53 protein-coding genes (2 of these 53 cut by a window edge) are annotated in these 57201 nt (G+C 58.8%); 25 read left to right on the forward strand and 28 right to left on the reverse strand.

The window, feature by feature from the left end:
- A protein-coding gene (gene tig, locus K7H94_RS13955) for a trigger factor (protein ID WP_021507185.1) crosses the window boundary here: on the reverse strand, positions 1–1304 show its 5' portion. It extends 1 nt beyond the left edge of the window; 1304 of the gene's 1305 nt are visible here — the first part of the coding sequence; its start codon is at positions 1302–1304; its stop codon straddles the left edge of the window (only 2 of its three bases are visible, at positions 1–2).
- 303 nt (positions 1305–1607) lie between these two features.
- The gene (bolA, locus tag K7H94_RS13960; protein ID WP_058757958.1) at positions 1608–1922 is read right to left on the reverse strand and encodes a transcriptional regulator BolA; all 315 of its coding nucleotides are present in this window, start codon (positions 1920–1922) and stop codon (positions 1608–1610) included.
- Positions 1923–2190: 268 nt separating this feature from the next.
- On the opposite strand from bolA, the gene K7H94_RS13965 reads away from it, so the two are divergent.
- The 8 genes from K7H94_RS13965 (at position 2191) to K7H94_RS14000 (ending at position 11073) form a co-directional block, all read left to right on the forward strand.
- Positions 2191–2769 carry a lipoprotein gene (locus tag K7H94_RS13965; RefSeq protein ID WP_021507183.1) on the forward strand — a complete coding sequence of 193 codons (579 nt, stop codon included), beginning with the start codon at positions 2191–2193 and terminating at the stop codon, positions 2767–2769.
- A 55-nt stretch (positions 2770–2824) separates the two neighbouring features.
- Positions 2825–4312 (forward strand): muropeptide MFS transporter AmpG, encoded by a 1488-nt coding sequence (gene ampG / locus K7H94_RS13970; RefSeq protein WP_104092650.1) that lies wholly within the window; start codon positions 2825–2827, stop codon positions 4310–4312.
- A 438-nt stretch (positions 4313–4750) separates the two neighbouring features.
- Entirely contained in the window at positions 4751–5674 is a 924-nt protein-coding gene (cyoA, locus tag K7H94_RS13975) for a cytochrome o ubiquinol oxidase subunit II (RefSeq protein ID WP_031279652.1), read from the forward strand.
- Positions 5675–5678: 4 nt separating this feature from the next.
- Positions 5679–7661, forward strand: a complete 1983-nt coding sequence (gene cyoB, locus K7H94_RS13980; RefSeq protein WP_021507180.1) for a cytochrome o ubiquinol oxidase subunit I — start codon at positions 5679–5681, stop codon at positions 7659–7661.
- Positions 7661–8275, forward strand: coding sequence for a cytochrome o ubiquinol oxidase subunit III (locus K7H94_RS13985; protein WP_021507179.1), 615 nt, complete (start codon positions 7661–7663; stop codon positions 8273–8275). The genes cyoB and K7H94_RS13985 overlap by 1 nt, the downstream gene beginning before the upstream one ends.
- Entirely contained in the window at positions 8275–8604 is a 330-nt protein-coding gene (locus K7H94_RS13990) for a cytochrome o ubiquinol oxidase subunit IV (protein ID WP_222951205.1), read from the forward strand. The genes K7H94_RS13985 and K7H94_RS13990 overlap by 1 nt, the downstream gene beginning before the upstream one ends.
- A 13-nt stretch (positions 8605–8617) precedes the next feature.
- Complete coding sequence (gene cyoE / locus K7H94_RS13995) at positions 8618–9505, forward strand: heme o synthase (RefSeq protein WP_021507178.1); 888 nt, start codon at positions 8618–8620, stop codon at positions 9503–9505.
- A gap of 203 nt (positions 9506–9708) precedes the next feature.
- Entirely contained in the window at positions 9709–11073 is a 1365-nt protein-coding gene (locus tag K7H94_RS14000; protein ID WP_125309074.1) for an MFS transporter, read from the forward strand.
- 56 nt (positions 11074–11129) lie between these two features.
- On the opposite strand, the gene adhP is transcribed toward K7H94_RS14000, so the two are convergent.
- Entirely contained in the window at positions 11130–12170 is a 1041-nt protein-coding gene (adhP, locus tag K7H94_RS14005) for an alcohol dehydrogenase AdhP (protein ID WP_021507176.1), read from the reverse strand.
- 30 nt (positions 12171–12200) lie between these two features.
- Positions 12201–13721 carry an acetaldehyde dehydrogenase ExaC gene (gene exaC / locus K7H94_RS14010; protein WP_125309076.1) on the reverse strand — a complete coding sequence of 507 codons (1521 nt, stop codon included), beginning with the start codon at positions 13719–13721 and terminating at the stop codon, positions 12201–12203.
- Positions 13722–13982: 261 nt separating this feature from the next.
- On the opposite strand from exaC, the gene K7H94_RS14015 reads away from it, so the two are divergent.
- Positions 13983–15749, forward strand: coding sequence for a sigma-54-dependent Fis family transcriptional regulator (locus K7H94_RS14015; RefSeq protein WP_222951206.1), 1767 nt, complete (start codon positions 13983–13985; stop codon positions 15747–15749).
- On the opposite strand, the gene K7H94_RS14020 is transcribed toward K7H94_RS14015, so the two are convergent.
- Positions 15746–16237, reverse strand: a complete 492-nt coding sequence (locus tag K7H94_RS14020; protein WP_021507173.1) for a YajQ family cyclic di-GMP-binding protein — start codon at positions 16235–16237, stop codon at positions 15746–15748. The genes K7H94_RS14015 and K7H94_RS14020 overlap by 4 nt on opposite strands.
- Before the next feature lie 127 nt (positions 16238–16364).
- On the opposite strand from K7H94_RS14020, the gene panE reads away from it, so the two are divergent.
- Positions 16365–17285, forward strand: a complete 921-nt coding sequence (gene panE, locus K7H94_RS14025) for a 2-dehydropantoate 2-reductase (RefSeq protein WP_058757963.1) — start codon at positions 16365–16367, stop codon at positions 17283–17285.
- Positions 17239–17850, forward strand: a complete 612-nt coding sequence (yajL, locus tag K7H94_RS14030; protein ID WP_222951207.1) for a protein deglycase YajL — start codon at positions 17239–17241, stop codon at positions 17848–17850. Before panE ends, yajL begins: the two co-directional genes overlap by 47 nt.
- Before the next feature lie 141 nt (positions 17851–17991).
- On the opposite strand, the gene thiI is transcribed toward yajL, so the two are convergent.
- Positions 17992–19440, reverse strand: a complete 1449-nt coding sequence (thiI, locus tag K7H94_RS14035; RefSeq protein ID WP_021507170.1) for a tRNA uracil 4-sulfurtransferase ThiI — start codon at positions 19438–19440, stop codon at positions 17992–17994.
- A gap of 234 nt (positions 19441–19674) precedes the next feature.
- Here thiI and xseB point away from each other — a divergent pair, with 234 nt between their 5' ends.
- The 4 genes from xseB to K7H94_RS14055 all read left to right on the forward strand — a co-directional run bounded on the left by xseB (position 19675) and on the right by K7H94_RS14055 (position 23743).
- Complete coding sequence (gene xseB, locus K7H94_RS14040) at positions 19675–19917, forward strand: exodeoxyribonuclease VII small subunit (RefSeq protein ID WP_021507169.1); 243 nt, start codon at positions 19675–19677, stop codon at positions 19915–19917.
- Positions 19917–20816 carry a (2E,6E)-farnesyl diphosphate synthase gene (gene ispA, locus K7H94_RS14045; RefSeq protein WP_021507168.1) on the forward strand — a complete coding sequence of 300 codons (900 nt, stop codon included), beginning with the start codon at positions 19917–19919 and terminating at the stop codon, positions 20814–20816. The genes xseB and ispA overlap by 1 nt, the downstream gene beginning before the upstream one ends.
- A gap of 19 nt (positions 20817–20835) precedes the next feature.
- The gene (gene dxs / locus K7H94_RS14050) at positions 20836–22701 is read left to right on the forward strand and encodes a 1-deoxy-D-xylulose-5-phosphate synthase (RefSeq protein WP_058769385.1); all 1866 of its coding nucleotides are present in this window, start codon (positions 20836–20838) and stop codon (positions 22699–22701) included.
- Between the two features lie 67 nt (positions 22702–22768).
- A complete protein-coding gene (locus K7H94_RS14055) occupies positions 22769–23743 on the forward strand; it encodes an aldo/keto reductase (RefSeq protein ID WP_222951208.1) in 975 nt (324 codons plus the stop codon).
- A 181-nt stretch (positions 23744–23924) separates the two neighbouring features.
- Here the strand turns inward: K7H94_RS14055 and pgpA are convergent, their stop codons facing one another.
- The 6 genes from pgpA to nrdR all read right to left on the reverse strand — a co-directional run bounded on the left by pgpA (position 23925) and on the right by nrdR (position 27986).
- Complete coding sequence (gene pgpA / locus K7H94_RS14060) at positions 23925–24377, reverse strand: phosphatidylglycerophosphatase A (RefSeq protein ID WP_370586268.1); 453 nt, start codon at positions 24375–24377, stop codon at positions 23925–23927.
- A gap of 25 nt (positions 24378–24402) precedes the next feature.
- Positions 24403–25380: a thiamine-phosphate kinase gene (gene thiL / locus K7H94_RS14065; protein WP_021507164.1), complete on the reverse strand. Its 978-nt coding sequence runs from the start codon at positions 25378–25380 to the stop codon at positions 24403–24405.
- A gap of 46 nt (positions 25381–25426) precedes the next feature.
- Positions 25427–25846 (reverse strand): transcription antitermination factor NusB, encoded by a 420-nt coding sequence (nusB, locus tag K7H94_RS14070; RefSeq protein WP_031279648.1) that lies wholly within the window; start codon positions 25844–25846, stop codon positions 25427–25429.
- Positions 25847–25865: 19 nt separating this feature from the next.
- Positions 25866–26336: a 6,7-dimethyl-8-ribityllumazine synthase gene (ribH, locus tag K7H94_RS14075; protein ID WP_021507162.1), complete on the reverse strand. Its 471-nt coding sequence runs from the start codon at positions 26334–26336 to the stop codon at positions 25866–25868.
- 93 nt (positions 26337–26429) lie between these two features.
- Positions 26430–27533: a bifunctional diaminohydroxyphosphoribosylaminopyrimidine deaminase/5-amino-6-(5-phosphoribosylamino)uracil reductase RibD gene (ribD, locus tag K7H94_RS14080; protein WP_058769382.1), complete on the reverse strand. Its 1104-nt coding sequence runs from the start codon at positions 27531–27533 to the stop codon at positions 26430–26432.
- A gap of 3 nt (positions 27534–27536) precedes the next feature.
- Positions 27537–27986 (reverse strand): transcriptional regulator NrdR, encoded by a 450-nt coding sequence (gene nrdR, locus K7H94_RS14085; RefSeq protein ID WP_031279647.1) that lies wholly within the window; start codon positions 27984–27986, stop codon positions 27537–27539.
- A gap of 171 nt (positions 27987–28157) precedes the next feature.
- On the opposite strand from nrdR, the gene lysM reads away from it, so the two are divergent.
- Positions 28158–28595 (forward strand): peptidoglycan-binding protein LysM, encoded by a 438-nt coding sequence (lysM, locus tag K7H94_RS14090; RefSeq protein WP_021507159.1) that lies wholly within the window; start codon positions 28158–28160, stop codon positions 28593–28595.
- 15 nt (positions 28596–28610) lie between these two features.
- Positions 28611–29186, forward strand: coding sequence for a SadB/YajI family lipoprotein (locus K7H94_RS14095; protein ID WP_222951209.1), 576 nt, complete (start codon positions 28611–28613; stop codon positions 29184–29186).
- Between the two features lie 65 nt (positions 29187–29251).
- On the opposite strand, the gene secF is transcribed toward K7H94_RS14095, so the two are convergent.
- From secF to queA, 5 genes are read right to left on the reverse strand one after another with little or no spacing between them, the layout of a single operon-like run.
- Positions 29252–30220 carry a protein translocase subunit SecF gene (gene secF / locus K7H94_RS14100; RefSeq protein ID WP_058769379.1) on the reverse strand — a complete coding sequence of 323 codons (969 nt, stop codon included), beginning with the start codon at positions 30218–30220 and terminating at the stop codon, positions 29252–29254.
- A 10-nt stretch (positions 30221–30230) separates the two neighbouring features.
- Positions 30231–32078, reverse strand: coding sequence for a protein translocase subunit SecD (gene secD / locus K7H94_RS14105; RefSeq protein WP_071813591.1), 1848 nt, complete (start codon positions 32076–32078; stop codon positions 30231–30233).
- Positions 32079–32103: 25 nt separating this feature from the next.
- Entirely contained in the window at positions 32104–32436 is a 333-nt protein-coding gene (gene yajC / locus K7H94_RS14110) for a preprotein translocase subunit YajC (RefSeq protein WP_021507155.1), read from the reverse strand.
- A 25-nt stretch (positions 32437–32461) separates the two neighbouring features.
- A complete protein-coding gene (tgt, locus tag K7H94_RS14115; protein ID WP_021507154.1) occupies positions 32462–33586 on the reverse strand; it encodes a tRNA guanosine(34) transglycosylase Tgt in 1125 nt (374 codons plus the stop codon).
- A gap of 39 nt (positions 33587–33625) precedes the next feature.
- Positions 33626–34696, reverse strand: coding sequence for a tRNA preQ1(34) S-adenosylmethionine ribosyltransferase-isomerase QueA (queA, locus tag K7H94_RS14120; RefSeq protein ID WP_222951210.1), 1071 nt, complete (start codon positions 34694–34696; stop codon positions 33626–33628).
- Between the two features lie 104 nt (positions 34697–34800).
- Between queA and K7H94_RS14125 the strand changes: the two genes are divergently transcribed.
- From K7H94_RS14125 to K7H94_RS14140, 4 genes are all read left to right on the forward strand, one after another.
- The gene (locus tag K7H94_RS14125; RefSeq protein ID WP_058781210.1) at positions 34801–35382 is read left to right on the forward strand and encodes an ACP phosphodiesterase; all 582 of its coding nucleotides are present in this window, start codon (positions 34801–34803) and stop codon (positions 35380–35382) included.
- A 162-nt stretch (positions 35383–35544) separates the two neighbouring features.
- Positions 35545–36354 (forward strand): inositol monophosphatase family protein, encoded by an 810-nt coding sequence (locus K7H94_RS14130; RefSeq protein WP_021507151.1) that lies wholly within the window; start codon positions 35545–35547, stop codon positions 36352–36354.
- The gene (locus K7H94_RS14135) at positions 36351–37586 is read left to right on the forward strand and encodes a histidine-type phosphatase (RefSeq protein WP_222951211.1); all 1236 of its coding nucleotides are present in this window, start codon (positions 36351–36353) and stop codon (positions 37584–37586) included. Before K7H94_RS14130 ends, K7H94_RS14135 begins: the two co-directional genes overlap by 4 nt.
- 276 nt (positions 37587–37862) lie before the next feature.
- Positions 37863–39512, forward strand: coding sequence for an acyltransferase family protein (locus K7H94_RS14140; RefSeq protein ID WP_222951212.1), 1650 nt, complete (start codon positions 37863–37865; stop codon positions 39510–39512).
- 42 nt (positions 39513–39554) lie between these two features.
- Here K7H94_RS14140 and proY read toward each other — a convergent pair whose 3' ends face one another.
- From proY to phoB, 6 genes are all read right to left on the reverse strand, one after another.
- Complete coding sequence (proY, locus tag K7H94_RS14145; RefSeq protein WP_058757974.1) at positions 39555–40910, reverse strand: proline-specific permease ProY; 1356 nt, start codon at positions 40908–40910, stop codon at positions 39555–39557.
- 69 nt (positions 40911–40979) lie between these two features.
- Entirely contained in the window at positions 40980–42299 is a 1320-nt protein-coding gene (gene brnQ / locus K7H94_RS14150) for a branched-chain amino acid transporter carrier protein BrnQ (RefSeq protein WP_021507147.1), read from the reverse strand.
- Between the two features lie 402 nt (positions 42300–42701).
- Positions 42702–43808, reverse strand: coding sequence for a cobalamin-independent methionine synthase II family protein (locus K7H94_RS14155; RefSeq protein WP_222951213.1), 1107 nt, complete (start codon positions 43806–43808; stop codon positions 42702–42704).
- Positions 43809–43973: 165 nt separating this feature from the next.
- Positions 43974–44900, reverse strand: coding sequence for a PstS family phosphate ABC transporter substrate-binding protein (locus tag K7H94_RS14160; protein WP_058781206.1), 927 nt, complete (start codon positions 44898–44900; stop codon positions 43974–43976).
- Between the two features lie 18 nt (positions 44901–44918).
- Positions 44919–46232: a phosphate regulon sensor histidine kinase PhoR gene (gene phoR, locus K7H94_RS14165; protein ID WP_222951214.1), complete on the reverse strand. Its 1314-nt coding sequence runs from the start codon at positions 46230–46232 to the stop codon at positions 44919–44921.
- Between the two features lie 15 nt (positions 46233–46247).
- The gene (gene phoB, locus K7H94_RS14170; RefSeq protein WP_021507143.1) at positions 46248–46937 is read right to left on the reverse strand and encodes a phosphate response regulator transcription factor PhoB; all 690 of its coding nucleotides are present in this window, start codon (positions 46935–46937) and stop codon (positions 46248–46250) included.
- Between the two features lie 197 nt (positions 46938–47134).
- Between phoB and sbcD the strand changes: the two genes are divergently transcribed.
- Together sbcD and K7H94_RS14180 are read left to right on the forward strand one after the other, a co-directional pair.
- A complete protein-coding gene (gene sbcD, locus K7H94_RS14175; protein WP_222951215.1) occupies positions 47135–48352 on the forward strand; it encodes an exonuclease subunit SbcD in 1218 nt (405 codons plus the stop codon).
- Positions 48349–52026 carry an AAA family ATPase gene (locus K7H94_RS14180; protein ID WP_222951216.1) on the forward strand — a complete coding sequence of 1226 codons (3678 nt, stop codon included), beginning with the start codon at positions 48349–48351 and terminating at the stop codon, positions 52024–52026. The genes sbcD and K7H94_RS14180 overlap by 4 nt, the downstream gene beginning before the upstream one ends.
- Before the next feature lie 45 nt (positions 52027–52071).
- Here K7H94_RS14180 and K7H94_RS14185 read toward each other — a convergent pair whose 3' ends face one another.
- Genes K7H94_RS14185 through K7H94_RS14195 form a run of 3 tightly spaced genes read right to left on the reverse strand, consistent with a single transcriptional unit; the run spans position 52072 to position 53770 of the window.
- Positions 52072–52728 (reverse strand): DUF799 domain-containing protein, encoded by a 657-nt coding sequence (locus K7H94_RS14185; protein ID WP_021507140.1) that lies wholly within the window; start codon positions 52726–52728, stop codon positions 52072–52074.
- Positions 52725–53081 carry a DUF4810 domain-containing protein gene (locus tag K7H94_RS14190; protein WP_021507139.1) on the reverse strand — a complete coding sequence of 119 codons (357 nt, stop codon included), beginning with the start codon at positions 53079–53081 and terminating at the stop codon, positions 52725–52727. The genes K7H94_RS14185 and K7H94_RS14190 overlap by 4 nt, the downstream gene beginning before the upstream one ends.
- Positions 53082–53092: 11 nt before the next feature.
- A complete protein-coding gene (locus K7H94_RS14195; protein ID WP_021507138.1) occupies positions 53093–53770 on the reverse strand; it encodes a CsgG/HfaB family protein in 678 nt (225 codons plus the stop codon).
- A 200-nt stretch (positions 53771–53970) separates the two neighbouring features.
- Between K7H94_RS14195 and K7H94_RS14200 the strand changes: the two genes are divergently transcribed.
- Complete coding sequence (locus K7H94_RS14200) at positions 53971–54318, forward strand: cell envelope integrity TolA C-terminal domain-containing protein (RefSeq protein WP_245001375.1); 348 nt, start codon at positions 53971–53973, stop codon at positions 54316–54318.
- On the opposite strand, the gene qhpR is transcribed toward K7H94_RS14200, so the two are convergent.
- On the reverse strand, positions 54233–55372 hold the full coding sequence (gene qhpR, locus K7H94_RS14205) for an AraC-like transcriptional regulator QhpR (RefSeq protein ID WP_059010580.1): 1140 nt from the start codon (positions 55370–55372) through the stop codon (positions 54233–54235). The two genes, K7H94_RS14200 and qhpR, sit on opposite strands and share 86 nt — an antisense overlap.
- A 217-nt stretch (positions 55373–55589) precedes the next feature.
- Positions 55590–56594 (reverse strand): phosphotransferase enzyme family protein, encoded by a 1005-nt coding sequence (locus K7H94_RS14210; protein ID WP_222951218.1) that lies wholly within the window; start codon positions 56592–56594, stop codon positions 55590–55592.
- Between the two features lie 267 nt (positions 56595–56861).
- Here K7H94_RS14210 and eat point away from each other — a divergent pair, with 267 nt between their 5' ends.
- On the forward strand, positions 56862–57201 hold the 5' end (the start) of the coding sequence (gene eat, locus K7H94_RS14215; protein ID WP_058758051.1) for an ethanolamine permease. 1025 nt of this gene lie beyond the right edge of the window; 340 of the gene's 1365 nt are visible here — the first part of the coding sequence; its start codon is at positions 56862–56864; its stop codon lies beyond the right edge, outside the window.

A 57201-nucleotide genomic window follows, 5' to 3' on the forward strand; every position in this document is an offset into this window, starting at 1 on the left:
CAGGCCGCAGAGGTCTGGTTCATCAGCTCCTGGAAGTTAGTGGCTTTATCAGTCACTTTGGCTTTCGCCAGTACCGCTTCAACCGCCTGCTCTTCCAGCGCAACGTTGCGCATGTTGTTCATCAGCTCGCTGTTTTTGCTGTAGAACTCGATCACTTCCTGCGGATCTTCGTACGCAGAAGCCATCTCTTCGATCAGCGCTTTAACGCGATCTTCATCGGCTTTCAGCTCGTTGATGCGAATTACTTCGCCCAGCAGCAGACCGACCACAACGCGACGTTTTGCCTGCTCTTCGAACAGTTCACGTGGCAGTTCCAGCGCCTGCTTCTCGTTGCCGCCGAAACGCTGTGCAGCCTGACGACGCAGAACGTCGATTTCGCTGTCGATCAGTGCCACTGGCACGTCGATTTCGTTCGCGTTAACCAGACCGTCAATCGCCTGCGTCTTCACGCGGTTACGGATAGCGCCTTTCAGCTCGCGCTCCATGTTCTTACGCACTTCAGCGCGCAGACCTTCAATGGAGCCATCTTCCACGCCGAAACGCTTGATGAATTCAGCGGTCAGCTCCGGCAGTTCGCGGGTTTCCACTTTCTTCAGCACGATGTCGAACTTCGCATCTTTGCCTTTCAGGTTTTCCGCGTGGTAGTCATCCGGGAATTTCACGTCGATGGTGAAGGTGTCGCCGGCTTTCTTGCCAGTGATGCCTTCTTCGAAGCCTGGGATCATACGACCCTGACCCATCGCCAGCACGAAGTCAGACGCTTTGCCGCCTTCGAACTCTTCGCCGTCTACAGAGCCGGTGAAATCGATAGTCGCGCGATCTTCTGCTGATGCAGCTGCATCGGTCTCTTTCCAGGTCGCCTGCTGCTTCTGCAGGGTTTCCAGCATGGTGTCGACGTCAGCGTCGGTCACTTCAACCACCGGTTTTTCGACTTCGATTGCATCCAGGCCTTTCAGCTCAACTTCCGGATACACTTCGAACTCAACCGCGTAGGTGAAATCTTCACCTTCTTTATACTCACCCGGCACGTAGTTCGGTGCGCCAGCTGGGTTGATCTTCTCTTTGATGATGGCGTCAACGAAGTTACGCGTCATCAGCTCGCTCAGGACGTCCTGACGAACAGAGGCACCGTAGCGCTGATTAATGATGGTAGCCGGCACTTTGCCTTTACGGAAACCGTCGATACGGACTTTCTTAGCCACTTCCACCAGTTCTTTCTTCACTGCGCTTTCGATGCTGTCCTTAGGAACAGTAATCGAAATGCGACGGCCCAGACCCTGAGTGGTTTCTACTGAAACTGTCATCTTGTTACCTCAAAAAATCACGTGCTCGGTCAACTTCAGACACCACACAATTAATGCGCCGTATCCAACAACCGGGACGGCCTCTGCAGGCAGAACCTAATCCCTGTCACCAGAAGCGTCCCGAAGACATTCCGGAAAAATAGACGCCGCATTATAGCGGCATCCCCGGAATGAGTCGAGGCTGCAAACTCACCACTTTTTAACGGTTTTGCTGCTTTTTTGCGCCGCAGATCGCGTTTGTGCATCATTGAGGTAAGAAAAAACGGCCCGCAGGCCGTTTTGGAGGAAGCTGGAGAGGAAAACTCAGGCCAGCGTACCGGCACCGCGACAGTTCGGTGAGGCGAGTACGGTATCCTGCAGCCCATCCCACTCTTTGCGCGTGTAGGTATGCAGCGCCAGCGCATGGACGCTGCCTGCCAGCTCGGTCGCCAGCTCGCCATAAATGGCGCGGTGACGCTGCAGGAAGCGCTGTCCGGTGAAAAGGTCGCTGACGATCACCACTTTGAAGTGACTTTCAGAACCGGCAGGCACGTTATGACGATAGCTTTCGTCATGCACTTCGAGATGTGCAGGCTCAAAAGCGTTACGCAGCTTTTCTTCTATTTGTTCGCGAATCATTGTTAACACTCCTCTACGGCGAGCGCTGTGCCCCATCTGTTTAAATATTAGTAGGTTTTTTACCTTTCCCGCAGTCCGGCAGGAAATAAATCCTGCTGCGCTGCGCATCTTAGCCTGCTCAGGCTGCCGGTCAATCGGTTACCGCGTCCGGCTGTCCGAAAAAATCCTTTACAATCAATTTCCCCTGGTGCGGGGCTTTTTTCGCCGTGCCGCAATGCTATGATGGCCGCAGTTTTGCAAACCAACCCATATGCTAACGAGAATGAGTATGTTGAAAAAACTGTTATTCCCTCTGCTGGCTGCCTTTATTTTGGCCGGCTGCGCCAGCAATAACACCACGCTGAACATCCAGCCAAAAATCCAGCTGCCACAGCAGGATCCGAGCCTGATGGGCGTTACCGTCAGCGTTAACGGTGCCGATCAGCGCAGCGATCAGGCGCTGGCCAAAGTGAACCGCGACGGCCAGCTGATCACCCTGACCCCGTCACGCGACCTGCGTTTCCTGTTGCAGGAAGTGCTGGAGAAGCAGATGACTTCACGCGGCTACATGATTGGCCCGAACGGCGCGGTGGATCTGCAGATCGTGGTTAATGGTCTGTACGCCGATGTCACGCAGGGCAACGTGCGTTACAGCATCACCACCAAAGCGGATATCTCTATTATCGCTACCGCGAAAAACGGCAACAAGCAGGTGAAAAACTACCGTCAGACCTACAGCGTAGAGGGTGCCTTCAGCGCCACTAACGATAAGATCACCAACGCGGTTAACTCCACCCTGAGCGACGTGATTGCCGATATGGCGCAGGACACCAGCGTCAATAACTTCATCAAGCAAAACGCGCGTTAATTTTCCGCAGTAACCTGCCCGGTCCCCGCTGACCGGGCTTCATTTCAGGCTGGCTATGACATCTCATTATCTGCGTATTTTTACCCAACGTAACGCTGCGGTCCTGCTGCTGCTCGGTTTCGCTTCCGGTCTGCCGCTGGCGCTGACCGCCGGTACGCTCCAGGCGTGGATGACGGTAGAGAATGTCGACCTGAAAACCATTGGTTTCTTCTCCCTCGTCGGTCAGGCTTACGTGTTTAAGTTCCTGTGGTCGCCGATGATGGATCGCTATACCCCGCCCTTTCTTGGCCGGCGGCGCGGCTGGTTGCTGGTCACGCAATTAGCGCTGATTGCCGGTATTGTGGCGATGGGCTTTATGCAGCCATCACGCGACCTTACCCTGCTGGCGGCGCTGGCGGTGCTGGTGGCGTTCTGCTCAGCCTCGCAGGATATTGTGTTTGATGCGTGGAAAACCGATGTGCTGCCGCCGGAAGAGCGCGGCAGCGGCGCGGCGATTACCGTGCTCGGTTACCGGCTGGCGATGCTGATTTCCGGCGGCCTGGCGTTGTGGCTGGCGGATCGCTATCTCGGCTGGCAGGCCACCTACTGGCTGATGGCGCTGCTGATGGTGCCCGGACTGATCGCCACGCTGCTGGCGCGTGAACCTGAGGCGCCGGTGCGCGAGCCGCACTCGCTGCGTCAGGCCGTCGCGTTTCCGCTGAAGGATTTCTTTCAGCGCAACAACGCCTGGCTGCTGATCACCTTAATCATTCTCTACAAGCTGGGCGACGCGTTCGCCGCTTCGCTCACCACCACCTTTCTGATTCGCGGCGTGGGCTTCAGCGCCGGTGATGTCGGTCTGGTGAATAAAACGCTTGGCCTGCTGGCGACCATTATTGGTGCGCTGTACGGCGGCGTGCTGATGCAACGCCTGAGCCTGTTCCGCGCGCTGATGATCTTCGGCGTGCTGCAGGCAGTATCTAATTTCGCTTACTGGCTGCTGGCGGTAACGCCACCGCATCTGTGGAGCATGGCCAGCGCGGTATTTATCGAAAACCTGTGCGGCGGCATGGGCACCGCCGCCTTTGTGGCGTTGCTGATGACGTTGTGCAACAAATCGTTCTCGGCCACGCAGTTCGCGCTGCTGTCAGCGCTGTCAGCGGTTGGACGCGTGTATGTCGGTCCGGCGGCTGGCTGGCTGGTCGAACTATGGGGCTGGCCGGTATTTTATGCCTTTACCGTGGTGGCCGCCGTACCGGGCCTGCTGCTGCTGTGGGCGTGTCGCGGCACGCTACAGGCAATGCAGCACAGCGGTGAATTCATGAAGCGCAGCCTGTGGCCACAGGGTTATCGCTGGACGGTACGCCTGTTCGCGGCGGGCTGCACGTTGCTGGCGCTCTGGCTGCTGACGCTGGCACTGCGTGCGGCGGATATCTGGCACAGCGCGACGCTGCCAACCCATCTGTTTGAGGCAGGGATGGCGCTGGCGCTGCTGGCGGTACTGCTCGGCGTGATGCTGGACTGGCTGGCATTAAGAAAAACAGCGTCAAATCGTGCACATTAACGCTGCGCTATTTGCCAGACGGGGATAAATCGCTTAAAAATAGCTCCCGGCGAATTTTAAGCGATAGCATTTTTTTTAACGCGAAATAGAAACATTAAATTAACAATCCTGCGCAATATTTAAATCCGGTGAGCAATTAATTTGTAGAAATTTCATCGCTGAAATGATGCAGAATTGTTAAATAAATGAGTATTAAAACTCCGGTTTATGCTTTCCCTGTTTTCTCTGCGGTTAATGTCATTGGTTTTTGTTATATTGCCGCCAACTGCTTGTCGCAGTTAATAATTTGTCACCCTGCGCAACATCTGTGACACCCTTAGCAAAAGGTGTCAACAGCCTTCTGACACATCCTTAAGCTGGTTTACACTGCATAAACCTTCCCGTAAAATGCGCGCACACTTAAACGACAATAGAGCCCTTTGTCATTGAGGTCGTTAAATGAGACTCAGGAAATACAATAAAAGTTTGGGGATTTTGTCATTAATTGCAGGCGCTGTATTACTCAGCGGCTGCGATAGTGCGTTGTTAAATCCCAAGGGACAGATTGCACTGGAGCAACGTTCACTGATTCTGACAGCTTTCGGCTTGATGATGATCGTCGTTATTCCGGCAGTCTTAATGGCTGTTGTGTTCGCCTGGAAATATCGGGCAACCAATACCAACGCGAAGTATAGCCCTAACTGGTCACACTCTAACAAAGTGGAAGCCGTGGTCTGGACCATTCCGATCCTGATCATTCTCTTCCTCGGCGTGCTGACCTGGAAATCAACCCACGCGCTGGAGCCGAGCAAACCGCTGGCCTCTGACGTGAAACCGGTTGAGATCGACGTAGTGGCACTGGACTGGAAATGGCTGTTCATCTACCCGGAACAGGGTATTGCAACCGTCAACCAGATTGCCTTCCCGGCAAATACTCCGGTGAACTTCAAGATCACCTCGAACTCCGTCATGAACTCCTTCTTTATTCCTACGCTCGGCAGCCAGATCTACGCCATGGCGGGTATGCAGACCAAACTGCACCTGATCGCCAACGAGCCAGGTACGTTCGACGGTATCTCTGCTAACTTCAGCGGTCGCGGTTTCTCTGGCATGAAGTTCAAAGCCATTGCCACCAAAGACGATGCGGAATTCCAGCAGTGGGTTGCCAAAGTTAAAGCGGCACCTAACACGCTGACCACCATGGATGATTTCGAAAAACTGGCTGCGCCAAGCGAAAATCACCCGGTGGAATATTTCTCAACTGCTAATCCGGAACTGTTCAAGCAGGTTATTGATAAGTTCATGATGAGCCACGGGAAAATGGACATGTCGCACGAAGGCATGGACATGAATCACGCCGCAGCTGCGGGAGCCGAGGAATAATACGATGTTCGGAAAATTAACACTGGATGCAGTGCCCTACCATGAACCCATTATCATGGTTACGGTCGCCGGTATCATCATTGGTGGTCTGGCGCTGATCGCTGCTATTACCTATTTCGGTAAATGGCAGTATCTGTGGTCTGAATGGTTAACCTCCATCGACCACAAAAAACTGGGTATCATGTACATCATCATGGCCTTTGTCATGCTGCTGCGCGGCTTTGCCGATGCGGTAATGATGCGTACCCAACAGGTTATGGCTTCCGCCGGGGAAGCAGGCATACTGCCACCGCACCACTACGACCAGATCTTCACCGCTCACGGCGTGATCATGATCTTCTTCGTGGCGATGCCTTTCGTGGTGGGTCTGATGAACATCGCGGTTCCGCTGCAAATCGGTGCCCGTGACGTTGCCTTCCCGTTCCTGAACAACCTGAGCTTCTGGTTCACCGCTATCGGTGTGATCCTGGTTAACCTGTCACTGGGTGTGGGCGAATTCGCACAGACCGGCTGGCTGGCTTATCCACCGCTCTCGGGGGCAGAATACAGTCCTGGCGTCGGGGTCGATTACTGGATCTGGAGTCTCCAGCTCTCCGGTATTGGTACCACGCTGACCGGTATCAACTTCTTCGTGACCATTCTGAAGATGCGTGCTCCGGGCATGGACCTGTTCAAGATGCCGGTGTTCACCTGGGCAGCACTGTGTACTAACGTCCTGATTATCGCTGCGTTCCCGGTTCTGACCGTGACGCTGGCACTGTTGACGCTTGATCGTTACCTCGACTTCCATTTCTTTACCAATGATATGGGCGGTAACATGATGATGTACGTCAACCTGATCTGGGTCTGGGGTCACCCGGAGGTGTACATCCTCGTTCTGCCGGTGTTTGGTGTCTTCTCTGAAGTCACGGCCACCTTCTCGAAAAAGCGTCTGTTTGGTTACACCTCGCTGGTGTGGGCAACCATCGCCATTACCGTTCTGTCGTTCATCGTTTGGCTGCACCACTTCTTCACCATGGGTGCCGGTGCGAACGTTAACGCCTTCTTCGGTATCATGACGATGATCATCGCGATTCCGACCGGGGTGAAAATCTTTAACTGGCTGTTCACCATGTATCAGGGTCGTATCGAGTTCAACTCAGCGATGCTGTGGACCATCGGCTTCCTGGTCACCTTCTCCGTTGGTGGGATGACCGGCGTACTGCTGGCGGTGCCAGGCGCAGACTTCGTGCTGCACAACAGCCTGTTCCTGATTGCACACTTCCACAACGTTATCATCGGTGGTGTGGTGTTCGGTTGTATGGCTGGCGTGACCTACTGGTTCCCGAAAGCCTTCGGCTTCACCCTGAACGAAACCTGGGGCAAACGTGCTTTCTGGTTCTGGATCATCGGCTTCTTCGTTGCCTTTATGCCGCTGTACGCGCTGGGCTTCATGGGGATGACCCGTCGTCTGAGCCAGGACATCGATCCGCAGTTCCACTCTCTGCTGGTGGTTGCAGCAGGCGGTGCAGCGCTGATCGCCTGCGGTATCCTGTGCCAGCTTATCCAGTTCTGGGTATCGGTACGTGACCGTGAGCAGAACCGCGATCTGACCGGTGACCCGTGGGGCGGCCGTACGCTGGAGTGGGCAACCTCTTCACCTCCGCCGTTCTACAACTTTGCTGTGATCCCACATATCCACGAGCGTGATGCGTTCTGGGAAATGAAAGAGAAAGGCGAAGCGTACAAGCAGCCAGAAAAATATGAAGAAATTCATATGCCGAAAAACAGCGGCGCGGCCATTGTTATCGCTGCCTTCATGACAGTCTTCGGTTTTGCCCTGATCTGGCACATCTGGTGGCTGGCAGGTCTTACTTTCCTTGGCACCATCGTGACCTGGATTGTGAAGAGCTTCGATGAAGACGTGGATTACTACGTACCGGTTGCTGAAATCGAGCAGATCGAGAAGAAGCACTTTGATGACATCAGCAAAGCAGGTCTGAAATAATGTCAACTGAAACCGTTAAACACCACCACGACGCCCATGCGGAGCATGGGCATCACGATGCGGGAGCCAATAAAGTCTTTGGCTTCTGGATCTACCTGATGAGTGACTGCATTATCTTCGCAACCCTGTTTGCGACCTATGCGGTCATGGTTAACAACACTGCCGGTGGCCCGGCAGGTAAAGATATCTTCGAACTGCCGTTTGTGCTGGTTGAAACCGCGCTGCTGCTGCTGAGCTCCATCACGTATGGTATGGCAGTGATTGCGATGAACAACCAGAACAAAGGTTCGGTCATCAGCTGGCTGGCGTTGACCTTCCTGTTCGGCGCCGGATTTATCGGGATGGAAATCTATGAATTCCATCACCTGATCAAGGAAGGTTTCGGTCCTGACCGCAGCGGCTTCCTGTCTGGCTTCTTTACTCTGGTCGGTACGCACGGTCTGCACGTGACCTCTGGTCTGATCTGGATGGCCGTGCTGATGTTCCAGATCGCTAAACGCGGTCTGAGCGCCACCAACCGCACCCGTATCATGTGTCTGAGCCTGTTCTGGCACTTCCTGGATGTGGTGTGGATCTGCGTATTCACCGTTGTCTATCTGATGGGGGCCATGTAATGAGTCATTCTGTAAACGAACATGGTGCATCTCACGGTAGCGTGAAGTCTTACATGATCGGCTTCATCCTCTCGATCATCCTGACGGCGATCCCGTTCTGGATGGTGATGGGTGGCAGTGCTTCTCACGGCACCATTCTGGGTGTGGTTCTGGTGTGTGCAGTGGTTCAGGTGCTGGTGCACCTGGTCTACTTCCTGCATCTGGACAGCAAATCCGAGGGTGGCTGGAACATGGTGGCCATTGTCTTCTCCGCAGTCATTATCCTGATTGTGGTGATTGGCTCACTGTGGATTATGTGGAACCTCAACTACAACATGATGGCCCACTAAAGAGTCACGCGTAATGATTAAGCAATACCTGCAAGTAACAAAACCAGGAATTATTTTCGGCAATTTAATTTCTGTGATCGGTGGATTCCTGCTGGCTTCAAAAGGCAGCATTGATTACCCCCTGTTTCTCGTCGCTTTGGTGGGCGTTTCGCTGGTGGTCGCATCCGGTTGTGTATTCAACAATGTGATTGACCGCGACATCGACATCAAAATGGAGAGAACGCGGAACCGTGTTCTGGTCAAAGGCCTGATCTCGGCGAAAGTAAGCCTGGTTTATGCAACCGCATTGGGTATTGCTGGCTTTGCGTTGCTGTATTTTGGCGCTAACCCGCTGGCCATGTGGCTGGCGGTGATGGGCTTCGTCGTCTATGTCGGCATTTACAGCCTCTACATGAAGCGTCATTCGGTCTATGGCACGCTGATTGGCAGCCTCTCTGGCGCTGCGCCGCCAGTGATTGGCTACTGTGCGGTGACCAACCAGTTTGATGCTGGCGCGTTAATCTTACTGGCTATCTTTAGCCTGTGGCAGATGCCGCACTCCTACGCGATTGCCATCTTCCGCTTCAAAGATTATCAGGCCGCCAATATTCCGGTTCTGCCGGTGGTGAAAGGCATCTCCGTGGCGAAAAATCATATTACGCTGTACATCCTGGCGTTCATGATTGCCACGCTGATGCTGTCGCTGGGCGGTTATGCTGGCTACAAATATCTGGTGGTGGCTGCCGCCGTCAGCGTGTGGTGGCTGGGTATGGCACTGTCAGGTTACAAAACCTCAAACGATAAAGTTTGGGCGCGTAAACTGTTTGTGTTCTCCATTGTCGCCATCACTGCGCTGAGCGTGATGATGTCGGTGGACTTTATGGCCCCGGCCTCTAAGGACCTGCTGACTTACGTCTGGTAAGTCAGACCGTTACTCCGGACAAGGGCGCGAATTTCGCGCCCTTTCTTTTTGTTACCACTGCTTAAAAACAATTGTTTTACCCGCCCTGCCCTGCTTTCTAAAATAAGCGCTGCATGTCCCGGTGAGCCGGGTCGCAGATAAGGGCGCGCAACCTGTGCCGCTGCAACCTGAAGTCCCAGGGGCATAAACTTACAGAGGTTGGAATGAACGATAATAGAATGACACCAGTTGAGCTTCGGGCAACATGGGGTTTAGGCACAGTTTTTTCCCTGCGCATGCTGGGAATGTTTATGGTCCTGCCGGTACTGACCACTTACGGTATGGCTTTACAGGGCGCCAGCGAAACGTTGATCGGTCTGGCAATTGGTATTTATGGTCTGGCGCAGGCCGTGTTTCAGATCCCCTTTGGTCTGCTGTCCGACCGTATCGGCCGCAAGCCGCTGATTGTCGGCGGCCTGCTGCTGTTTGTGCTTGGTAGCCTTATTGCCGCCACCAGCAGCTCTATCTGGGGCATTATCCTTGGTCGCGCGCTGCAGGGCTCCGGTGCCATTGCCGCGGCGGTGATGGCGCTGCTGTCAGACCTGACCCGTGAACAGAACCGCACCAAAGCGATGGCGTTTATCGGCATCAGCTTCGGCGTTACCTTTGCGATTGCCATGGTGGTCGGCCCGATTGTCACGCACGCGCTGGGTCTGCACGCGCTGTTCTGGATGATTGCCCTGCTCGCCAGCCTGGGTATCGTGATCACCCTGCTGGTCGTGCCCAATGCGCCGGGCCATGTGCTGAACCGCGAATCCGGCATGGTCAAAGGCAGCATTCGCGCAGTGCTGGCCAATCCCAAATTGCTGAAGCTGAATATCGGCATTCTCTGTCTGCACATTTTACTGATGTCGAGCTTCGTCGCGCTGCCGGGCCAGTTTGAACAGGCAGGCTTCCCGGCAGCTGAACACTGGAAAGTGTATCTGGTGACCATGCTGGTGGCGTTTGTCGCCGTGGTACCGTTTATTATCTATGCCGAGGTAAAGCGCCGCATGAAGCGGGTGTTTGTCGGCTGCGTGGCGCTGATCATCATCGCGGAAATTGTGCTGTGGGGCGCCGCAGGCCACTTCTGGACGCTGGTGATTGGCGTGCAGCTGTTTTTCCTCGCCTTTAACCTGATGGAAGCGATTCTGCCGTCGCTGATCAGCAAAGAGTCGCCGGCGGGCTACAAAGGCACGGCCATGGGGATTTATTCCACCAGCCAGTTTATTGGCGTCGCGATTGGTGGCAGCCTGGGCGGCTGGATTTTCGGCCACTTCGATGCGCAAACGGTGTTTCTGGTCGGCGCGATAGTGGCTGCGGCCTGGCTGTTTGTCGCCATGTCGATGCAGGAGCCGCCGTACGTCAGCAGCCTGCGCCTGGTGCTGAGTGATGCGGTGCTGGCAGTACCGAATCTTGAGAAGCGGCTGCGCGCGCAGCCCGGCGTGGCGTCAGTGTTTATCGTGCCGGAAGAGAAAAGCGCCTACATTAAAATTGACAGCAAAGTGACGAGCCGCGTGGAGCTGGAGGCGCTACTCGCCAGCAGTTAATGACTTAGCCACAGCGGACCGCGATGCTCTGGCGCCACGCGGTCCGCTCAGCGTCACTACAGCGACATATCCACCACAATACGCCCTTCAATTTTGCCGGCGTGCATGCGCGCAAAGATATCGTTGATGTTAGTCAGCGGCTCAACCGCGACATTCGCTTTCACCTTATGGCGACCGGCAAAATCCAGTGCCTCCTGCAGATCTTTACGCGTGCCGACAATCGAGCCGCGCACCGTAATGCCATCCAGCACCATGTCGAAGATCGAGAGATCGAATTTCCCCGGCGGCAGGCCGTTAAGCACCATGGTGCCGCCGCGACGCAGCGTGCCGATCGCCTGTTCAAACGCTTTTGGCGATACCGCCGTCACCAGCACGCCGTGCGCGCCGCCAAAGCTCTCCTGAAACACTTTCGCCGGATCGACCTGCTTCGCATTGGCAACCACGCTGGCACCGAGCCGTTTGGCAAACGCCAGCTTATCGTCGTCGATGTCCACCGCCGCCACGTTGAGCCCCATCGCCACCGCATACTGAATAGCCATGTGCCCCAGCCCGCCGATGCCGGAAACCACCACCCAGTCACCCGGTTTGGTATCGGTCATCTTCAGGCCTTTGTAGACCGTCACACCGGCACACAGAATCGGTGCCACTTCATTAAACTCAACGTTATCCGGAATGATGCCGACGTAGTTGGCATCCGCCAGGCAGTACTCGGCAAAGCTGCCGTTGACCGAATAGCCGGCATTCTGCTGCGACAGACACAGCGTCTCCCAGCTGTCGAGGCAGTGCTCGCAGTGGCCACACGCCGAGTAAAGCCACGGCACACCGACGCGATCGCCCAGTTTGAGATGTTTCACCCCTTCGCCAATGGCCACCACCTGCCCGACGCCTTCATGGCCGGGAATAAACGGCGGATTGGGCTTGATCGGCCAGTCGCCTTCGGCGGCGTGCAGGTCGGTGTGACACACGCCGGTGGCGGCGATTTTCACCAGAATCTGCCCTGGCCCAACGGACGGCACCGGCACCTGCTCAATCACCAGCGGTTCACCAAACGCCTTTACAATCGCGGCTTTCATGGTGGTTTTGATTTGCATATTCATCTTTCACTCTCCATTTGAACGGATGCAGACTCAGAACAGCCCCAGTGGCGCTGTGCCATAGCTGACCAGCAGATTTTTGGTTTGCTGATAGGCGCTGAGCGCCATTTTGTGGGTCTCACGCCCGACGCCCGACTGCTTGTAGCCACCGAATGCCGCATGGGCGGGATAGATGTGATAGCAGTTGGTCCAGACGCGACCGGCTTTAATGCCGCGACCCATGCGATACGCCAGATTGGTATCGCGCGTCCACACGCCCGCGCCCAGACCAAACTGGGTTTCATTGGCGATCGCGAGCGCCTCTGCCTCATCGTGGAATGTGGTGACGCCAATCACTGGCCCAAAAATCTCCTCCTGGAAACAGCGCATCTGGTTGCTGCCCTTGATCAGGGTGGGCTGGATATAGAATCCGTTATCCAGCTCCGCGGCGATATGCGCACGCTCGCCCCCTGTCAGAATCTGACCGCCTTCTTCACGGGCGATGTTGATATAGGACAGGATTTTATCGAATTGCTGGCGCGAAGCCTGAGCCCCGATCATGGTGTCGGTATCGAGCGGATCGCCACGGCGAATGGTGGCAACCTTGGCCAGCACCCGCTCCATAAAGGGCTGGTAGATCGATTCATGAATCAACGCGCGCGAAGGACAGGTACAGACTTCACCCTGATTAAAGAAGCCCAGCACCAGCCCCTCAACCGCTTTATCGATGAATTCCTCTTCGCCCGACATCACATCCGCGAAGTAGATGTTGGGTGATTTGCCGCCCAGCTCGACGGTGCAGGGAATGATGTTCTCCGCCGCACAGGCCATGATATGCCGCCCGACCGGCGTGGATCCGGTAAAGGCAATTTTAGCGATGCGCTTGCTGGTGGCCAGCGCTTCGCCGGCTTCACGGCCAAAGCCCTGCACTACATTCAGCACGCCCGGAGGGAACAGATCGCCAATCAGCTCCATCAGCAGCGTAATACCAAGCGGCGTCTGCTCAGCCGGTTTCAGCACCACGCAGTTACCGGCGGCCAGCGCCGGTGCCAGCTTCCACGCCGCCATGAGCAGGGGGAAGTTCCACGGGATGATCTGTCCGACTACGCCGAGCGGCTCGTGGAAGTGATAGGCCACCGTGGTTTCGTCGATCTCAGCGGTGCTGCCCTCCTGCGCGCGCAGGCAGCCGGCAAAGTAGCGAAAATGGTCGACCGCCAGCGGCAGATCGGCGTTGAGCGTCTCGCGAATCGGTTTACCGTTATCCCAGCTCTCCGCTACCGCCAGCTTCTCGAGACTGGCTTCCATGCGATCGGCCACCTGCAGTAGCAGGTTGGCGCGCTGCTGTACGCTGGTTTTGCCCCATGCATCCGCAGCCTGATGCGCGGCATCCAGCGCCAGATCGATATCGCGCGCGTCGGAGCGCGGGAACTGAGCGATATCGCTGCCGTCTACCGGCGAGGTGTTCATAAAGTACTGGCCGCTCAGCGGCTCGGTGAAGTTGCCGGCGATATAGTTGCCGTAGGTCGCCTGGAAAGAGACCAGCGCGCCGGGCGTGCCGGGATGTGCATAACGCATCGCAAACTCCTTATTATCAGGTCAGAGGGTCTGAACAGGCAGCGCAACTGCCTGTGTTGGTATTGCAGCGCGCGTGCCAGTTTTTTCTCACCAGGCGGAAAAGCAATAAATTCGTTATTTATCAATCAAATAAAATCACCCCCTACCAGCAACCCTGCCAGTTCTCCAGGACAAACGCGGTATCTGTGTTGCGTATCGCAACAGTGCAGAAACCCGAACGCTACAATGTTGCAACACTTACACGCCGTTCTGAGGTCATTCATGCAGGGAAATTCAGCCGCGTCTGCCGTGCACGCCAACCCGCTGTTAAGCGACTCCTGGTTCCGCAGCCAGCTGTATGGATTAGAACGCAGCGCCGACGATTTCCCGCGCGTGCGTCAGGGCGAGCTGGCCGATGTGCTGGCCAGCAACGCCGGGCTGCAGCAGTTTGCGCAGCCGGTCATCCGCCAGCTGGCGCAGCAGATGGCGGAGACGCAGTCGGTGGTGATCCTGTCCGATGCCAGCGGGCTGGTGCTGAACACCTTTGGCGATATGCAGGCGCTGGAGAAAGCCCAGCGGTTTGCCCTGGCACCCGGTAACCTGTGGAGTGAATGCGGACGCGGCACCAATGCGATTGGCACCGCGCTGGCGATTGATGACGGCTGTGAAATTGATGGCCAGCAGCATTTCCTGACGCGCAATCAGGGTCTGTACTGTGCCGCGATGCCGTTGCAGATGCCCAACGGCCAGATAGCTGGCGTGCTGGATATCTCGGGTCCGGCACACTTTCCGCATCCGCATACCCTGAACCGGGTGAAAGCAGCGGCAAAGCAGATCGAGTACCTGTGGGTGAAGCAAAGCCTGCATCCGCAGCAGTGGCTGCTCAGTCTGCATCCGCAGCCGCAGGGCATCGACACCAGTGATGAACTGCTGCTGGTATTCTCTGACAATGTGCTGACCGCAGCCAACCGGCTGGCGATGCGCGAACTGGCTCTCAGCGCCGACCGCTTTGCCAGCCTGACGTTTCAGCAGCTGTTTCCGCAACTGCAGCAGCAGGACAACAGCGTTCCCGCTGCGGTCAACATTGGCACGCAGCGCTACTGGTTCCGCCTGCGCGCGCCGCAGCGCAGCCACGTCAGCGTGCCGGACAGTCGCACGCATGACCTGCCGCGCGTGCTGGGAGCTGACGGCGCAAAAATGCTGCGCTTACTGGATGCCGGCGTTTCGCTGTGCATTTACGGTGAAACCGGCAGCGGCAAGGAGTATGTCAGCCGCGCGCTGCACCAGCAAAGCCGCTGGCGCACGGGCAAGTTTGTCGCCATCAACTGTGCCGCCATCCCCGAAGCACTGATTGAATCCGAACTGTTTGGCTACCAGCCCGGCGCATTTACCGGCGCCAGTAAAAATGGCTACATCGGCAAAATTCGCGAAGCAGATGGCGGCGTGCTGTTTCTGGATGAAATCGGTGATATGCCGCTGACGCTGCAGACCCGTTTGCTGCGCGTGCTGCAGGAAAAAGAGGTGGCGCCACTCGGCTCCAGTCGCAGCTGGCCGGTGAATTTTGCCGTGATTTGCGCCACGCATCGCGATCTGGCCCAGCGCGTGGCCGCTGGCGAATTTCGTGAGGATTTGCTCTATCGTCTGCAGGAGTTCGCCCTGACCCTTCCGCCACTGCGCGCCTGGCCGAACGTCGCCGGGTTTATCCGCGATTTATGGCAGGAGCTGGGGGCCGCGCAGCGTGGCGTACAGCTGTCTCCGGCGCTGCTGACAGCGCTGGCGCAGCAGTCATGGCCGGGCAATGTGCGCCAGCTACGCAGTCTGCTGCGCGTGCTACTGGCGCTCGCCGATGAGGGCGAAACGCTGACGGAAAGTCACCTGCCGGCAGAGTATCGCCGCCCGCCGGCACCGCCGCTGCGCGAACGCCACGATGAACAGCTGATCAGTGAAACGCTGCTGCGCTATGACGGCAATATCAGTAAAGCGGCGCAGGCGCTGGGGATCGCGCGCAGCACGCTGTATCGTCGTGCGGCACGCGACAGAGGGGATTAATCGCGGAAGTTTTTAAACTGGAACGGTTGACCCAGGTTGCCACCGCGCACCAGCGCCATCGCACCCTGCAGATCGTCGCGGGATTTACCGGTGACGCGCAGCTCTTCACCCTGAATCTGCGTCTGTACTTTCAGTTTGCTGTCCTTGATCAGCTTAACGATTTTCTTCGCGACATCGCTTTCGATGCCTTTTTTCAGCTTCGCTTCAACGCTCCAGCTTTTACCGCTGTGCACAATCTCTTCCGGTACTTCAATCGCCGCGCCTTCAATGCCGCGCTTCAGCAGCTTTTCACGCAGAATATCCACCAGCTGCTTCACCTGAAAATCCGATTCGCTGGTGACTTTGATTGTCTCATTCTTTTCGTTGAGCTCAAAGCTGGCGCTCACGTTGCGGAAATCGAAACGGGTTGAGATCTCACGGTTGGCATTCTCCACCGCATTACGCACTTCCGGCAGTTCGACTTCGGAAACGATATCGAAAGATGGCATCTTTTCTTCTCCTGATACTAAAGTGACATGCATAATACGCGTCTTGTCGCGCTAATAAAACACGCGACGCGGAAAGCTATAATTAAGGGTGTGACACCCATTCACCCACCCGCCAGCGGGAGGCATAATGAAAATTACCGTGTTGGGTTGCGGCGCCCTGGGGCAAATCTGGCTCGCGGCCCTTGCACGCCAGGGACATGACGTTCAGGGCTGGCTGCGCGTACCGCAGCCGTACTGTTCGGTCAACGTGGTCGATCCGCAGGGCCACGTCAGCAATCACACCTTCATCGCTAACGATCCGCTGTTTCTGGCTGAAAGCCAGCTGCTACTGGTGACCCTGAAAGCGCCACAGGTTTCACCTGCGGTGAAAAACCTGCAAAGCGTGCTACCGCGCCACGCGCCGATCCTGCTGCTGCACAACGGCATGGGTACCATCGAAGAGCTCAAAGAAGTGCAGCAGCCGCTGCTGCGCGGCATCACCACGCACGCGGCGATGCGCGACGGCACGGTGATCAAGCATGTCGCGCAGGGCATCACCCACATCGGACCTGCCAGCCGCGAAAGCGCGGCGCTGAGCGATATCGCCGATATTCTGCATCAGGCGCTGCCGGACGTGGCGTGGCACGATAACATCGCGTCTGCCAGCTGGCGCAAGCTGGCAGTCAACTGCGTAATCAACACACTGACGGTTGAGCACGACTGCCAGAACGGTGCGCTGCGCGCCTGGCCGGAACAGATTAACCGGCTGTGCGAGGAGCTGGCCTGGGTGATGGAGCGCGAGGGCCAGCACATCGCGCTGGATAACCTGCGCGACATTATTTACGACGTCATCGACAGCACCGCCGCCAACGTCTCCTCAATGCTGCAGGATGTGCGTGCGCAGCGTCAGACTGAAATTGATTACATTACCGGCTACCTGCTGCGCCGCGCCCGTGCGCAGGGGATTGCGCTGCCGGAAAATACCCGTCTGTACGACCTGATTAAACGCAAGGAGTCCCAATATGAGCGCGAACGCATCAGTGCTGGTTTGCCTGGCCCATGGCAGTGAAGAGACCGAAGCGGTCACCACTATCGACCTGCTGGTCCGCGCCGGCCTGAAGGTGACCACCGCCAGCGTGGAGAGCGACGGCACGCGCGAGATTGTCTGCTCCCGCGGCGTACGCCTGCTGGCTGACGCACCGCTGGTGGAAGTGGCGGATAACGATTTTGCCGCCATCGTCCTGCCGGGCGGCCTCAAAGGCGCTGAAACCTTCCGCGACAGCCCGCTGCTGGTGGAGACGGTACGCCAGTGTCATCTGTCAGGCAACATTGTCGCGGCGATCTGTGCCGCGCCGGGCACGGTGCTGGTGCCGCATGACCTGTTTCCGGTGGGCAATATGACCGGTTTTCCCGGCCTGAAGCACACCATTCCGGAGGAGAAATGGATGGAGCGCCGCGTGGTGTGGGATCCGCGCGTTAATCTGCTGACCAGCCAGGGGCCGGGCACGGCGATCGATTTTGCCCTGAAGCTGATTGATCTGCTGGTGGATAAAGAGCAAGCACGTGAAGTCGCGTCACAGCTGGTGCTGGCGGCAGGGATTTATAATTATCAGGAATTTGAAGAGCGCGCGTAAAAAAGGTCGCCATCAATGGCGACCTCACGGGATCAGTGCACAGTTTTATTCGTCGCGGTGATTACAGGGTGCGCATTCCTGCGCACCGGGTTTTGCCCATGCACCCGAAATCAGGCGCGCCAGGCTTAACTCCCGCCGCGGTTACGGACGGTACACCTTCACGTTCTTAAAGCCCTGCTCATGCAGATACAACGCCTGCAACCGGCTCATCACGCCGCGATCGCAGTACAGCAACCAGGTTCTGCTCTGATCGAGATCGCCGAACTGGGTGCTCAGCTTATAGAACGGCAGCGATTTCACTTCCACGCCGGTCAGCGCCAGCGGCTTGTCGTCCTGCTCATCAATTGAACGGATATCCAGCACCACATCGTTGCCGCTGAATGACGCCACGGTTTCCACTTCCACCACTTCTTCTTCCGTCTGCTCCGCGATTTCACGGATATCGACGTTGCTGGCTTCCTGCACCACGCGCTGCAGAATGTCGAAATCGAAGTTCTGCTCTTCGGCTTCGATCTTCGCCTTCACCGCTTTCACCGTGGGGCTTTTCGAAATCACGCCGCAGTACTCCGGCATAGTGCGGGCAAAGTCTTCGGTGCCGATCTGACGCGCAATATTGATGATGTGCTCTTTATCGTGCGAGATCAGCGGGCGCAGAATCAGCGTGTCGGACGCGTTATCAATCAAACGCAGGTTAGTCAGCGTCTGGCTGGAGACCTGGCCCAGCGCCTCACCGGTCACCAGCGCCTGCACGCCGTAACGTTCAGCCACCATCGATGCCGCACGTACCATCATGCGCTTCAGCACCACGCCCATCTGGCCGTCATCAACTTTTTCCAGAATCTCGCCCACCACCGGCTCAAAATTGATGGCGACAAAACGCACGCGATGTGAACGGCCAAAACGCTGCCACAGATAGTGCGCCACCTGACGCACGCCGATTTCATGCGCCGCGCCGCCGAGGTTAAAGAAGCAGTAGTGCACGCGACAGCCGCGGCGCATCAGCATATAGCTGGAGACGCCGGAGTCAAAGCCGCCGGAAATCAGCGACAGCACATCTTCCTGGGTGCCGATCGGGAAGCCGCCCAGGCCTTCATAGCGGCCGGTAATCAGCAGCAGGCGATCGTCTTCAATCTCCAGATTCACCGTCACATCCGGGTGATTCAGCTGCACGCGCGCGCTTTCAATGTGCTGATTGAGACCGCCGCCGACGTAGCGCTCCACATCCTGCGAGCTAAAGCTGTGCTTGCCGCGACGCTTCACGCGCACGCAGAAGCTCTTGCCTTCCAGCCGCTCGCGGTTGAGCGCCAGCGTCTGCTCGAAGATATCGTGCATGTCGGTATAGGCGCGGTCTTCGACCGCCAGCACATGGTGGATACCGGGAATGCGCGTCAGCTCTTCCGTGACGGTGGCACGCAGCGCTTCCTTCTTCGCGCGCACTTCGATGTGATCCCAGTGGCGCACCACGGCGATCTCTTCGTCGAGGGTGCGCAGGGTATTACGGATGTTACCGGTCAGAATTTTGATAAAGCGCAGGCGCACCGACTGACTTTTGATGGTGATTTCGGGGAAGAGCTTGATGATAAACTTCATGGCGACACAGCTTCGTTGGGCAAATAAGTGCTAAAATCATCAACACTTAGCTGGTAAAATCATATAATTGCGGGTTGGCATCAGCCACCGCATCCGAGGCGCGCAAGTATATCACCTTTGTCGGGTGACTGCTGTAAGCAACCTTCGCCGCATTGATTATTTTGCTAATCAATGCCCGTCGGCTACCATGACCGATTGCAACATAATGTCCCAACCTGTGAGTCGACACTGATTATGCCGAAAAAAGCCGAAGCGCCCGTGAGTTTTGAAAACGCACTGCAGCAGCTGGAACAGATTGTCAGCCGTCTGGAGAGTGGCGAACTGCCGCTGGAAGAGGCGCTGAATGAATTCGAGCGCGGCGTACAGCTGGCACGCAGCGGCCAGCAAACCCTGCAGGCGGCGGAACAGCGCGTGCAGATTCTGCTGAGCGACGACAAAGACGCCCCGCTCACCCCCTTCACGCCGGAAAATGAGTAATGGATTTCGTGCAACTGCAGCGCGCCTACCATGAGCGCGTGAACCAGGCGTTGACGCGCTTAATAGATCCACTTCCTTTTCAGAGTTCTCCTCTGGTGAACGCCATGCAATATGGGGCACTATTAGGCGGTAAGCGCCTGCGCCCGTTTCTGGTGTATGCCACTGGCGAGATGCTGCGCGCCGAGGCGGCCAGCCTGGATGCCCCCGCCGCAGCGGTGGAGTGCATTCACGCTTACTCATTGATTCATGATGACCTGCCGGCGATGGACGACGATGCGTTACGTCGCGGGCAGCCAACCTGCCATATCAAATATGGCGAAGACACGGCGATTCTGGCCGGCGATGCCCTGCAAACCCTGGCGTTTACCATTCTTGCGGACCAGCCGATGCCCGGCGTAAGCCCGCAGGATCGCATTGCCATGATTTCCGAACTGGCGCAGGCCAGCGGCGTGGCCGGCATGTGCGGTGGCCAGGCGCTGGATTTAGCCGCCGAAGGCCAATCCGTGGACCTGAACCAGCTGGAGCAGATCCATCGCCACAAAACCGGCGCGCTGATCCGCGCCGCCGTACGTCTCGGCGCCCTCACAGCAGGTGCCGCGGGCCGCGATGCGCTGCCGCAGCTGGATATCTACGCCAACGCCATCGGACTGGCGTTTCAGGTGCAGGATGACATCCTTGATGTGGTCGGCGATACCGCCGTTCTGGGCAAAACCCAGGGAGCCGATCAGGCGCTGGGGAAAAGCACTTACCCGGCGCTGCTGGGACTGGATAACGCGCGGGCCAAAGCGCAGGATCTCTATCGCGAAGCACTGGGCGCGCTGGAGGTGCTGGCGGCACAGTCGTATGACACGTCCGCTCTGCAGGCGCTGGCCAGCTTTATAATTGAACGCGATAAATAACTTATATAATGAGTCTCTGATGAGTTTTGATATTGCAAAATACCCGACACTGGCGTTAGCAGGCACGGTTCAGGAATTACGTTTACTGCCTAAAGAAAAACTTCCGGACCTGTGCGACGAGCTGCGTCAGTATCTGCTGGACAGCGTGAGCCGCTCGTCCGGCCACTTTGCTTCGGGTCTGGGCGTCGTCGAGCTGACCGTCGCGTTGCATTATGTGTACAACACCCCGTTTGACCATCTGGTGTGGGACGTCGGCCATCAGGCCTATCCGCACAAGATTCTGACCGGCCGCCGCGACCGTATCGGCACTATCCGTCAGAAAAATGGCCTGCACCCGTTCCCGTGGCGCGGCGAAAGCGAATATGACGTGCTGAGCGTGGGCCACTCGTCGACGTCCATCAGCGCCGGTCTCGGCATGGCCGTGGCCGCCGAACGCGAAGGCAAAGGTCGTCGCACCGCCTGCATTATTGGCGACGGCGCGATTACCGCGGGCATGGCGTTTGAAGCCATGAACCACGCCGGTGATATCAAGCCGGACATGCTGGTGATTCTCAATGACAACGAGATGTCGATCTCTGAGAACGTAGGTGCGCTGAACAATCGCCTGGCGCAGATTCTCTCGGGGAAAACCTATTCACGCCTGCGCGAAGGCGGCAAGCGCGTGCTGGGCGGGCTGCCACCGATCAAAGAGCTGGTGAAGCGCACTGAAGAGCACCTGAAAGGCATGGTGGTGCCGGGCACGCTGTTTGAGGAGCTGGGCTTTAACTATATCGGTCCGGTCGACGGTCACGATGTGCTGACGCTGGTTAGCACGCTGAAGAATATGCGCGATCTGAAAGGGCCGCAGTTCCTGCACATCATGACCAAAAAGGGCAAGGGCTACGCGCCGGCGGAAGAGGATCCGATAACCTGGCACGCGGTGCCGAAATTCGATCCGGCCAGCGGCTCGCTGCCGAAAAGCGCGCCGGGCCTGCCGAGCTACTCGAAAATTTTTGGTAACTGGCTGAGCGAGATGGCCGCCGACGATGCGCGGCTGATGGCGGTGACGCCGGCCATGCGCGAAGGCTCCGGCATGGTGAGCTACTCGCGTGATTATCCGCAGCAGTATTTTGACGTGGCGATCGCCGAGCAGCATGCGGTGACGTTTGCCGCGGGCATGGCCATCGGCGGTTATAAGCCGGTGGTGGCGATTTACTCCACCTTCCTGCAGCGCGCCTACGACCAGGTGATTCACGACGTGGCAATTCAGCAATTGCCGGTACTGTTTGCTATCGATCGCGGCGGTATCGTAGGTGCCGACGGCCAGACGCACCAGGGGGCGTTTGATATCGCCTATCTGCGCTGCGTGCCGGGCATGGTGATCATGACGCCAAGCGATGAAAACGAGTGTCGTCAGATGCTTTACACCGGCTACCACTATCAGGACGGCCCGAGCGCGGTGCGCTATCCGCGCGGCACCGGCACCGGCGCCACGCTGGAACCGCTGGCCAGCCTGCCGCTTGGCAAAGGGGTCATCCGGCGTCGCGGCGAGCAACTGGCCATCCTCAACTTTGGTACTCTGCTACCGGAAGCACAGGCCGCCGCCGACGCGCTGAACGCTACGCTGGTCGACATGCGCTTTGTTAAGCCGCTGGATGAAGCCCTGATTAGCGAGCTGGCGGCCAGCCATGACGCGCTGGTTACGCTGGAAGAAGGCGCGATCAAAGGCGGTGCCGGCAGCGGCGTCAACGAATACGTGATGGCGAAACGCCTGCGCGTGCCGGTGCTTAACCTCGGCCTGCCGGATGAGTTCATTCCGCAGGGGACGCAGGAAGAAGTGCGTCAGGATTATCAGCTGGACGCCGCAGGCATCCAGCAGCAAATCGCCGCCTGGCTGGCGCAGTAACCGCCCTTCCCCGCTCCTGCTGCTATGCTTGAGGGTAAAACCCCACGCATAAGAGCAGGAGCCCTTCATGAAAACCGTTCGTTTAGGCCAGACCGATCTGCAGGTTTCACGTCTCTGTTTAGGCTGTATGACCTATGGTGATCCGCTGCGCGGTAACCACGCCTGGACGCTGCCGGAAGAGAGCAGCCGACCGCTGATTAAGCAGGCGCTGGACGCGGGCATCAACTTCTTTGACACCGCTAACAGCTACTCCGACGGCAGCAGTGAGGAGATCCTCGGCCGCGCGCTCAAAGATTATGCGCAGCGCGATCGGGTGGTGGTGGCGACCAAAGTCTACTTTCCGCTGAGCAACCTGTCGCAGGGGCTGTCGCGCACCAATATCCTGCAGTCGATTGATGACAGCCTGACGCGGCTTGGCATGGAGTATGTCGATCTGCTGCAGATTCATCGCTGGGATTACGCCACGCCGATTGAAGAGACGCTGGAAGCGCTCGATCGGGTAGTGCGGTCAGGCAAAGCGCGTTACATCGGGGCTTCTTCGATGCATGCCACACAGTTTGCGCAGGCGCTGCAGTTACAGCAGCAGCATGGCTGGGCGCGTTTTGTCAGTATGCAGGATCAGTACAACCTGATTCAGCGCGAAGAAGAGAAAGAGATGCATCCGCTGTGCCAGCGCGAAGGCATCGCGGTGCTGCCGTGGAGCCCGCTGGCGCGCGGTAAGCTGACGCGTCCGTGGGGAGAAACCACTGCGCGTTCGGTGTCGGATAACGTGATGGAAAAACTCTATACCGGCACCGAAGAAAATGACGCGGCCATTGCGCAACGGCTGGCAACGGTGGCTGCGGACAAAGGCGTGACGCGCGCGCAGGTGGCGCTGGCATGGCTGCTGCATAAGCCGGTGGTTACCGCGCCGATTATTGGTGCCTCGCGCGAGCAGCAGTTTGCCGAGCTGGTGAAAGCCGTCGACGTGGAGCTGAGTTCAACCGATATCGCCGAGCTGGAGAGCGTCTATCAACCGCATCCGGTGGTGGGATTCGAGTAACGGTCCAGTCAGGTCGCCTTCAGGGCGACCTGATGTCACAGGCAGCGCATGCATGGCGACCTGCCTGTGGTCTACGCATTCATACGACCTGCCTGCGGGCTACGCATTCCTGGCGATCTGCCTGCGGCAACGCATTCATGGCAACGCTTTTTGTAGGGTGCTTTAATGCGCACCTGGCACATTAAAGCACCAGCCCCAGCCCATACAAAATCGCCGCTGAAATGACCCCGGCGATAATGTCATCGACCATAATGCCCATGCCGCCATGCACGTTACGGTCGAACCAGCGAATCGGCCACGGCTTCCACATGTCGAAAATACGGAAAATCACAAAGCCGGCCAGCACCCATTGCCAGCTCATCGCCGGTATCGCCATCAGCGTAATCCACATGCCGATGAACTCATCCCACACGATGCTGCCATGGTCGTGCACACCCATATCACGCGCGGTGCGGTGACACAGGTAGACACCCACACTGATGCCTATCAGCACCAGCAGCGAATACAGCTGCAGCGGCAGCAGCGTCATCAGCCACCAGAAGGGAATGGCGGCAATCGAACCGGCGGTGCCGGGCATAATCGGGCTCAGGCCGCTGCCAAAACCGGTCGCCAGCAGGTGCCACGGATTGGCCATGCGCAGACGGCTTTTGGCCACATCTTTATTTAGCGTCAAAGTGATCAAATCCCTTGTGATGGAAACTGCGCGGCTTGCCGTTCTCCAGCAGCGTCAGCCCTTCTGCTTCCGGCGCGATCTGGCCGATGCAGGTATACGCCACGCCAAGATGGCCCAGCGCCACATCCAGTGCACCACGATTGACTTCCGGCACGGTAAAGCACAGCTCATAATCCTCACCCCCGCTCAGCGCCCAGCGCAGCACCTGTTCCGGCTCGAAGTGATCGCGCAACGCAGCCGACAGCGGCAGCGCATCCAGATTGATGCGGGCACCGACACGGCTGGCGGTGAGAATGTGGCCGAGATCGGAGATCAGGCCATCGGACAGATCGATGGCTGATGTCGCCAGATTGCGCAGCGCCTGGCCCTGCAGCACGCGCGGCATCGGGCGCAGATGACGCTTGATCAGCACTTCATGCACTGCCGGATCGTTCAGGCGATGATGGTGCTGCAGCAGCGACAGACCAGCAGCGCTGTCGCCCAGCGTGCCGGTGACAAAAATCCAGTCACCCGGTTTGGCCCCGGCGCGCTTCAGCGCACGGCCCGCCGGCACCAGGCCATGAATGCCCAGCGTCAGGCTGAGCGGCCCGCGCGTGGTATCGCCGCCTATCAGCTGCATATCGTAGTAATCCAGCAGCTCAAACAGGCTGTCGCTGAACGCCGCCAGCCACGGCTCATCCACTTCGGGCAGGGTTAACGCCAGCGTTAACCATGCCGGATCGGCGCCCATCGCCGCCAGGTCGCTCAGGTTAACCGCCAGCGCTTTGTAGCCGAGATCGGCCGGATGGATATCACGTAAGAAATGCACGCCCGCCACCAGCGTATCGGTGCTGATGGCCAGCGTCTGTTTTTCCGGCACGTTAAGTAACGCGCAGTCGTCACCAATTCCCTTCTCCACATCGCGGCGGGAGCTGGTGACGCGGTTAAAATAACGTGCGATCAGTTCGAATTCACCACAGGACATAAGTCAGGTCTCAATGAAAAAAGGCCGGTGAGCCGGCCTTTTGCACTTATTTTTTGTTCGGTCGAATTTGCGGAGCGGCTTTATCCAGCACGCCGTTAACAAATTTATGGCTGTCTTCAGCACCAAACACTTTAGCCAGTTCGATACCTTCGTTGATCGCCACTTTGTACGGCACATCGTCACGCTTGCTCAGTTCATAGAGCGAAATGCGCAGGATGGCTTTTTCTACCTGGCCCAGCTCTTCCAGCTGGCGCGACAGGTAAGGCTTCATCAGGCCGTCCAGGAACGCGCTGTTGGTCGCCACACCGGCCAGCAGTTCGCGGAAATAGCTAATATCGACGTCTTTGACGTCTTGTTCCGCCAGAAACTGGTATTCCACATCGGCAATGTCGTTGTTAGACAACTGCCAGGAGTAAAGCGCCTGGACAGCGCACTCACGGGCGCGACGACGAGCAGCAGGTTTCACAAAATTCCCCTTACAAAAATCAGGCTTTGATGGCTTTCAATACGTTAATCATTTCAAGTGCGGTCAGGGCCGCTTCGGCGCCTTTGTTACCCGCTTTGGTGCCGGCGCGTTCAATCGCCTGCTCGATGTTTTCGGTGGTCAGGACGCCGAAGGTCACCGGAATTTCGCTGTTCATCGCTACATGAGCGATGCCGGAGCTGGCTTCACCCGCCACGTATTCGAAGTGTGCGGTACCGCCACGGATCACCGTGCCCAGTGCAACGATCGCGTCGTGCTTGCCGGTTTTCGCCAGGGCGCGTGCCGCCAGCGGCAGCTCGTAAGCGCCCGGAACCCAGACCACGGTGATGTTTTCCGCTTTGACCTGGCCAATACGCTTCAGCGCGTCAACTGCACCGTCCAGCAGGCTGTCATTGATGAAATTGTTAAAACGCGCAATAACGATGGCAATATTGGCATCAGGCGTGGCAACAGCAGCTTCGATAACTTTCATACATATCCTTTGGGTGTTTGTTTTATGGCCCCGCAGAAGGGGGCGGATTCTATCATACTCTTCGGCAACGCGCTCAGGCTTTTCCGTGCATGCTCAGCGCGGTGTCAGGGTCAGCCGTAAATCGTCGCCGACCTGACGCACGTCGCTAAAATTCAGCGCTGGCGCATCGGCCAGCGTTTCCAGTCCCGGCAGCGCACACAGGCCGCGCGCGGCGTTACCCAGTAGTTTCGGCGCCAGATAAACGATCAGTTCATCCACCAGGCCGGCCTGCAGCAGCGCACCGGCCAGACCGGCACCGGCCTCGACCCACACGCTGTTGATCTGACGCTGACCGAGCAGCATCATCATCGCCACCAGATCGAGCTGCTCACCGCGCGGCGGCACCTCAATCTGACTCACGCCCGGCGGCCAGCTTTGTGCATCAGCCTCCGTGCGCATCAGCCAGGTTTCGCCGGGCTGGGCGATCAAACGGTGCTGCGGCGTCACGCGCTGCTGGCTGTCGATCACCACCCGCACCGGCTGACGCAGCTGGCTCTCATCCAGCTGCTGGCGCACGGTCTCGCTCAGTTCATCCCAGCGCACCGTCAGCGACGGATTGTCCGCCAGCACGGTGGCACTGGTGGTAAGAATAGCTGAACTGCGGGCACGTAAACGTTGCACATCGCGCCTTGCCGCTGCGGAAGTGATCCACTGGCTTTCGCCGCTGGCCATGGCGGTACGGCCATCCAGCGAGGCGCCCAGTTTGAGCTGAATCCACGGAAAACCGGTACGCATGCGTTTGAGAAAACCGCGATTGAGCGCTTCCGCTTCGTTCATCATCAGGCCGTGACTCACGTCGATGCCGGCCTGCTGTAAACGATACAAGCCGCGCCCGGCCACCTGCGGATTAGGATCCTGCATCGCCGCGACCACCCGGCTGACGCCGGCGGCAATCAGTGCATCGCAGCACGGCGGCGTCCGACCGTGATGGCTGCAGGGTTCCAGCGTGACATATGCGGTCGCACCGCGTGCGTGGTCACCCGCCATGCGCAGCGCGTGCACTTCCGCGTGCGGTTCACCAGCGCGCTGATGCCAGCCTTCGCCCACGATCTCGCCGTCGCGCACGATAACGCAGCCGACGTTAGGATTCGGGGTGGTGGTATATTGTCCGCGCCGCGCCAGTTCCAGCGCGCGCGCCATGTAGTGCGCATCGGTCATGGATTAATCCTGTAAGCGGGCGATCTCTTCGCCAAAGTCACGAATATCTTCAAAACTGCGGTACACCGATGCGAAACGAATATAAGCGACTTTATCCAGCTTCTTCAGCTCTTCCATCACCAGGTTACCAATCAGCTTGCTGGGAATTTCACGTTCGCCGGTGGCGCGCAGCTGGGTTTTGATGTGATTGACCGCGTTGTCGACGGCATCCGCGCTCACCGGACGCTTCTCCAGCGCCTTCATCATGCCGCTGGCCAGCTTATCTTCGTTAAAGGGTTCGCGCACGTCGTTGCTTTTCACCACGCGCGGCATTACCAGCTCGGCCACTTCAAAGGTGGTAAAACGCTCATGGCACACCAGGCACTGGCGGCGGCGACGCACTGAGGAGCCTTCACTAACCAGACGTGAATCAATCACTTTGGTGTCCACAGCGGAGCAGAATGGGCAATGCATGACGTTTCCTGTCGCGAGAATTGGGGGCAGATAGTGTAGCGCGTTCCCGGTTGCAACAAAATACAGGGCGCAGAATCGCCACCTGGCTCACAGCGACGCCTGACGGTTACAGCAAACCGTGAAAAGTTACTAAGCTTAGAGAGCCAATCCGGCTTAATGACAGGAGGATGTATGGGTTTATTCAATTTCGTCAAAGAAGCGGGTGAAAAACTGTGGGATGCGGTGTCAGGCGGCGATGACCAGAGCAAAAAGCTGCAGGAGCACATTAATCAACTCGGCCTGCCCGACAGCGATAAAGTGAAAGTCGATGTCCAGGGCGATACCGTGAAGGTCAGCGGTGACGGTATCTCGCAGGAGTTGAAAGAGAAGATTCTGGTGGCGGCGGGTAACGTGGCCGGCATCACCAAAGTGGAGGATAACGTCACCACCAGTGACAGCGCCACGCAGGCCGAATTCTACACGGTGAAAAAAGGCGATACCCTGAGCGCTATCTCGAAGCAGGTGTACGGCACGCCGAATGAATACAACAAGATCTTTGAAGCGAACAAGCCAATGCTGACGCATCCTGATAAGATCTATCCCGGCCAGGTTTTACGTATCCCTAAATAACCGGAAGGACATTGCATGACGTTCAGGATGATTTGGGTGCCGGCAGCGCTTGCTGCGCTGGTGCTCAGTGGTTGCAGCTCCACCCCCGCTTCACCTCAGGTCAAAGCGCTGCATCAGGAAGTGAGCCAGCTCAACCAGCAGATGCGCAAACTGACCAGTCAGGCCAGCGCGCTGGAGATTCAGGGGCAGCTCAATAGCCAGTCGACGCAGGGCGCATGGTTACTCCCGCAGGCGAATACGCCGGTAGAGCTGCAGACGCAGCTGGGTAAACTGCGCCTGTCGCTGTCGCACGTTGAGGGGGAAGCCAGTGGCAGCCGCGCTAACCTGAATATCCGTGCAACCGATGATAAGCCGGTGCCGGCGCTCAGCGCCCGCGTGGTATGGGGCGAAATGGATCCCGCCAGCGGCAAGCCGCTGAACGCCGACAGCCTGAGCCAGACCATTACCGTGCCCGCCAGTCTGATGCCGCGCAGTTCGGTCAGCGTACCGCTGCGCCTCAGCGGGCTGGCACCGGGTCAGCTCGGCTACGTGCGCGTCCATGATGTGCAGGCGGTGACGGACGCCAGCGGCGCGGTTGTCGCAGGCCAGTAATTCTGGCGTCAGGCATAAAAAAAACGGGCTGCACTCAGGCAGCCCGTTTCATTTCTCCGGCACAATTACGGCAGAATCGAAGGCTGATCGGCGCCCTCTTTCTCCACTTTCTGCACCAGCATGTGTTCACGCTTCATGCCCAGCTTCAGCGCCAGCGCGGACGACACGTAGATCGACGAAATGGTACCGATGGTGACACCGATCAGCATGGTCAGCGAGAAGCCTTTCAGCAGTGCGCCACCAAAGATGAACAGGATCAGGATCATCGCCAGCGTGGTGATCGAGGTGATCAACGTACGGCTCAGCGTCTGGGTCAGCGACACGTTAGTGATGTCGTAAGAAGAACCGCGACGGATTTTGCGGAAGTTCTCACGAATACGGTCGGAAACCACGATCTTATCGTTGAGCGAGTAACCAATCACCGACATCAGCGACGCCACAATCGTCAGATCGATTTCGATGTGGAACAGCGACAGAATGCCGCAGGTGATGATCACGTCGTGCGCCAGCGCCAGCACGGTGCCCAGCGCCAGACGCCACTCAAAGCGAAAGCCGATGTAGATCAGAATCGCAATCAGCGCCGACAGCAGCGCCATCGCCCCGGCCTGCGCCAGATCGCTGCCCACGCTCGGGCCTACGAACTCAATTCGCTTCACGGTCGCGTTTTGCTGCGTCGTCTGGTTGATCGAGGCGACCACTTTGTTGCCCAGCTCCTGGCCTGCATTGCCGGTGGTCGGTGGCATACGCACCATCACATCACGGCTGCTGCCAAAGTTCTGTACCAGCGGCTCCTCAAAGCCTGCCTTCACCAGCCCGTCACGCAGCGCATCAAGATCCGCCGGCTTCTCGAGGTTGATCTCAATCACCGTCCCGCCGGTGAAATCGAGCCCCCAGTTAAAGCCGCGCACACCGATAATGGCGATGGACGCCACAATCAGCAGGCCGGAGATGATAAAGGCCAGCGTGTCCCAGCGCATAAAGTCGACGACTTTACGCCCATGGTTCAGCTGTTCAATACTATATTCCTGTGCCACAACGCACTCCTCAGATAGACAGCTTATTGATGCGTTTGCCGCCGTACACCAGGTTAACGATGGCACGGGTGCCGACGATAGCGGTGAACATGGAAGTCGCAATACCGATAGCCGTGGTAATCGCAAACCCTTTGATCGAGCCGGTACCGACCGCATAAAGAATGATAACTTTAATCAGCGTGGTGACGTTGGCGTCGACGATACTGGAGAAGGCGCCTTTATAGCCTTCATGAATCGCCTGCTGTACCGAGCGTCCGTTACGCAGTTCTTCTTTAATACGTTCGTTAATCAACACGTTAGCATCCACCGCCACCGCCAGCGTCAGCACGATACCGGCAATGCCCGGCATGGTGAGCGTGGCGCCCGGTAACAGTGACATGATGCCGACAATCAGCACCAGGTTGCACAGCAGTGCGCTGGTCGCAATCAGACCAAACTTCTTGTAGAACACCACCATAAAGATGATGGAGGCGATCAGACCCCACAGACAGGCTTCGAGCCCCTGCGTGATGTTCTGCTGGCCCATGGTTGGACCGATGGTCCGCTCTTCCACAATCTGGATTGGCGCAATCAGCGCACCGGCACGCAGCAGCAGCGACAGCTGACGCGCTTCGTTCGGGTTGCTGATACCGGTAATTCGGAAGCTGTTGCCGAGGCGCGACTGAATGTTCGCCACGTTAATCACTTCTTCCTGCTTCACCAGAATCGCACGACCGTTCGCATCTTTCTTACCGCTGTCCTTGTACTCCACAAACAGGGTCGCCATCGGCTTGCCGATGTTGTCCTTGGTGAAGTTGGACATGATGTTACCGCCGGCGCCATCAAGCGAGATATTCACCTGCGGCTGGTTGTACTCATCCATACTGGACGTCGAGTCGGTAATGTGGTCACCGGTGAGAATCACGCGCTTGTACAGCACCACCGGCTGACCTTCACGCGTCTTTTTCACTTCCGAGTCACCCGGCACGCGGCCGCTGGCGGCTGCGCTCGGATCCACCGAGGTGTTGACCAGGCGGAACTCCAGCGTTGCGGTAGCACCCAGAATCTCTTTAGCACGCGCGGTATCCTGGATACCCGGCAGCTCAACAACGATGCGGTCAGCGCCCTGACGCTGTACCAGCGGCTCAGCTACACCCAGCTGGTTCACACGGTTACGCAGGATGTTAATGTTCTGCTGCACCGCATATTCGCGCGCTTCACTCAGACGCGCATCGGTCATCACCGCACGCAGCGTGTCGCTGCCAGCGCTGGTGATCACCAGGTCGCGATGGCGCGGCGTCAGATAGCTGATGGCCGCATCACGGCTGGCGCCGTCGCGGAAGCGTATTTCGGTGCCGTAGTTAGCGATTTTGCTAACATTGGTGTAAGGAATATTTTTTTCGCGCAGATCGCTGCGCAGGCCATCAGCATTCTGCTCCTGCAGCTTGCCGAGGGCAGTATCCATGTCGACTTCCATCAGGAAGTGCACGCCGCCGCGTAGATCGAGGCCGAGTTTCATCGGCTCAGCGGCCAGCATGGTCAGCCAGCGCGGTGTGGCAGGGGCCAGGTTGAGCGCCACGACGAAATCTTCGCCCAACGCATTGGTGATGGCTTCACGCGCGCGCAGCTGAATATCCGTGTTAGCGAAACGGGCCAGAATGGCACCATTTTCCAGCGCGAGGGATTTGCTCTGGATATTGTCTTGTTTTAATACGGTCTGGATCTGATCCAACGTTTGCTCACTGGCGGCGCCACCGCGCGCACCAGTGATCTGAACGGCCGGATCCTCACCATAAAGGTTAGGAAGCGCATACAGCAGGCCGACGAGAATCACGACGACCAGCATGATGTACTTCCACAAAGGATAACGGTTTAACACGGCAGTTCCCTTCGGGAAGAATAAATTACAGCGCCTTCATTGTACCTTTCGGCAGAACGGCGGCCACGAAATCACGTTTAATCACTACTTCAGTGGTGTCGTTCAGGGCGATAGCGATGTAGCCGGTTTCAGCCACTTTCGTTACGCGGCCCACCAGGCCACCGTTGGTCAGCACTTCATCACCTTTGGAGATGGAATCCATCAGCTTTTTGTGATCTTTGGCGCGCTTCTGCTGTGGACGCAGGATCATGAAGTAGAAAATCAGACCAAAAACCACCAGCATGATCACCAGAGAATACGGACTTCCCTGAGACGGAGCGCCAGCTGCGGCCACGGCGTCAGAAATGAAAAAGCTCATTAAATTTCCCTCATTGATAGAATTATCAGACGTTTAACGGTGGAACCGCTTTGCCCGTCCGTTGGTAGAACTCGCTAACAAAGTGCTCTAATTTACCCTCTTCGATGGCCTGGCGTAAACCCGCCATCAGACGCTGGTAATAGCGCAGATTGTGGATGGTGTTCAGACGTGCGCCCAGTATTTCGTTACAGCGATCAAGATGATGCAAGTAGGCACGCGTGTAATTGCGACAGGTGTAACAATCACACTCCGCATCCAGCGGCGCGGTGTCATCTTTGTATTTCGCATTGCGGATTTTCACCACGCCATCGGTGACGAACAGATGGCCGTTGCGCGCGTTACGCGTTGGCATAACACAGTCAAACATATCGATACCGCGGCGAACGCCTTCCACCAGATCTTCCGGTTTGCCGACGCCCATCAAATAACGCGGTTTGTCTTGCGGAATTTGCGGACAGACGTGTTCCAGGATGCGGTGCATGTCCTCTTTCGGTTCACCCACCGCCAGGCCGCCCACAGCGTACCCATCAAAGCCAATCTCTACCAGACCTTTAACCGAGACATCACGTAAATCTTCGTAAACCCCGCCCTGAATAATGCCAAACAGCGCATTTTTGTTACCGAGCGCGTCAAAGCGGTCGCGGCTGCGCTGCGCCCAGCGCAGTGACATCTCCATCGAGCGTTTAGCGTAATCCCAGTCCGCTGGATACGGCGTACATTCGTCGAAGATCATCACAATGTCGGAGCCGAGATCGTACTGAATCTCCATCGATTTTTCCGGGTCGAGGAAAATCGGGTCGCCGTTGATGGGGTTGCGGAAATGCACGCCGGCTTCGGTGATCTTACGAATATCGCCGAGGCTGAACACCTGGAAGCCGCCGGAGTCGGTCAGGATTGGTCCCTGCCAGTGCATGAAATCGTGCAGGTCGCCGTGCAGTTTCATGATCTCCTGCCCCGGACGCAGCCACAGGTGGAAGGTGTTACCCAGCAGGATCTGCGCGCCGGTCTCTTTCACTTCTTCCGGCGTCATGCCTTTGACCGTGCCGTAGGTGCCGACCGGCATAAACGCCGGGGTTTCCACGACGCCGCGATCAAAGACCAGACGGCCACGGCGCGCGCGCCCGTCGGTGGTATCTAATTCAAATTTCACATTGACCTCTTTCGATAATCAGAGAAACAGTCTGATTACTCAGCCACCAACGATTTCGTCGGGAGCCTGTGGATTACGGGTGATGTACATCGCATCCCCGTAGCTAAAGAAACGGTACTGCTCCGCCACCGCGCTCTGATAAGCCGCCATGGTGTGTTGATAACCGGCAAACGCCGAGACCAGCATAATCAGCGTCGATTCCGGCAGGTGGAAGTTGGTGATTAGCGCATCAATCACCTGGTATTGATAGCCCGGATAGATAAAGATCTGCGTGTCATCGAAAAACGGCGCGATCAGCCCCTCCTGGCAGGCCTGCGCTGCGCTCTCCAGCGAACGCACCGAGGTGGTACCCACCGCCACCACTTTGTTACCGCGCGCTTTGCACGCCAGCACCGCGTCCACCACGTCCTGCGGCACTTCGGCATATTCAGAGTGCATGATGTGATCGTTGATGTTCTCTACGCGCACCGGCTGGAAGGTGCCAGCGCCGACGTGCAGCGTCACAAACGCCATCTCCACGCCTTTTGCCTTCAGCGCCGCCAGCAGCGGCTCATCGAAGTGCAGACCGGCGGTCGGCGCTGCCACCGCGCCGGGGCGCGCGCTGTACACCGTCTGGTACAGCTCGCGGTCAGCTTCCTCATCCGGACGATCGATGTACGGCGGCAGCGGCATATGGCCGACGCTGTTCAGGATATCCAGCACCGCGCGATCGTCCGCAAACTCAATTTCGAACAGCGCATCGTGGCGCGCCACCATGGTGGCTTTGACGCTTTCGTCGTCGCCCAGCAGTAATTCGGCACCCGGCTTCGGCGCTTTGGAGGCGCGCACGTGCGCCAGCACACGTTTGTCATCCAGCATGCGCTCAACCAGCATCTCAATTTTGCCGCCGCTGGCTTTACGGCCATAGACGCGCGCCGGGATCACCCGGGTATTATTGAACACCAGCAGATCGCCCGGATTGAGCTTATCCAGCACATCAGTAAACACGCCATGGTTCAGCGCCCCGCTCGGGCCATCCAGCGACAGCAGGCGGCAACCGCTGCGCTGCGCCTGCGGATAGTGGGCGATCAAAGATTCCGGTAATTCAAAGGCAAAATCGGCTACACGCATGCATCACTTCTTCAGGACTCAAAAAACAGGCGGCATAGTTTAGCGGAAAAGTGGGCAATTCTGAACAACTGGCTGCGCCGGTGTGATTCTGCCTATAATGCGCCATGAACTTTCTTGCTCACCTTCACCTTGCAACCCTGGCCGACAGCTCACTGCTGGGTAATCTGCTGGCCGACTTCGTGCGCGGCAACGTTGAGGCGCAGTGGCCGCAGCCAGTGGTGGCCGGTATTGCCCTGCACCGGCGCATTGACGTGCTGACCGATAACCTGCCGGAAGTGCGCAGCGCGCGTCAGCTGTTCCGCGCCGAAACGCGCCGCGTGGCGCCCATCACCCTCGACGTGATCTGGGACCACTTCCTGGCGCGCCACTGGGATCAGCTGCATCCGGCACAGTCGCTGTCTGCTTTTAGCGCCGCCGCCGAGCGCGACATTGTGCCGCAGCTGCCCGGCACGCCGGGCGATTTTATCGAGCTCAACGCGGTAATGTGGCGCGAACGCTGGTTTGAACACTATGCTGACCCGGCGCGGCTGGCGCGCGTGCTAAGCGGCATGGCGCATCGCCGGCCACGGCTGGCGGCGCTGCGCGACTCCTATCAGGATTTTGTTGACCACTATACCCAGCTCGAACCGCTGTTTTTCCAGTTCTATCCACGCCTGATGGCCGCCGCGCGCGCCCGGCAGCTGTGAAGCACAATTTGCCGCTGCCCCGCATTGCCTCCCCTTGCCAGCCGCAGCCATCTGCGGCTTAATGAAGCCTTACTTAACTTTTGTTAAGCCAGTCACACAGCCATGGCGCTTTATCCGGCGTGGTTCGCCACGTCGATTGCCAGTGAATGATAAGAGGGAAAAATGTCATCAGCTACGCTAACCGAATTAGATGCCCGTTATCACTATGCCTGTGAGGTGGCGAAAACTGCTGCCAGCCGCGCGCTGGCGTGGTATCAGCAGCGCCATCAGCTGGTGGTGGAGCACAAGAAGGATTTGCAGGATGTGGTCAGCGAGGCGGATCGCAACGTTGAGCTGCTGGTAAAACACCTGATTCATGAGCGTTTTCCTGACGATGCGGTGCTGGGTGAAGAGAGCGGCGGTGATGTCAGCGGCGCGCGCTTTATCTGGGTCATCGATCCGATTGACGGCACCAGCAGCTTTCTTAACGGCCTGCACAACTGGTGCGTCTCGCTGGCGATTGTCTGTGACGATCAGCCGGTGATTGGCGTAGTCAGTGATCCTAATCATCAGGAAACCTTCCACGCCTGCCGCGGCAAAGGTGCCTGGGTGAATGACAAGCGCATTCAGGCACACAGCGCGCAGCGGCTCGACCAGGGTCTGCTGGGCCTCAGCAGCTCGAACAGCCAGCCGATTGAACCGCTGACCACCTTTATCAGCCAGCTGCTGGCGCAGGGCGGCATGTTTATCCGCAACGGTTCCGGTGCGCTGATGAGCGCCTGGGCGGCCGCTGGCCGGCTGATTGGCTATTACGAAGCGCACATGAATCCGTGGGATGGCCTGCCCGGCATTGTGCTGATGCGCGAAGCGGGCGGCGTCACCAACGATTATCTCAGCCACCATGGCCTGCAACAGGGTAATCCGGTACTGCTGGCCAACGCGGTGCTCTATCCGCAGCTCAAAGCTCTGCTGCCGGCACAACCAACGCTATGACACGCCTGCTGCTGAGCGCGCTGCTGGCTTTGCTGGCGCTCACCGCGCAGGCGCAGCCGCGCTACCAGCTGGAAAAAGTGGTAGAGATCAGCCGTCACGGCGTGCGTCCTCCCACCGCAGGTAACCGCACGGAAATCGAAGCCGCCACCCAGCGCGCCTGGCCGCGCTGGCGCAGCGCCGACGGCGAACTCACCGCACACGGTTATGCAGCGGTAGTGAATAAAGGTCGCTGGCAGGGTGAACACTATCGCCAGCTCGGCCTGCTGCGCGCCGGCTGTCCCGATGCCGGGCAAATCTACGTGCGCGCCAGTCCGCTGCAGCGCACCCGCGCCACGGCGCAGGCGCTGCTGCAGGGCGCCTTTCCCGGCTGCGATGTGGCAGTTCATCACGTCGCGGGGGCGGTCGATCCGCTGTTTCAGAGCGAAAAACTGCCGTTTGGCCAAACGGATGCTGCCACGGAGCGGGCTGCGGTCGCGGCGCGCGCCGGCGATCTCGCCGCACTGCAACAGCGTTTACAGCCCGCCGTGCAGCAGCTCAGGCAGGCGGTGTGCGCGGCAGATTGCCCGTTCTTCGATCGCCCCTGGCAGCTGAAGCAGAGTAAAAGCGGCCATACCTACGTGCAGGGTCTCAGCGTGCTGGCCAGCATGGCCGAAACCTTACGGCTCGGCTGGAGCGAAAATCTGCCGTTCAGCCAGCTGGCGTGGGGCAACATCACCCAGGCGCAGCAGATCAGCGCTCTGCTGCCGCTGCTGACCGCCAATTACGATCTGAGTAATGATGTGCCGTATATCGCGCAAAAGCGTGCGTCGATTCTGCTGGACGCGGTAGTGCGCAACCTGCAGGACGATGCGGCGACGCCCTCCACCCGCTGGCTGCTGCTGGTGGCACACGACACCAATATCGCCATGCTGCGCACGCTGATCGGCTTCAGCTGGCAACTGCCCGGCTACGCGCGCGGTAATATTCCGCCCGGCAGCAGCCTGGTGTTTGAGCGCTGGCGCGATAACCAGACGCAGACGCTGCTGCTGCGCGTCTATTTTCAGGCGCAAAGTCTGGATGCGCTGCGCCAGCTAACGCCGATCGATCGGCAGCACCCGCTGCTGCGCCGGGAGTGGCATCAGCAAAACTGTCGCCAGACGGCAGTGGGCACGCTGTGTCCTTATCAATCGACGCTTGAGCACTGGCGCAACGCCATTGATCAGCGCGCGGTAATCCCCGTGGACTATCCCTGACGTCAGCCACCGGGTTAAGCCAGACAGATTACGCCGGCTTATTCCTGCAGCGAAATTACAGCAATAAACTGCAAGCTGGTGGGCACGGTTATCTGAGACTTTTCTTTTTTTTCCCTTAAAAGCGTTAGCGCTGTAAAACTGCGATATGCTGCACGGGTCAATCATCCCTTAGTAATACCTTTCTCTTTTTACATTTTTCGGCGACAGGATGCGCCGAGCTATTTTTATCCGCAGCAATAAAATCGTAAATTAACATTGAATAACTGGGATCCTGTTATGTCTGTACCTGCCTCGCTGCGCTATCGTCCGGATATCGATGGTCTGCGCGCTGTCGCCATTATATTGGTTGTGCTGTTCCACTGCGGCGTCAGCGCCATGCCGGGCGGCTTTATTGGCGTCGATATATTTTTCGTTATTTCCGGCTTTTTAATTGGCGGTATTATCAGTAAAGAAATTACCGCCGGCACCTTCTCGTTTTATCAGTTTTATTTACGCCGCATCCGGCGTATTGCGCCCGCCCTGTTTTTTATGCTGATGGTATTGCTGCTGCTCGGTTATCTGCTGTTATCACCGCTGGAATTAAGCCAGCTGGCAAAATACAGCATGGCGGTGTTTCTCTCGGTGCCCAATATGCTGTTACTGAAGAGCGGCGACTATTTCAGTGCAGATGCCGATCTCAATCCGCTGCTGATGACCTGGTCGCTGGGCATTGAGGAGCAGTTCTATATCGTGCTGCCGTTTATTCTGCTGCTGGCCGCGCGGCTGCGGCGCACAATGACCGGCGTGGTACTACTGCTCAGCCTGCTGTCGCTGGCCGGCTGCCTGTGGTTAACGCCCCTCTCCAGCACTCAGGCGTTTTATCTGCTGCCAACCCGCGCCTGGGAGCTGGGTGCCGGCGTGCTGCTGGCGCTGTGGCAACCCCGCCCCGTCACCGGCCGGCTGGCCAGCCTCTGTCATCTTGCTGGCTGGCTGCTGATCATCGGTGCCACGCTGTTACTCAGCCATAGCGATCGCTTTCCCGGCTGGCTGGCGCTGCTGACAGCCGGTGCCATGGTGCTGCTGTGGCAGAGCGGTGGCCTGAAATCGCGCGTCAGTGAAGCGGTGATGCTCGGCGACGAATGGAAAGTCGCCGCCCAGCGCGATCCCTGCCTGCTGGATTACGGCGCCACGCGGCCCGCCCGCGATGCGCAGTGCCAGCCGCAGAGTGACACACCGGCGATAGCGCTGATTGGCGACAGCCATGCCGCCGCGCTGGCGTCTAACGTCGCCGATTACGCCCGGCGGCAGCAGAAACCGCTGTTTCAGCTGACCAAAGCCTCCTGCCCTTTCCTGCTTGACGCCACGCGCGCGATGCCGCAAAAACCGCAGCATGCACAGCAGTGCCTCGATTTTAATCAGCGGGTTTTGCCGATCATTCTGAGCGATAAAATAGACGAAGTGGTGATCAGCGCGTTCTGGGCTGCGGGCCTCAGTACGCAGCCGGGCAGCGGATTCCGCAGTCTCCGCGATCCGGCGCAGGACAATCTGCAGGCGCTGAAAAGCGGGCTGGATACCGTGGTGGCGCAGCTGCTGGCGGCGGGGAAAAAGATCACCCTGATTGACGATGTGCCGACCATCACGCTCGATCCGCTGCGCTACAGCCATAACCGCAATATGCCGCTGCGCCGCAGCCTGAATAGCTGGCTCAGCGCGCAGGATGGCGCGGCGCTGGCGGCGGAACGCACGCAGCAGATGCAGATGCCAAACGCATCGGTGGCAAATCTGTTAAAGGATTATCAGCAGCGCGGCGTGCGCGTGTTGTCACTGCAGGAGACGTTGTGTAATGCGCAGGGTTGTCTGGTCACTCATCAGGGTATGCCGCTCTGGTACGACAATAATCACCTGAATCCGTACGGCGGAGAGATGGCGCTGGGGAAAAACTGGTAATGCACCACGGGCGAAGTCTCGCTTCGCCCGCTGTAAAGTTACTTACGCTTTACGTTTCTTCGCCAGCGGCCACGCCAGCAGCAGCAGAACAATCCACGCAAACCCGACGTACAGCGAGATACGCGTATCCGGGAAGTAGCCAATCAGCGCGATGATAAAGGCAAGGAACAGCACCCCCACCCACGCCGTAGCGCTGCCGCCCGGCAGAGCAAACTGCAGCTTACCGGCCTGCTCTTTGCCGATTTTGTGGCGGAACGCGATCTGCGACAGCAGAATCATAATCCACACCCACACGGTGGCAAACGTCGCCAGCGAGGCAATCACCAGGAACACTTTTTCCGGCATCAGATAGTTGAGGTACACCGCCACCAGCATGGCAAGCATCATCACCAGCACCGTGACCCACGGAATGCCGCGATTCGACACCTTCATAAACATCTTCGGCGCATGTCCCTGCTGCGCCATACCGTGCAGCATGCGGCCGACGCCAAACACATCGCTGTTAATCGCCGACAGCGAGGCAGTCAGCACCACAAAGTTCAGAATGGAGGCGGCGGCGGCGATACCGAGGTGCTGGAAAGTCAGCACGAACGGGCTGCCTGCGGTACCGACCTGGTTCCAGGGATAGATCGACATGATCACAAACAGCGTGCCGACATAGAACACCAGAATGCGCAGCGGTACGGAGTTGATGGCGCGCGGGATCGATTTCGCCGGATCTTTAGCTTCGCCGGCGGTGATACCAATAATCTCAATGCCGCCGTAGGCGAACATCACCATCTGCAGCGACAGCAGCATGCCGACGATACCGTGGGCAAAGAAGCCGCCGTTGGTCCACAGATTATGGATGCCGGTCGGCTGACCGCCGTTGCCGATGCCCCAGAAAATCATGCCGAAACCGGCCACGATCATGATGATGATGGTGGCAACTTTGAAGAAGGAGAACCAGAACTCCACTTCGCCAAACACCTTCACGCTCATCAGGTTGATGGCGCCGATGATCAGCACCACCGACAGCACCCAAATCCAGTGCGGCACGTCCGGGAACCACACGCCCATGTAGATACCAAAAGCCGTGACGTCGGCGATCGCCACAATCAGGATTTCAAAGCAGTACGTCCAGCCGGTGATATAGCCCGCCAGCGGTCCGAGGTAATCCTGCGCGTAGCGTGAAAACGAGCTGGCCTGCGGATTGTTCACCGACATCTCGCCCAGCGCGCGCATGATGATATACGCCACGGCGCCGCCGATGATGTAGGCCAGCAGTACGCTGGGGCCTGCCATTTTGATGGCATCTGCCGAGCCGTAAAACAGCCCGGTGCCAATCGCCGATCCCAGCGCCATAAAACGGATGTGGCGCGTGCTCAGTCCGCGTTTGAGCTTATTGGTTTCTTGCATAACAAACAGTACCTGTGGAAATGAAAAAACCACGGGCAAGCCCGTGGTCGGAATTAACAGCGATGTTGCTTACTGGTGAACGGCAACCTGCTCACGCCCTTTCACCCGGTCAACTACCGCAGCAATCACCAGCATCGCCAGCGACGGCGGCAGCCAGGAGAGTCCCTGATCGGCCAGCGGCAGATGCTGGCTAAACAGCGGCAGCGCATCTTTAAAGCTGGTGGTTTTGATGGCGTCAACGATACCAAACAGCAGGCTGATCAGCATGGTTGGCGCAATGATGCGCGTGCTGCGATTCCACCAGCTCAGGGTAAAGCTCAGTACCACCAGTACGATGCACGGCGGATAGATAGCCGTCAGTACCGGAATCGAAATCTGAATCAGGTGGCTGAGACCGAGGTTCGACACCAGCATGGCGAACAGGCCGAGAATAAACACCAGCGCTTTATACGACAACGGCAGGTATTGCGCAAAGAATTCTGCGCAGGCGCAGGTCAGGCCCACCGCCGTAACCATACAGGCGACGAAAATCAGCGCGGCGAGGAAGACACTGCCCATGCCGCCGAAGGTCTGCTGCACGTAAGCATGCAGAATCGCCGCGCCGTTAGCGTTCTGATCGACAATCGCGCCGCTGCCGGAGCCCAGCTTGAACAGGCTGAGGTACACCAGCGTCAGGCCAACACCGGCGATCACGCCTGCCAGCATGGTATAGCGCGTCAGCAGTTTGCTGTCTTCCACGCCACGCGAACGCGCCGCATTAACGATGACGATACCGAACACCAGCGCGCCGAGCGTATCCATGGTCAGATAGCCGTTCACGAAACCGCTGGAGAAGGCCGCACGCTGGTAGTCGGCGGTGGCCGGCGAAATGCCGCCAGCCGGCCACAGCAGCGCCGCGACGCCCAGAATGGTCAGCGCGACAATTTTCAGCGGTGCGAGGAAGTGGCCGACGGTGTCCAGCAGCTTGCCCGGATAGAGCGAAATGCCAATCACCAGCGCGAAGTACACCAGGCTATAGATAAACAGCGGCAGCGGGCCGTCGCCGGTCAGTGGCGCAATCCCGACTTCAAATGAAACGGTCGCGGTGCGCGGCGTGGCAAACAGCGGGCCGACGGCGAGATAGCATACGGTGGCGAGCAGCAGACCGGCCGCTTTACCAATCGGTGAGCTGAGCGCATCAATACCGCCGCCAACGCGCGCCAGCGCGATCACGGTCATCACCGGCAAACCAACCGCGGTGATCAGGAAGCCGAAGGCGGCAATCCAGACATGCTCGCCAGACTGAATACCGACCATAGGCGGGAAAATGATGTTTCCTGCGCCAACGAACAGGGCAAAGGTCATGAAGCCCAGCGCCAGGATATCCCTGGAGGTTAAACGATGTGTCATAAACTTCTGTACTGCCTGTAGCTGATGTTGCGGTGGAAGTTGGGTTTGTGTTGTCCCCTGAATGCGCGAAAACAATGGCTTAACTGGCTTGACCAGTGCGTTATGCGGGCCGAATCGGTACAGCGCAGGTGATTTAAACTGCTTTTCTTCTGTTCACAGAGGGATGAATCGACAACGGCGCAAATTAAAACGTTTATAGCGAAGAAAGGCAATACGGGATCGGAAAACCAGAAGGATATAACAGGAAAGCGTCAGAACGCAGTGGATAAGCAGGAAATAGTCGGAAAACACCTGAGATGATTTGCTTAAAGTTTCTGCAAAGCGGGCGATATCCTTGCAGAAACCGCCGCAGGGATGCACAAAAGGCGCGCTTTACGCGCCTGTTTGCACAACTTTACAGCATCACCACACCTGTTGTGCGATGTCGACAACCAGACGAATCTTCTGCCACTGCTGCGCTTCGGTCAGGCTGTTGCCCTCTTCCGTTGACGCAAAGCCACACTGCGGGCTGAGGCAAATCTGGTCGAGGCTGACAAACTGCGCCGCTTCCTGCAGGCGCGCCTTCACCTGTGCAGCGTCTTCCAGCTCGCCGGTTTTGGTGGTAATCAGCCCTAATACCACCTGCTGATGACCCGGTTTGATGAAACGCAGCGGCTCAAAGCCACCGGAGCGCTCATTATCGTACTCGAGGAAAAACGCATCGATGTTCACGCTGCCAAACAGAATTTCCGCCACCGGCTCGTAGCCGCCTTCCGAGATCCAGGTCGAGCGGAAGTTACCGCGACACACGTGCAGGCCAACGGTGAGATCCGCCGGTTTATCTTCCAGCGCGCGATTCAGCACCTGCGCATAAATGCGCGCCAGCTGTTGCGGATCTTCACCGCGCTCGCGGATTTGCTGCTGCTGATCGCCTGAACACAGGTACGCCCAAACGGTGTCATCCAGCTGCAGATAGCGGCAGCCAGCGTCGTAAAACGCCTTGATCGCATCCTTGTAAGTCTGTGCCAGATCGGCGAAGTACTGCTCCAGATCCGGATACACTGTGGCATCAATCACTTTGCGGCCGCCGCGGAAGTGCAGCACGCTCGGGCTGGGAATGGTCATTTTCGCCACCGCATCGCCGGCTACGCTTTGCAGGAAGCGGAAATGGTCCAGCATCGGATGCTGCGGGTTAAAAGCAACTTTGCCGGTGACCTTCACGCCGTGCGCTTTGGTCTGCACGCCGTTGAACTGAATGCCCTGATCAGCCTCGAACAGCTCGACACCGTGCAGATGGCCAAAGAAATCAAAGTGCCACCAGGCGCGGCGGAATTCACCGTCGGTCACCACCTGCAGACCGCTGGCGCGCTGCTGCTCCACCACCTGGCGAATCGCATCGTCTTCTACCTGACGCAGTTGTTCGGCGCTGAGGGTGCCACTGGCGAACTGCTCGCGTGCCTGCTTAATGGCAGCGGGACGCAGAAAACTGCCGACGGTATCGGCGCGGAACGGGGCGGTGTTGCGTTGCATATTCACTCCTGCACTGGCGCATAATTGCGTCAGGGTATAATTGCGTAGGGTTATTTTCAGCCATCTGGATGGCTATATGTCCATAAGAGTGACATGGCGCCCTGCCGGCGGCAATAGAAGAAAATTCAGGGAACGTGAAAAAAATTCATGATCGGTCAGCGTGAATTAGTTTTGCGCAATCGCCGCGCGCGCCTGCGCGATCTGGCTGTCGGACAGCGGCAGGTAGCCGGCCTCCGTTACGCGGCGCTGACCCTGCGCAGAGAGCACCTGCTGCAGAAAGGCGGCGACCAGCGGCGGCAGCGGTTTGCCGGGTGCCTTGTTAACGTAGATATACAGCGGGCGCGACCACGGATAACGGCCGCTGCGGATCGATTCGGCATCTGGCATAACGCTGTCGCCGCTGGCGGTGACGATCGGCAGGGTTTTCACGCCGCTCAGGTGAAAGCCAAAGCTGGCGTAGCCGATGCTGTTCGGCGTGCTGGCGACCGCCTGCACCACCGCCGCCGAGCCGGGAAACTCCGCGACGTCAGCGCGGAAATCGCCGCGACACAGCGCCTGCTGCTTGAAGAAGCCCCAGGTGCCGGAAGCGGAGTTACGGCCAAAGCGCTGAATACTGCGCGTTGCCCAGTTCGCCGTATGCAGGCCAACATCGCCCCAGCGCTGCGGCACCTGCTGTGCGCCGCACAGCCGGGTCACGGAGAACAGCGCATCCAGCTGCGGCTGACTGATGGACGGCAGCGGATTGTCCTGATTGACCACCACCACCAGCGCATCCATCGCCACCGGCACCGCCAGCGGTGCATAACCATAGCGCGCGATAAACAGCTGACGCTCATCCACCTGCATCGGCCGGCTCATGGCGCCAAGCTGAGCGGCTCCGGCGGCCAGCGCGGTCGGCGCGGTCGACGATCCCGCCGCCTGCACCTGCACATTAACGCCCGGCGACTGACGGCTGAAGTCTTCGCCCCACAGCGTCATCAGATAGCCCAGCGTGTCCGAGCCCACGCTGCTCAGGTTGCCGGTCAGCATGCTTTGCTGAGCCGTCGCCAGCAGCGGGCACAGTAATAAAAGAGAGAGCAGCAGTGATTTCATCACAGAGTCCGGTGGCGTTTACTGCGCCACATTCTCGCGGATTCCGTTCGCCACAATCAAGCGCGGTGGCAGCACGAAGCGGAAGCAGGTTTCCTGATGCGGCACGCTGCTGATCTCCAGCCGCGTGGTGTGGTGGCCGAGCGCATGCTTAACAATGGCCAGCCCCAGCCCGCTGCCGCCAGTGGCGCGCGAGCGCGCTTTATCCACGCGGTAGAAGCGTTCGGTCAGGCGCGGCAGATGCTCCTCGCTGATGCCGGGCCCGTTGTCGCACACTTTAAATTCGGCGCCCTGTTTGGTGCGCAACCAGCTGATGTCGATGCGCGTGCCATCCGGCGTGTGGTTCACTGCGTTATACACCAGATTGGAAATCGCGCTGCGCAGCTGTTCATCATTGCCGAACACCTTCAGGTGCGGATCGGTGTGGAAATGGATGCTGTGACGGCCCTGGCTGAGGGTTTCCGCCTCGCGCTGCAAAAGCAGCAGCATGGTCGGCACATCCACCGTCTCTTTCAGATCAATGGCGGGGGCCGCTTCGATGCGTGACAGCGTCAGCAGCTGCTTCACCAGGCTGTCCATGCGTCGCGTCTGCTCCTGCATGGTATTGAGCGCCTTGCTGCGGGTGCGCTCGTTCATCCCGGCATCGTCCATCATCTCCAGATAGCCCTGCAGCACCGTCAGCGGGGTACGCAGTTCATGGCTGACGTTGGCGAAGAAGTTACGCCGCGCCCCTTCCAGCTGGTGCATCTGGGTGACATCACGCGCCACCATCAGCCACTGCCCTTCGCTGTAAGGCATGACGCGGAACTCCATGTGATGCTGGTTATTGAGCACCAGCGTCAGCGGCTTGTTGAAGTCGCGCTGGCGGATATAGCGGGAGAATTCAGGGTAGCGCAGCAGGTTGAGGATATTCTGGCCATTATCTTCCGGCCAGCGCAGCCCGAGATGCTGCTGAGCCAGACCGTTACACCAGAAAATGGTGCCCTCTTCGGTGGTGAGCACCACCGCGTCCGGCAGCGACTCGGCCCCGCTGCGAAAGCGTTTGATCAGATTGCCCAGCTCGCGCCGGCGGCGGCGATTGCGCAACTGCATTTGATACAGGCCGTAAAACAGCGGTTCCCAGCTGCCGCGCCCGGTGGGCGGCGTCATTGAACGATCAATCCACAGCCAGTGCGACAGCCGCATCAGATTTTTGAAGTGCCAGAACAGCACGCCGCACACGGCCAGTAACAGCCACAACGGCAGATAGCCAACCAGCAGACCCAGCACCAGCGCAGGCAGACACACCAGCGCCAGCTCGGTCAGTAATCTCTTCCAGGAGAGTCGTTCCAGCACGGTAAAAGACTCCGTTTAGTAGCGGGCAGAGAAACGATACCCTGTTCCGCGAACGGTTTGTACCATGCGATCGTGGCCGGAAACTTCCAGTGCTTTACGTAAACGACGGATATGCACATCCACGGTGCGGTCTTCCACATACACGTTAGTGCCCCACACGTGATTCAGCAGCTGTTCGCGGCTGTATACGCGCTCCGGATGCGTCATAAAGAAGTGCAGCAGTTTGTATTCGGTCGGTCCCATTTCCAGCGGCGTGGTTTCGGACATCACGCGATGCGAGGAGGGATCGAGGCTCAGCCCCTGCATCTCAATCACCTCTTCCACCGCCATCGGTGAGATACGGCGCATCACGGCTTTAATGCGCGCCATCAGCTCTTTGGGCGAGAACGGCTTGGTGATGTAATCATCGGCGCCCACTTCCAGCCCGCGCACGCGATCTTCCTCTTCACCGCGCGCCGTCAGCATCATCACCGGAATATCACGCGTCATGGCTTCACGCTTTAAATGTTTGATGAACTGAATGCCGCTGCCGCCGGGTAACATCCAGTCCAGCAGAATCAGATCGGGCCAGGGTTCGATCAGCTTGCCAATCGCGCTGTCATAGTCCTCAGCCTCAATCGGCTGGTAATCGTTTTGTTCCAGCACGAAACATAACATTTCACGGATGGGAGCTTCGTCTTCCACAACCAAAATGCGCTTAGCCATTATTACTCCTGCGATTGTGACGGCATGTCACGGGGGTTTGCGGCGCCATTATGCGTCAGTTTTGTGACACTTTTATGAAAAACCCACCTCATGATAATCAGATAAAAAGCGCAATTGTGACAACCGGTTTCGCTTTTTTTTCATTGCGTTGTTAAGCGGTTATACTGCCGCTTTGCGATAGCAGGCACGGAGCATTCATGCGCATTATTCACACCGCTGACTGGCATCTCGGTCAGTTCTTTTACAGCAAAAGCCGCGCCGCCGAGCACCAGCAATTCCTCGACTGGCTGCTGGCCGCGATTGTGCAGCATCAGGTGGATGCGCTGATCGTCGCTGGCGACCTGTTTGATACCGGTTCGCCGCCCAGCTACGCGCGCGAACTGTTTAACCGCTTCGTGGTGGCGCTGCAGCCCAGCGGCTGCCAGCTGATTGTGCTGGCCGGCAACCATGATTCGGTCGCCACGCTGAATGAATCGCGCGAGCTGCTGGCCTGCCTCAATACCCGCGTCATTACCAGCGCCACGCCCGGCGGCGAGCAGCAGGTGCTGACGCTGCAACAGCGCGACGGCACGCCGGGCGCGCTGCTGTGCGCCATTCCCTATCTGCGTCCGCGCGACATCCTGCGCAGCCAGGCGGGTCAGTCCGGACGCGATAAGCAGCTGTCGCTGCTGCAGGCGATTGAGCAGCACTATCAGCACTGTTATGCCGCCGCCGTGGCGCAGCGCGAAGCCATGGACAGCGCGCTGCCGATCATCGCCACCGGGCATCTCACCACCGTGGGCGTCAGCAAGAGCGATTCGGTGCGTGATATCTACATCGGCACGCTGGACGCCTTTCCGGCGCAGGCCTTCCCGCCAGCCGACTACATTGCGCTGGGCCACATCCATCGTGCGCAGCGCATCGCCGACAGCGATCACATCCGCTACAGCGGTTCGCCGATTGCGCTCAGTTTTGATGAGCTGGGGCGTGAGAAAAGCGTATTCCTGCTGGAATTTAGCACCCGGCTGGAGTCCGTCACACCGCTGGTTATTCCGTCATTCCAGCCGATGCAGATGTTAAAAGGCGCCATGGCGGAGATTGAACAGCAGCTGACCGCGTTTCACACGTATCAAGGCGATCTGCCGGTGTGGCTGGATATCGAAATCACCACTCAGGAGTACCTGAGCGATCTGCAGCGCCGCATCGAACAGCTTACCGAGGCGCTGCCGGTTGAGGTGCTGCTGGTGCGCCGCAGCCGCGATCAGCGTCAGCGCAGCCTGGCGCGGCTGGAGAACGAAACCCTGAGCGAACTGAAAGTTGAAGAGGTGTTTGCCCGCCGGCTGGCGCTGGAGGAACAGCTGGAGGATGGACAGCGCGCGCAGTTAACGCAGCTGTTTCGCAGCACGCTGGCGACGCTGGAGGATCCGGGCGCATGAAAATTCTGACGCTGCGTTTTAAAAACCTCAACGCGCTGCGCGGCGAGTGGTTTATCGATTTCCGCCGCGAGCCGTTTGCCAGCAACGGGCTGTTCGCCATCACCGGCGCCACCGGCGCGGGTAAAACCACGCTGCTGGATGCCATCTGTCTGGCGCTCTATCACCAGACGCCGCGCCTTGGTGGCCTGTCGCAGAGCGAAAATCAGCTGATGACGCGTGACACCGCTGAGTGCCTCGCCGAAGTGGAGTTTGAGATCAAAGGTGAAGCCTGGCGCGCCTTCTGGAGCCAGAACCGCGCGCGCGGCCTGGCGGAAGGTAAACTGCAGGCGCCGCGCGTCGAACTGGCGCGCGTGGCGGACAACCAGATCGTCGCCGATAAAGTCGGTGACAAGCTCAAAGCCATCGAAACCTTGTCCGGTCTCGATTTTGCCCGCTTCACCCGTTCGATGATGCTGTCGCAGGGGCAGTTTGCCGCCTTCCTCAATGCCAAACCCGGCGAGCGCGCCGAGCTGCTGGAGGAGCTGACCGGCACCGAAATCTACGGCCACATCTCGATGCAGATCTACGAGCGCTGGCGCACGGCGCGCGCGGCACTCGACACGCTGCGCGCCCGCGCCGGTGCGGTGCAGTTGCTCGACGACGCCCGCCGCGCCGAACTGGCGCAGCAGCTGGAGCAGCTGACCCGCACCGAACAGGATCTGAGCGAGCAGCTGGCGCAGGCCCAGCAGCAGCAGCAGTGGCTGACGCAGCAGCAGCAGCTCAACGCGGAGCAACAGCAGGCGCAGCAGGCGTTGCAGGCTGCCGCCACGGCCTGGCAGCAGGCGGAAGGCGATCGTCAGCGGCTGGCGCGTGCTGAACCGGCGGAGAAGCTGCGCGACAAACTGCAGCAGCGCGAACAGCTGCAGCGCGACCAGCAGACACTGAACCAGCAGGCGCAGCAGTTACAGCAGCAACAGCAACAGGCACAAGCGGCGCTGCAGCAGGCTGAAAGCCACTATCAGGCCGCACAGCAGGCACGTGAACATGTGCTGGCCGAACAGCAACAGCTGGAGACGCTGCTGAGCGAACAGGTGATCCCGCTCGATCAGCAGATCGCCAGCCGTGCACAGCAGCTTGAGCAGCAGCAGGCGCTGCTGAGCGAACAGCAAAAAACGCTGTTACTCAGCCAGCAGGCGCTGGATCAGCATCAGCAGGCAAGTGAACGCTTACAACAGCAGCTGGCGCAGCAGCAGGCGTTTCGCCTGAGTGAAGCCGCTGTCGCCCGCTGGGGCGGCGAACTGGCGCGCTGGCAGGCCGAACTCGCCCGGCTTGAAGAGCGTGAGCAAACGCTGACGCAGCTCAGCGCGCAGCAGCAACAACTGCAAAGCCAGCTGGAACAGCAGCAGCAGGCGCTGCAGGCGCGCGAACAGGCGGCACAGCCGCTGCAACAGGCAGAAGCCGCGGCACAGCAGCAGCGCCAGCAGGCGGAGCAGGTGCTTACTTCGCTGGAAGCGGAGATCGCCAGCCCGGCGCTGCGGACGGCGCTGGCGCAGCATCAGCAGCAGCGCGGCGTACGTCAGCAGCTCAGCCTGCTGGCGGCACAGTGGCAAACGCTCCAGCCGCAGCGCCAGCAGCGTCAGCTTAAACTGCAGCAGTTACAGCAGCATGCTGAGCAGGAAGCGCTGGCGTTGCAGCAGCTGCGCGAGGAGTACAAGCGCGAGCATCAGACGCTACTGGATGTGCGTCGCCTGTGTGAACTGGAGCGCACGATTATTCAGCTGGCCGACGAGCGGGCGAAGCTGCAGCCGGAACAGCCCTGCCCGCTGTGCGGCTCCTGCCAGCATCCGGCCATCGACCGCTACCAGCAGTTGCAGCCGGACGAAAATCAGCAGCGCCTGGCCGCGCTGGAGAGCCGCGTGATGCAGCTCAGGGAAGCCGGCACTGCGCGGGGCGAGCAGCTCAAACTGTCGCAGCTGCAACAGCAGGCGCTGCAACAGGAAATCGCCGATCTCGACCAGCAGATCGCCGCCACCCGCGAGCGCTGGCAGGCGCTGTGCGGTGAGCTGGCGCTTACCTTCAGCGCTGAACAGCACGCAGAATTCAGCGCCTGGCTGCAGCAGCAGGACGCGCTCGAAGCCCGCCAGCAGCAGCAGTTGCAGGCGCGTGAACAGGCGGCCGTCACGTTGCAGCAGGCCAAAGACGCGCATCTGCACCAGCAACAGCGCTGGCAGCAACATCAGCAGCAGCAACAGCTGGCACAGCAGCAGCTTGCCAGCGCCCGGCAGCAGCGGGATGAGATCGATCAGCGCGTCAGCGGTGAACGGCAGGCATGGCAGCAGCAATTGCAGCAGCTGGAACAGCAGCTGGCTGCCCATCAGCTTAGCCTGCCGGCAGCGCCCGAGCGCGCCGGCTGGCTGCAAACGCTGCAGCAGCGCTGGCAGCAGTGGCAGGAAAGTGAGCGGTTACTTGCTGAGCTACAGCCGCAGCTGGCGAAAAGCGAAACGGAAGGCAGCAGCCTGCAGCACACGCTGGCGCGTGAACAGCAGCAGGTCGCCAGCCTGCAGCAAGCCCTTAACCACCTGCAACAGCAGCAGCAGGCCCAGCAGCAGCAGCGCCAGCAGCTGTTTGGCGACCGGCGCGTGGCGGACGCGCGTCAGCAGCAGCACGCCACGCTGCAACAGCATGACCAGGCGCTGGCGCAACAGCTGCAGCGCTGGCAGCAGGCGCAAAGCGAGCTGCACGGCCTGAAAGGTCAGTATGAACAGATTGTCAGCCAGCAGCAGACGCTGGCGCAGCGCGCAGCGGACGCTGAAAACGCCTTCCGGCAGGCGTTGCTGCTCAGTGATTTCGCTGACGAAAGCGCCCTGCGCGCCGCGCTGCTGGCGGAAGATGAGGTGCAGACGCTGCGCCAGCGGCTGCAAACGCTGGAGCAGCAGCATCAGCAGCACACCGCGCTGCATGCCAGACTGGCGCAGCGGCTAAGCGATCACCAGCAGCAGCGCCCGGCCGCGCTCAGCGATGCCGATGCTGGCTCCATCGCTGCCCGGCTCGAGCAGCTGCGCGTGGCGCTGCGTGACAACGCACGCCAGCAGGGCGAAGCGCAGCAGCAGCTGCACAGCGATACCCAACAGCGTCAGCAGCAGCAAACGCTGCTGGCGCAGATCGCCGCTGACGAAGCGGAACTGGCACAGCTGAGCCGCCTCAACGATCTGATCGGGTCGGCCAAAGGCGACAAGTTCCGCCGCTTTGCTCAGGGCTTAACCCTCGATCATCTGGTGTGGCTGGCAAACCGCCAGCTCGATCGCCTGCACGGCCGCTATTTATTGCAGCGCCGCGTCAGCGATGAGCTGGAGCTGGAAGTGGTGGATACCTGGCAGGCCGATGCCACGCGCGACACGCGTACGCTGTCCGGCGGCGAGAGCTTCCTCGTCAGCCTCGCGCTGGCGCTGGCGCTGTCCGATTTGGTCAGCCATAAAACGCGCATTGAATCACTGTTTCTCGACGAAGGCTTCGGCACGCTGGATGCCGAAACGCTGGACACCGCGCTGGATGCGCTCGATGCGCTTAACGCCAGCGGGAAAACCATCGGCGTGATCAGTCATGTGGAAGCGATGAAAGAGCGTATCCCGGTGCAGATCCGGGTGCGTAAAATGAACGGGCTCGGCTACAGTAAACTGGAGCTGCCGGGCGAGTGATGCGTGAAGTGGCGCGGCGATCAGCTGATCGCCGCGCCAGCGAGATTAACGCGTAACCGGCGCTTTGTAGCGCGGACCGGCCAGCAGACCACCCTGCTCGTTCTGCGCTAACAGACGCGCGCTGGTGACACCGGCAATGGTGTGCGCTTTGTCACCCGCGTTGCTGGCGATCTGTTTGATCGCCGCCGACACCAGCATGCCAATGATGCCGCCGTTGCTGTTGTTGCTGTTCTCAGAATCATTGGCGGTGGCCATGCCCTGCCACAGCTCTTTACCGCTGCGCAGATCAACCAGACGGGCAGTGGCCGAGACCGTGGTCACCGAATCAACCACCAGATAGCTGCTGCCATAATCGGTAATCGAAATGTACAGTGCGCTGTCTGCGTTGAAGATGTCATGCAAGCGCTTCGTGCTCACCGCCTGAATTTCATGCCCGTTGCTCAGGCCGTTTTGCTGGAAGGTCTCTTCCACCACCGCCACCGGGAACACGTAGTAACCCGCTTCCGCCAGCGGCTGGGTCACCAGCGAGGTGAAGCTGTGCGAGGCGTTGATATCCGGCGCACGGTTATCGGCAGGCAGCACCAGAATTGATGCCGGCTTACTGGCACGGAAGGCGCTGTAGTCATACGGTTTCTTATTCTGGGCACAGCCGGTCAGCAGCAGCGCCGCGAATACGCCGCACACGGCAATCAGTTTTTTCATTGGTTCACTCCTTTTTTCTTCATCAGAAAGTCCATGTACGGGGCCGATTCCGGAAACAGCTGCTTCTCAAGGGCGAACTGGCTGAAAGCTTTATCCGTATTGCCGTTTTTGGCGTACAGCAGGCCCAGCTGGGCGTGCAGACCCGGTGCTACCGGCTTGTTCACCGCTTTGGCCTTTTCGATATCCAGATTCAGCGCATCAATCTGCTTCTGCGGATCGCTGTCTTTCTGGTAGTAGCTGTATACCTGCTGCTGGTAATCACCCCAGTAGTAGATCGGCTCCGGTCCTTTTGGCGCACAGCCGGCCAGCACGCCTGCCGCGATCAGCGCGGCGCTCAGTTGCAGTAATTTCATCGTCAATATCCTTATTTCACCGGGCGCCATGCGCCGTTATTAATGCCATCTACCAGGTGGTCGACCGCTTCACGGATCGCCAGATCCATCACTTTGCCGTTCAGGGTAGAGTCATAGCTGGCGGTACCGCCAAAGCCGATCACCTCACGCGCTGACAGCTGGTATTCACCCGCGCCCTGCACGCTGTACACCACTTCTGAAGTGGTCACATCCACCACATTCAGGTTCACTTTGGCGTAAGCGATCTGGCTTTTACCGCGCCCGAGGATGCCCCACAGCTGCTGGTCGCCCACTTCTTTGCGCCCGAACTCGGTGATGTCACCGGTGATGATGTAGTTAGCGCCCTTGATATTCTGCTGGCTGTGTTTGAAGTCGGCTTCCTGCTGCAACTCTTTCAGGTTGCTGCGATCCAGCACGTTGAAGCGATTGGTCTGCTGCAGATGCGTAATCAGAATGGTTTTGGATTGGTTGCCCAGACGATCAACGCCGTCGGAGAAAATCCCATTCATGTATGACGAACGGTTATCAAACTGTCCCACCGCGATTGGGCTGCGCACGCCCTGATAAGCCGGCTGGCTTGCGGCGCGAACCTGAGGCGCGTCGATGGCGCGCGACGACTCGGTGGCACAGCCACTGAGCAGCGCGGCGCTTAACAAGGAGAGTGCCGCAAAGGCATATTTCTTCTGCATTTCTGGTCCATGAATAAAGGAAGGGATAACACCGCCACCAGGCGGCAAATTCTGGTTATGCCGACAGTCAGAGTAATGCCATAGCATTCCCTGCTGCGGTCTGTAGACTGTCGGCAGCAGCGCCAGGAATCTTTAGCGAAAATGCAGGCTTATTAATGAATTTAATTAATCGATTAGCGAGACTATCAGGTGGGTTAGTAATGATGGTGGGGCTCAGCGCCTGCCAGCAGGTGTCCGCGCCGGCCCCCAGCCTGGCCAATCAGTGCCAGCCGCAGGGCGATGCTGACAGCGCCGCCTGCCACTGGAGTGAAGCACTGCAGCAGCAGCTCAATAAGCAGTTTCACGATGCGGCGCGCTATGCCGGACAGCAGTGCTGGGTGCGCCTGGAGTGGCAGAACCGTGGGCGCTACACGGTGACGCAAACCCAGGGCGACGAAGCGCTGTGTTTGCGTGCGTGGCAGCTTATTGGTCAGTCGCGCGGCTTACCGCCTCCGCCGCAGCGCGACCAGCCAGCGTGGTTTGGCTTTGCGCCGCACCGGCCTGACTAACCAGCTCATCCTGGCGCCACTGGCGCGGGCTGATGCCGAACCAGCGGCGGAAGGCGCGGGAAAATGCGCTGACCTCGGAATAGCCAAGCAGCAGCGCCATCTCCGAGATGGGCAGCTGTCTTTGCTGCAGATAGTGCGTGGCCATTTCGCAGCGCACCTTATCCACCAGCGCGCTAAAGCTGATGCCCTCTTCGCGCAGGCGTCGCTGCAGCGACCAGCTCGACAACCCCATTTTGCCGGCGATCTCCTCCAGCACCGGTTCGCCCTGAATGAGCGTCAGGCTGACCTGCGAACGCGCCTGTTCGACCACGCTCTGCACGCTGGCGCTGCTGTTGAGTCGGCGAATAGCATCCTGCATCACCATCAGCAGCATCGCATCCTGCTCCGGCATGGCGCGCTGCAGGTCGCGTTTCGCGATCAACAGTGAGTTAAACGGCTGATCGAACCAGACCGGCGCATCAAACACTTTGCAGTGCTCGTGCCACTGCTCCGGACGCGGATGTTCAAAGTGCACCTCGCGCGGCGCCCAGTTTTTGCCCGCCACGTGGCGAATCAGGTTGAGGAACATGCCGAGCGTCAGCTCCGCATCCTGACGGCGTGCCAGGATCGCTCCGTGGCGCACCTGATAATCGAGCCGCCAGCAGTCGCCCTTGTCCACCAGCCGCGTCAGCGTATCGTGCTGGTGCCAGGGAAACGCGTTCACCACATTGTGCAGCGCCTGCTCCAGCGTCGGCGAGCACAGTCCGATGTAGCCAATTAACCCTAATGACTGCGGTTTGAACTGCCTGCCGTAATGCAAACCGAAGTTATCAAAGCCGGAGTGGCGCGCCGCTTCTTCCATCACGCGGCAATAGTTCACCAGCCCGAGGCTCAGTGTCGGGCTGGCCAGCAGTTCGGAATCGATACCGCTGATGCCAAAGATGCGATCGACATCGCCACCTTTATCCGTAATGAAGGCGCTCAGACCGGTCGCCGCCGCGGCCAGAACGCCACGGTTGCTGGCGGGTGTGGCAAACGCGCTGAAGGCATCAGCAGCAGAGATGAGTGATTGCATGGGAACCTCTCAGGGATCGCGCGGATAACAGAATGAAGGGATCCAGCAATTTTCATACCAGCGTCACACGACGGCGCGCGGTGCAAGGCAATGCACCGCCTGGCCGCCGCTGGCGCGCTCCCGGCGGCGATCTGCGTGCCTGTGACGGCCGGCGCGCTTGATGCGCAGGCACCAGATTACGCCATCAGCGCGCGCCGCTGCCCTCTGCTGGTGCAGGTCACGCGCCTACCGGCAGCTGGCTGCTCTCAAGATAGCGACGGCACAGCCGCACCGAATGGCTGGCCCAGAGCGGCCCGAGGCTGAGCGCCATCTCGGTATCGGCGTGCGTGCCCATCCACGCCGTCATTTGGATACGACGCTGGATCAGTAGCGTCGGCACCAGCGCCATCTCAGCATCGCTGATGTGCGCCACGCGTTCATAGCCGAGGATCCAGTTATCCACCCACTCCGCCGCACGCGGATGGTGCTCGACGAAGCTGATCGCGGCCGCCAGATCGTGCAGATACCAGCCCATGCCGCAGTCGTCGAAGTCGATCACCCGGGTCTCGCCTTTGTGCAGCAGCAGATTGGTCAGACGCAGATCGGCGTGGATCAGGCCGTAGCGATCGCGCTCTTTACCAAATTCCGCCAGCGCCTGCCCGGCGCGCTCTACCGCCGCTGCGATAATGCCGTGATCGGCCGGATCGAGATGCGGCGCATCCTGCCAGCGCCCCCAGTGGCTGTGCTCGCTGACCATGGTGTGATGATCCCAGATAATGCGCTGAAAACCTTCGGGTTTCTGCCAGCTGCGGCTGTGCTGATGCAGGCGCGCGGTGATGGTCCCGAGCTGCTGAAAGGCTTTGGGATCGACGTCGGTGGTCGGCATCTCGCCGTCAATCCAGTGGAACAGCACCGCATGACGCGTGCTGCCGTCCGCCAGCATCAGCGTCAGCACGCTTTCACCGTCGCGCGCCGGGATGGCCTGCGGCACCATGATGCCGGTCTCGCGCAGCGCATCGAGCCACATCAGTTCACTGAGAATATCCGCTTTGCTGTGGTAATCCGGCCGGTGCAGGCGCAGCGCGTAGCGTTTGCCGCCGGCACGCAGCAAAAAGGTGGCGTTCTCCGAACGGCACAGCAATTGCAGCTCACCGTGCAGCGCGGCGGGATAGCAGGCCAGCGCACGTTGCGCCAGCAGGGTGATCTCGGCATCGGTCAGGGATTCGGCTTGTTTGGCGCTCATTCATCACTCTCCAGCATCAGTCTCTATAAACCAGTGTTATCAGCATGGGATGAGGTCGTCCTGACTGCCTGACCGCAGAACAGCAAAAGTTGACCGCAGCGTACAGCCAGCGCTTTTTCTGGCAGCGAGTTGACCGCAGAGGACAAAACTCACTGCGCCGGCGTCAAGTTTTCCCGTCCCGGGCAGCGGCATTATCCCTTCACTGTAGCGCAAACCCACAATAGCGCGGTGCCAACGCCGCACAACAAGCATGACGGGGAGATGAAGATGACAGGCAAACTAAAACCCACGCTGGGCACCCTGCATTTATGGGGTATTGCGGTTGGACTGGTGATTTCCGGTGAGTATTTCGGCTGGAGCTATGGCTGGGGCGTGGCCGGGACGCTGGGATTCCTGATCACCACCGCGCTGATCGCCACGCTTTATACCTGCTTTATTTTTAGCTTTACCGAACTGACCACGGCGATTCCGCATGCTGGCGGGCCGTTCGCTTACAGCCGTCGGGCATTTGGCGAAACCGGTGGTCTGATTGCCGGTCTGGCGACGCTGATTGAATTCGTGTTCGCCCCGCCGGCCATCGCCATGGCGATTGGCGCCTACCTCAACG

The sequence above is a fragment of the Pantoea dispersa genome (assembly GCF_019890955.1).
Taxonomy (GTDB): Bacteria; Pseudomonadota; Gammaproteobacteria; order Enterobacterales; family Enterobacteriaceae; genus Pantoea; species Pantoea dispersa.

Bases quoted from the DNA above. Each gene is read 5' to 3' on its own strand.
- bolA (WP_058757958.1), bottom strand. From the start codon at position 1,922: ATGATTCGCGAACAAATAGAAGAAAAGCTGCGTAACGCTTTTGAGCCT.
- K7H94_RS13965 (WP_021507183.1), top strand. From the start codon at position 2,191: ATGTTGAAAAAACTGTTATTCCCTCTGCTGGCTGCCTTTATTTTGGCC.
- ampG (WP_104092650.1), top strand. From the start codon at position 2,825: ATGACATCTCATTATCTGCGTATTTTTACCCAACGTAACGCTGCGGTC.
- cyoA (WP_031279652.1), top strand. From the start codon at position 4,751: ATGAGACTCAGGAAATACAATAAAAGTTTGGGGATTTTGTCATTAATT.
- cyoB (WP_021507180.1), top strand. From the start codon at position 5,679: ATGTTCGGAAAATTAACACTGGATGCAGTGCCCTACCATGAACCCATT.
- K7H94_RS13985 (WP_021507179.1), top strand. From the start codon at position 7,661: ATGTCAACTGAAACCGTTAAACACCACCACGACGCCCATGCGGAGCAT.
- K7H94_RS13990 (WP_222951205.1), top strand. From the start codon at position 8,275: ATGAGTCATTCTGTAAACGAACATGGTGCATCTCACGGTAGCGTGAAG.
- cyoE (WP_021507178.1), top strand. From the start codon at position 8,618: ATGATTAAGCAATACCTGCAAGTAACAAAACCAGGAATTATTTTCGGC.
- K7H94_RS14000 (WP_125309074.1), top strand. From the start codon at position 9,709: ATGAACGATAATAGAATGACACCAGTTGAGCTTCGGGCAACATGGGGT.
- adhP (WP_021507176.1), bottom strand. From the start codon at position 12,170: ATGAATATGCAAATCAAAACCACCATGAAAGCCGCGATTGTAAAGGCG.
- exaC (WP_125309076.1), bottom strand. From the start codon at position 13,721: ATGCGTTATGCACATCCCGGCACGCCCGGCGCGCTGGTCTCTTTCCAG.
- K7H94_RS14015 (WP_222951206.1), top strand. From the start codon at position 13,983: ATGCAGGGAAATTCAGCCGCGTCTGCCGTGCACGCCAACCCGCTGTTA.
- K7H94_RS14020 (WP_021507173.1), bottom strand. From the start codon at position 16,237: ATGCCATCTTTCGATATCGTTTCCGAAGTCGAACTGCCGGAAGTGCGT.
- panE (WP_058757963.1), top strand. From the start codon at position 16,365: ATGAAAATTACCGTGTTGGGTTGCGGCGCCCTGGGGCAAATCTGGCTC.
- yajL (WP_222951207.1), top strand. From the start codon at position 17,239: ATGAGCGCGAACGCATCAGTGCTGGTTTGCCTGGCCCATGGCAGTGAA.
- thiI (WP_021507170.1), bottom strand. From the start codon at position 19,440: ATGAAGTTTATCATCAAGCTCTTCCCCGAAATCACCATCAAAAGTCAG.
- xseB (WP_021507169.1), top strand. From the start codon at position 19,675: ATGCCGAAAAAAGCCGAAGCGCCCGTGAGTTTTGAAAACGCACTGCAG.
- ispA (WP_021507168.1), top strand. From the start codon at position 19,917: ATGGATTTCGTGCAACTGCAGCGCGCCTACCATGAGCGCGTGAACCAG.
- dxs (WP_058769385.1), top strand. From the start codon at position 20,836: ATGAGTTTTGATATTGCAAAATACCCGACACTGGCGTTAGCAGGCACG.
- K7H94_RS14055 (WP_222951208.1), top strand. From the start codon at position 22,769: ATGAAAACCGTTCGTTTAGGCCAGACCGATCTGCAGGTTTCACGTCTC.
- pgpA (WP_370586268.1), bottom strand. From the start codon at position 24,377: ATGGCCAATCCGTGGCACCTGCTGGCGACCGGTTTTGGCAGCGGCCTG.
- thiL (WP_021507164.1), bottom strand. From the start codon at position 25,380: ATGTCCTGTGGTGAATTCGAACTGATCGCACGTTATTTTAACCGCGTC.
- ribH (WP_021507162.1), bottom strand. From the start codon at position 26,336: ATGAAAGTTATCGAAGCTGCTGTTGCCACGCCTGATGCCAATATTGCC.
- ribD (WP_058769382.1), bottom strand. From the start codon at position 27,533: ATGACCGATGCGCACTACATGGCGCGCGCGCTGGAACTGGCGCGGCGC.
- nrdR (WP_031279647.1), bottom strand. From the start codon at position 27,986: ATGCATTGCCCATTCTGCTCCGCTGTGGACACCAAAGTGATTGATTCA.
- lysM (WP_021507159.1), top strand. From the start codon at position 28,158: ATGGGTTTATTCAATTTCGTCAAAGAAGCGGGTGAAAAACTGTGGGAT.
- K7H94_RS14095 (WP_222951209.1), top strand. From the start codon at position 28,611: ATGACGTTCAGGATGATTTGGGTGCCGGCAGCGCTTGCTGCGCTGGTG.
- yajC (WP_021507155.1), bottom strand. From the start codon at position 32,436: ATGAGCTTTTTCATTTCTGACGCCGTGGCCGCAGCTGGCGCTCCGTCT.
- queA (WP_222951210.1), bottom strand. From the start codon at position 34,696: ATGCGTGTAGCCGATTTTGCCTTTGAATTACCGGAATCTTTGATCGCC.
- K7H94_RS14125 (WP_058781210.1), top strand. From the start codon at position 34,801: ATGAACTTTCTTGCTCACCTTCACCTTGCAACCCTGGCCGACAGCTCA.
- K7H94_RS14130 (WP_021507151.1), top strand. From the start codon at position 35,545: ATGTCATCAGCTACGCTAACCGAATTAGATGCCCGTTATCACTATGCC.
- K7H94_RS14135 (WP_222951211.1), top strand. From the start codon at position 36,351: ATGACACGCCTGCTGCTGAGCGCGCTGCTGGCTTTGCTGGCGCTCACC.
- K7H94_RS14140 (WP_222951212.1), top strand. From the start codon at position 37,863: ATGTCTGTACCTGCCTCGCTGCGCTATCGTCCGGATATCGATGGTCTG.
- proY (WP_058757974.1), bottom strand. From the start codon at position 40,910: ATGCAAGAAACCAATAAGCTCAAACGCGGACTGAGCACGCGCCACATC.
- brnQ (WP_021507147.1), bottom strand. From the start codon at position 42,299: ATGACACATCGTTTAACCTCCAGGGATATCCTGGCGCTGGGCTTCATG.
- K7H94_RS14155 (WP_222951213.1), bottom strand. From the start codon at position 43,808: ATGCAACGCAACACCGCCCCGTTCCGCGCCGATACCGTCGGCAGTTTT.
- K7H94_RS14160 (WP_058781206.1), bottom strand. From the start codon at position 44,900: ATGAAATCACTGCTGCTCTCTCTTTTATTACTGTGCCCGCTGCTGGCG.
- phoB (WP_021507143.1), bottom strand. From the start codon at position 46,937: ATGGCTAAGCGCATTTTGGTTGTGGAAGACGAAGCTCCCATCCGTGAA.
- sbcD (WP_222951215.1), top strand. From the start codon at position 47,135: ATGCGCATTATTCACACCGCTGACTGGCATCTCGGTCAGTTCTTTTAC.
- K7H94_RS14180 (WP_222951216.1), top strand. From the start codon at position 48,349: ATGAAAATTCTGACGCTGCGTTTTAAAAACCTCAACGCGCTGCGCGGC.
- K7H94_RS14185 (WP_021507140.1), bottom strand. From the start codon at position 52,728: ATGAAAAAACTGATTGCCGTGTGCGGCGTATTCGCGGCGCTGCTGCTG.
- K7H94_RS14190 (WP_021507139.1), bottom strand. From the start codon at position 53,081: ATGAAATTACTGCAACTGAGCGCCGCGCTGATCGCGGCAGGCGTGCTG.
- K7H94_RS14195 (WP_021507138.1), bottom strand. From the start codon at position 53,770: ATGCAGAAGAAATATGCCTTTGCGGCACTCTCCTTGTTAAGCGCCGCG.
- K7H94_RS14200 (WP_245001375.1), top strand. From the start codon at position 53,971: ATGATGGTGGGGCTCAGCGCCTGCCAGCAGGTGTCCGCGCCGGCCCCC.
- qhpR (WP_059010580.1), bottom strand. From the start codon at position 55,372: ATGCAATCACTCATCTCTGCTGCTGATGCCTTCAGCGCGTTTGCCACA.
- K7H94_RS14210 (WP_222951218.1), bottom strand. From the start codon at position 56,594: ATGAGCGCCAAACAAGCCGAATCCCTGACCGATGCCGAGATCACCCTG.